54 protein-coding genes, 1 tRNA gene and 1 pseudogene (2 of these 56 only partly in view) are annotated in these 57,671 nt (G+C 37.9%); 33 read left to right on the top strand and 23 right to left on the bottom strand.

Translation table 11 applies throughout. The features are described 5' to 3' along the window. The 5 genes from bamA to purF all read left to right on the top strand — a co-directional run. A protein-coding gene (gene bamA, locus MOMA_RS06825) for an outer membrane protein assembly factor BamA (protein WP_009501783.1) crosses the window boundary here: on the top strand, positions 1 to 2,287 show its 3' portion. It extends 89 nt beyond the left edge of the window; 2,287 of the gene's 2,376 nt are visible here — the last part of the coding sequence; its start codon lies beyond the left edge, outside the window; it ends in the stop codon at positions 2,285 to 2,287. Positions 2,288 to 2,645: 358 nt separating this feature from the next. Continuing rightward, complete coding sequence (locus tag MOMA_RS06830) at positions 2,646 to 3,107, top strand: DUF4870 family protein (RefSeq protein WP_009501784.1); 462 nt, start codon at positions 2,646 to 2,648, stop codon at positions 3,105 to 3,107. 184 nt (positions 3,108 to 3,291) lie between these two features. Further along, positions 3,292 to 4,326, top strand: coding sequence for a quinone-dependent dihydroorotate dehydrogenase (locus MOMA_RS06835; RefSeq protein ID WP_009501785.1), 1,035 nt, complete (start codon positions 3,292 to 3,294; stop codon positions 4,324 to 4,326). A gap of 98 nt (positions 4,327 to 4,424) precedes the next feature. Continuing rightward, positions 4,425 to 4,976, top strand: a complete 552-nt coding sequence (locus MOMA_RS06840; RefSeq protein WP_009501787.1) for a CvpA family protein — start codon at positions 4,425 to 4,427, stop codon at positions 4,974 to 4,976. Between the two features lie 65 nt (positions 4,977 to 5,041). Further along, positions 5,042 to 6,583 (top strand): amidophosphoribosyltransferase, encoded by a 1,542-nt coding sequence (gene purF / locus MOMA_RS06845; protein ID WP_009501789.1) that lies wholly within the window; start codon positions 5,042 to 5,044, stop codon positions 6,581 to 6,583. A 165-nt stretch (positions 6,584 to 6,748) separates the two neighbouring features. Here purF and upp read toward each other — a convergent pair whose 3' ends face one another. Beyond that, positions 6,749 to 7,384, bottom strand: coding sequence for a uracil phosphoribosyltransferase (gene upp, locus MOMA_RS06850; RefSeq protein WP_009501790.1), 636 nt, complete (start codon positions 7,382 to 7,384; stop codon positions 6,749 to 6,751). 176 nt (positions 7,385 to 7,560) lie between these two features. Continuing rightward, a complete protein-coding gene (locus tag MOMA_RS06855) occupies positions 7,561 to 9,288 on the bottom strand; it encodes a glutamine--tRNA ligase/YqeY domain fusion protein (protein WP_009501792.1) in 1,728 nt (575 codons plus the stop codon). A gap of 296 nt (positions 9,289 to 9,584) precedes the next feature. Here MOMA_RS06855 and MOMA_RS06860 point away from each other — a divergent pair, with 296 nt between their 5' ends. Continuing rightward, entirely contained in the window at positions 9,585 to 10,106 is a 522-nt protein-coding gene (locus MOMA_RS06860; protein WP_009501793.1) for a peptidylprolyl isomerase, read from the top strand. 19 nt (positions 10,107 to 10,125) lie between these two features. Beyond that, a complete protein-coding gene (locus MOMA_RS06865) occupies positions 10,126 to 10,965 on the top strand; it encodes a UDP-2,3-diacylglucosamine diphosphatase (RefSeq protein WP_009501794.1) in 840 nt (279 codons plus the stop codon). A gap of 3 nt (positions 10,966 to 10,968) precedes the next feature. On the opposite strand, the gene truD is transcribed toward MOMA_RS06865, so the two are convergent. The 3 genes from truD to MOMA_RS06885 form a co-directional block, all read right to left on the bottom strand. After that, positions 10,969 to 12,081, bottom strand: a complete 1,113-nt coding sequence (gene truD, locus MOMA_RS06870) for a tRNA pseudouridine(13) synthase TruD (protein WP_009501795.1) — start codon at positions 12,079 to 12,081, stop codon at positions 10,969 to 10,971. Positions 12,082 to 12,084: 3 nt separating this feature from the next. Continuing rightward, positions 12,085 to 13,233: a beta-ketoacyl-ACP synthase III gene (locus tag MOMA_RS06875; RefSeq protein WP_009501796.1), complete on the bottom strand. Its 1,149-nt coding sequence runs from the start codon at positions 13,231 to 13,233 to the stop codon at positions 12,085 to 12,087. 285 nt (positions 13,234 to 13,518) lie between these two features. Continuing rightward, positions 13,519 to 14,451, bottom strand: coding sequence for an RDD family protein (locus tag MOMA_RS06885; RefSeq protein WP_009501798.1), 933 nt, complete (start codon positions 14,449 to 14,451; stop codon positions 13,519 to 13,521). Positions 14,452 to 14,766: 315 nt separating this feature from the next. Here MOMA_RS06885 and glmM point away from each other — a divergent pair, with 315 nt between their 5' ends. From glmM to argJ, 3 genes and pseudogenes are all read left to right on the top strand, one after another. Next, on the top strand, positions 14,767 to 16,113 hold the full coding sequence (glmM, locus tag MOMA_RS06890) for a phosphoglucosamine mutase (protein WP_009501799.1): 1,347 nt from the start codon (positions 14,767 to 14,769) through the stop codon (positions 16,111 to 16,113). Positions 16,114 to 16,173: 60 nt separating this feature from the next. Beyond that, positions 16,174 to 17,004 (top strand): 3-deoxy-manno-octulosonate cytidylyltransferase, encoded by an 831-nt coding sequence (gene kdsB / locus MOMA_RS06895; RefSeq protein WP_009501800.1) that lies wholly within the window; start codon positions 16,174 to 16,176, stop codon positions 17,002 to 17,004. 75 nt (positions 17,005 to 17,079) lie between these two features. Then, positions 17,080 to 18,308 (top strand): annotated as a pseudogene (argJ, locus tag MOMA_RS06900) (bifunctional glutamate N-acetyltransferase/amino-acid acetyltransferase ArgJ). 87 nt (positions 18,309 to 18,395) lie between these two features. Here argJ and MOMA_RS06905 read toward each other — a convergent pair. The 5 genes from MOMA_RS06905 to MOMA_RS06925 form a co-directional block, all read right to left on the bottom strand. Beyond that, positions 18,396 to 19,832 carry a lytic murein transglycosylase gene (locus tag MOMA_RS06905; RefSeq protein WP_009501803.1) on the bottom strand — a complete coding sequence of 479 codons (1,437 nt, stop codon included), beginning with the start codon at positions 19,830 to 19,832 and terminating at the stop codon, positions 18,396 to 18,398. Positions 19,833 to 20,019: 187 nt separating this feature from the next. Further along, complete coding sequence (locus MOMA_RS06910) at positions 20,020 to 22,980, bottom strand: ImpA family metalloprotease (protein WP_009501804.1); 2,961 nt, start codon at positions 22,978 to 22,980, stop codon at positions 20,020 to 20,022. Positions 22,981 to 23,123: 143 nt separating this feature from the next. Then, positions 23,124 to 23,774, bottom strand: coding sequence for a thiamine phosphate synthase (thiE, locus tag MOMA_RS06915; RefSeq protein WP_009501805.1), 651 nt, complete (start codon positions 23,772 to 23,774; stop codon positions 23,124 to 23,126). 50 nt (positions 23,775 to 23,824) lie between these two features. Then, positions 23,825 to 24,754 (bottom strand): LysR substrate-binding domain-containing protein, encoded by a 930-nt coding sequence (locus MOMA_RS06920; RefSeq protein WP_009501806.1) that lies wholly within the window; start codon positions 24,752 to 24,754, stop codon positions 23,825 to 23,827. A 128-nt stretch (positions 24,755 to 24,882) separates the two neighbouring features. Then, the gene (locus tag MOMA_RS06925) at positions 24,883 to 25,272 is read right to left on the bottom strand and encodes a type II toxin-antitoxin system HicB family antitoxin (protein WP_009501807.1); all 390 of its coding nucleotides are present in this window, start codon (positions 25,270 to 25,272) and stop codon (positions 24,883 to 24,885) included. A gap of 272 nt (positions 25,273 to 25,544) precedes the next feature. On the opposite strand from MOMA_RS06925, the gene MOMA_RS06935 reads away from it, so the two are divergent. From MOMA_RS06935 to MOMA_RS06950, 4 genes are all read left to right on the top strand, one after another. Then, entirely contained in the window at positions 25,545 to 27,155 is a 1,611-nt protein-coding gene (locus MOMA_RS06935) for an AmpG family muropeptide MFS transporter (protein ID WP_009501809.1), read from the top strand. Further along, positions 27,145 to 27,978, top strand: a complete 834-nt coding sequence (gene prmC, locus MOMA_RS06940; protein WP_009501810.1) for a peptide chain release factor N(5)-glutamine methyltransferase — start codon at positions 27,145 to 27,147, stop codon at positions 27,976 to 27,978. Before MOMA_RS06935 ends, prmC begins: the two co-directional genes overlap by 11 nt. Before the next feature lie 109 nt (positions 27,979 to 28,087). Further along, a complete protein-coding gene (locus tag MOMA_RS06945) occupies positions 28,088 to 28,933 on the top strand; it encodes a HesA/MoeB/ThiF family protein (protein WP_009501811.1) in 846 nt (281 codons plus the stop codon). Between the two features lie 39 nt (positions 28,934 to 28,972). Beyond that, the gene (locus MOMA_RS06950; protein ID WP_009501812.1) at positions 28,973 to 30,355 is read left to right on the top strand and encodes an ABC1 kinase family protein; all 1,383 of its coding nucleotides are present in this window, start codon (positions 28,973 to 28,975) and stop codon (positions 30,353 to 30,355) included. 44 nt (positions 30,356 to 30,399) lie between these two features. Here MOMA_RS06950 and MOMA_RS06955 read toward each other — a convergent pair whose 3' ends face one another. Both MOMA_RS06955 and MOMA_RS06960 read right to left on the bottom strand, forming a co-directional pair. Next, positions 30,400 to 32,733, bottom strand: a complete 2,334-nt coding sequence (locus MOMA_RS06955; RefSeq protein WP_009501813.1) for a DNA primase — start codon at positions 32,731 to 32,733, stop codon at positions 30,400 to 30,402. A 73-nt stretch (positions 32,734 to 32,806) separates the two neighbouring features. Next, positions 32,807 to 33,880 (bottom strand): outer membrane protein assembly factor BamD, encoded by a 1,074-nt coding sequence (locus MOMA_RS06960; RefSeq protein ID WP_009501814.1) that lies wholly within the window; start codon positions 33,878 to 33,880, stop codon positions 32,807 to 32,809. 155 nt (positions 33,881 to 34,035) lie between these two features. Here MOMA_RS06960 and MOMA_RS06965 point away from each other — a divergent pair, with 155 nt between their 5' ends. From MOMA_RS06965 to MOMA_RS06975, 3 genes are all read left to right on the top strand, one after another. Further along, positions 34,036 to 35,049 (top strand): RluA family pseudouridine synthase, encoded by a 1,014-nt coding sequence (locus tag MOMA_RS06965; RefSeq protein WP_009501815.1) that lies wholly within the window; start codon positions 34,036 to 34,038, stop codon positions 35,047 to 35,049. Positions 35,050 to 35,173: 124 nt separating this feature from the next. After that, positions 35,174 to 36,016: an ABC transporter substrate-binding protein gene (locus tag MOMA_RS06970; protein ID WP_009501816.1), complete on the top strand. Its 843-nt coding sequence runs from the start codon at positions 35,174 to 35,176 to the stop codon at positions 36,014 to 36,016. A 75-nt stretch (positions 36,017 to 36,091) separates the two neighbouring features. Next, the gene (locus MOMA_RS06975; RefSeq protein ID WP_009501817.1) at positions 36,092 to 36,613 is read left to right on the top strand and encodes a glycine zipper 2TM domain-containing protein; all 522 of its coding nucleotides are present in this window, start codon (positions 36,092 to 36,094) and stop codon (positions 36,611 to 36,613) included. Here MOMA_RS06975 and MOMA_RS06980 read toward each other — a convergent pair. Genes MOMA_RS06980 through MOMA_RS06995 form a run of 4 tightly spaced genes read right to left on the bottom strand, consistent with a single transcriptional unit; the run spans position 36,544 to position 40,355 of the window. Beyond that, complete coding sequence (locus MOMA_RS06980; protein ID WP_009501818.1) at positions 36,544 to 37,482, bottom strand: portal protein; 939 nt, start codon at positions 37,480 to 37,482, stop codon at positions 36,544 to 36,546. The two genes, MOMA_RS06975 and MOMA_RS06980, sit on opposite strands and share 70 nt — an antisense overlap. Continuing rightward, positions 37,482 to 38,093 carry a hypothetical protein gene (locus tag MOMA_RS06985; protein ID WP_009501820.1) on the bottom strand — a complete coding sequence of 204 codons (612 nt, stop codon included), beginning with the start codon at positions 38,091 to 38,093 and terminating at the stop codon, positions 37,482 to 37,484. Before MOMA_RS06985 ends, MOMA_RS06980 begins: the two co-directional genes overlap by 1 nt. Positions 38,094 to 38,101: 8 nt before the next feature. Beyond that, positions 38,102 to 39,679 carry a phage protein gene (locus tag MOMA_RS06990; protein ID WP_009501821.1) on the bottom strand — a complete coding sequence of 526 codons (1,578 nt, stop codon included), beginning with the start codon at positions 39,677 to 39,679 and terminating at the stop codon, positions 38,102 to 38,104. Further along, positions 39,672 to 40,355: a hypothetical protein gene (locus MOMA_RS06995; protein ID WP_009501822.1), complete on the bottom strand. Its 684-nt coding sequence runs from the start codon at positions 40,353 to 40,355 to the stop codon at positions 39,672 to 39,674. Before MOMA_RS06995 ends, MOMA_RS06990 begins: the two co-directional genes overlap by 8 nt. A 402-nt stretch (positions 40,356 to 40,757) precedes the next feature. Here MOMA_RS06995 and MOMA_RS07000 point away from each other — a divergent pair, with 402 nt between their 5' ends. From MOMA_RS07000 to MOMA_RS07080, 15 genes are all read left to right on the top strand, one after another. Beyond that, complete coding sequence (locus MOMA_RS07000; protein WP_009501823.1) at positions 40,758 to 40,973, top strand: hypothetical protein; 216 nt, start codon at positions 40,758 to 40,760, stop codon at positions 40,971 to 40,973. Positions 40,974 to 41,385: 412 nt separating this feature from the next. After that, positions 41,386 to 41,622, top strand: coding sequence for a hypothetical protein (locus tag MOMA_RS07005; RefSeq protein WP_009501824.1), 237 nt, complete (start codon positions 41,386 to 41,388; stop codon positions 41,620 to 41,622). A gap of 287 nt (positions 41,623 to 41,909) precedes the next feature. Next, positions 41,910 to 42,764 carry a hypothetical protein gene (locus MOMA_RS07010; RefSeq protein ID WP_009501825.1) on the top strand — a complete coding sequence of 285 codons (855 nt, stop codon included), beginning with the start codon at positions 41,910 to 41,912 and terminating at the stop codon, positions 42,762 to 42,764. Beyond that, complete coding sequence (locus tag MOMA_RS07015) at positions 42,764 to 43,963, top strand: DNA-directed RNA polymerase (protein ID WP_009501826.1); 1,200 nt, start codon at positions 42,764 to 42,766, stop codon at positions 43,961 to 43,963. The genes MOMA_RS07010 and MOMA_RS07015 overlap by 1 nt, the downstream gene beginning before the upstream one ends. A gap of 88 nt (positions 43,964 to 44,051) precedes the next feature. Continuing rightward, a complete protein-coding gene (locus tag MOMA_RS07020; protein WP_009501827.1) occupies positions 44,052 to 44,291 on the top strand; it encodes a hypothetical protein in 240 nt (79 codons plus the stop codon). Continuing rightward, complete coding sequence (locus MOMA_RS07030; protein ID WP_009501828.1) at positions 44,291 to 46,384, top strand: AAA family ATPase; 2,094 nt, start codon at positions 44,291 to 44,293, stop codon at positions 46,382 to 46,384. The genes MOMA_RS07020 and MOMA_RS07030 overlap by 1 nt, the downstream gene beginning before the upstream one ends. A gap of 65 nt (positions 46,385 to 46,449) precedes the next feature. Continuing rightward, a complete protein-coding gene (locus tag MOMA_RS07035) occupies positions 46,450 to 47,169 on the top strand; it encodes an AAA family ATPase (RefSeq protein ID WP_009501829.1) in 720 nt (239 codons plus the stop codon). After that, the gene (locus MOMA_RS07040; RefSeq protein WP_009501830.1) at positions 47,153 to 47,641 is read left to right on the top strand and encodes an HNH endonuclease signature motif containing protein; all 489 of its coding nucleotides are present in this window, start codon (positions 47,153 to 47,155) and stop codon (positions 47,639 to 47,641) included. The genes MOMA_RS07035 and MOMA_RS07040 overlap by 17 nt, the downstream gene beginning before the upstream one ends. A 12-nt stretch (positions 47,642 to 47,653) precedes the next feature. Continuing rightward, a complete protein-coding gene (locus MOMA_RS07045; protein ID WP_009501831.1) occupies positions 47,654 to 48,346 on the top strand; it encodes a hypothetical protein in 693 nt (230 codons plus the stop codon). Positions 48,347 to 48,416: 70 nt separating this feature from the next. After that, positions 48,417 to 48,647: a hypothetical protein gene (locus tag MOMA_RS07050; RefSeq protein WP_009501832.1), complete on the top strand. Its 231-nt coding sequence runs from the start codon at positions 48,417 to 48,419 to the stop codon at positions 48,645 to 48,647. Further along, positions 48,628 to 49,131 carry a hypothetical protein gene (locus MOMA_RS07055; protein ID WP_009501833.1) on the top strand — a complete coding sequence of 168 codons (504 nt, stop codon included), beginning with the start codon at positions 48,628 to 48,630 and terminating at the stop codon, positions 49,129 to 49,131. Before MOMA_RS07050 ends, MOMA_RS07055 begins: the two co-directional genes overlap by 20 nt. Next, a complete protein-coding gene (locus tag MOMA_RS07060) occupies positions 49,128 to 49,412 on the top strand; it encodes a hypothetical protein (protein ID WP_009501834.1) in 285 nt (94 codons plus the stop codon). Before MOMA_RS07055 ends, MOMA_RS07060 begins: the two co-directional genes overlap by 4 nt. A 316-nt stretch (positions 49,413 to 49,728) precedes the next feature. After that, a complete protein-coding gene (locus tag MOMA_RS07070) occupies positions 49,729 to 50,145 on the top strand; it encodes a nucleoside triphosphate pyrophosphohydrolase family protein (protein WP_009501836.1) in 417 nt (138 codons plus the stop codon). Between the two features lie 12 nt (positions 50,146 to 50,157). Next, on the top strand, positions 50,158 to 50,415 hold the full coding sequence (locus MOMA_RS07075) for a hypothetical protein (protein WP_009501837.1): 258 nt from the start codon (positions 50,158 to 50,160) through the stop codon (positions 50,413 to 50,415). Then, entirely contained in the window at positions 50,375 to 50,896 is a 522-nt protein-coding gene (locus MOMA_RS07080; protein ID WP_009501838.1) for a hypothetical protein, read from the top strand. Before MOMA_RS07075 ends, MOMA_RS07080 begins: the two co-directional genes overlap by 41 nt. 43 nt (positions 50,897 to 50,939) lie before the next feature. On the opposite strand, the gene MOMA_RS07085 is transcribed toward MOMA_RS07080, so the two are convergent. Together MOMA_RS07085 and MOMA_RS07090 are read right to left on the bottom strand one after the other, a co-directional pair. Then, positions 50,940 to 51,016: transfer RNA gene (locus tag MOMA_RS07085), tRNA-Met, on the bottom strand. A gap of 77 nt (positions 51,017 to 51,093) precedes the next feature. Beyond that, entirely contained in the window at positions 51,094 to 51,393 is a 300-nt protein-coding gene (locus MOMA_RS07090; protein WP_009501839.1) for a DUF1315 family protein, read from the bottom strand. 160 nt (positions 51,394 to 51,553) lie between these two features. Between MOMA_RS07090 and MOMA_RS07095 the strand changes: the two genes are divergently transcribed. Next, the gene (locus tag MOMA_RS07095) at positions 51,554 to 53,221 is read left to right on the top strand and encodes a fatty acid--CoA ligase (RefSeq protein ID WP_009501840.1); all 1,668 of its coding nucleotides are present in this window, start codon (positions 51,554 to 51,556) and stop codon (positions 53,219 to 53,221) included. A gap of 114 nt (positions 53,222 to 53,335) precedes the next feature. Here MOMA_RS07095 and MOMA_RS09590 read toward each other — a convergent pair whose 3' ends face one another. The 5 genes from MOMA_RS09590 to MOMA_RS07120 form a co-directional block, all read right to left on the bottom strand. Further along, complete coding sequence (locus MOMA_RS09590) at positions 53,336 to 54,310, bottom strand: putative phage-like protein (RefSeq protein WP_009501841.1); 975 nt, start codon at positions 54,308 to 54,310, stop codon at positions 53,336 to 53,338. Between the two features lies 1 nt (position 54,311). Further along, positions 54,312 to 54,593, bottom strand: coding sequence for a DUF2523 family protein (locus MOMA_RS07105; RefSeq protein WP_009501842.1), 282 nt, complete (start codon positions 54,591 to 54,593; stop codon positions 54,312 to 54,314). 1 nt (position 54,594) lies between these two features. Next, positions 54,595 to 56,466 carry a virulence factor TspB C-terminal domain-related protein gene (locus MOMA_RS07110; RefSeq protein ID WP_009501843.1) on the bottom strand — a complete coding sequence of 624 codons (1,872 nt, stop codon included), beginning with the start codon at positions 56,464 to 56,466 and terminating at the stop codon, positions 54,595 to 54,597. Positions 56,467 to 57,160: 694 nt separating this feature from the next. Further along, a complete protein-coding gene (locus MOMA_RS07115; RefSeq protein WP_009501844.1) occupies positions 57,161 to 57,385 on the bottom strand; it encodes a hypothetical protein in 225 nt (74 codons plus the stop codon). Between the two features lie 190 nt (positions 57,386 to 57,575). Then, a protein-coding gene (locus MOMA_RS07120; RefSeq protein ID WP_009501845.1) for a hypothetical protein crosses the window boundary here: on the bottom strand, positions 57,576 to 57,671 show its 3' end. The gene runs 126 nt beyond the window's last position; 96 of the gene's 222 nt are visible here — the last part of the coding sequence; its start codon lies beyond the right edge, outside the window; the stop codon is at positions 57,576 to 57,578.

The following is a 57,671-nucleotide window of genomic DNA, read 5'->3' on the forward strand; positions in this document are numbered from 1 at the left end:
TAATGGCTTGATTCGCCTGTCAGCTGATAGCTTATACCGAGTGGTTGCTGTAGAATCAGGTGATATAGCGACCGATAGCAATATCGCTAAGAGTATTAAAGCCTTATATGAAACGGGTAATTTTTTGGACATCAAGGCCAAAAAAGTTGGCAATAATTTGGTTTTTGACGTGGTGGAGCGACCTGTTATTGCCGATGTCAGTTTTGAGGGCAACAAATTAATTCCAAAAGAAGCCTTACAAGAGGGTTTGAAACAAATTGGGATTAGTAGTGGCAATGTGTTAAAACAAGCCACGCTCGAACAAATCCAAAACGAGCTAAAACAACAATATAACCAACAAGGTTATTATAATAGCGATGTTACAGTTACAAGAACCGATCTTGGTAACAATCGCGTGGCATTAAAATTTAATTTTGTTGAGGGAAAACCTGCACGCGTTGTTGAGATTAGCGTGTTTGGCAATCAGCAGTTTAGTGATGAAGCCATCAAAGATGCGATGAATATTAAAGAAACATCGTGGAAAAATATCATCAGCAAATCAGATCGGTATGCCAAAGAAAAACTAAACGCAAGTTTAGAAAGCGTAACAGCAATGTACCAAAACGCAGGTTATGTAAAATTTAATATTGAGAATGCGGTTTTGAACATCAGTCCTGAAAAAGACAAAGTTTATATCGAAATTAGTGTAGACGAGGGTGATAAATATCAATTTGGACAAGTGAACTTTTTAGGTAAGCCCAATTATGAATTGGATAAGCTAAAACAACAAGTAACCTTTGAGGCAGGCGAGCAGTATTCGCAACGCCAAATCACCAAAACCTTACAGAATTTTAATGTGCTGTATGGCAATGACGGTTATTATTTTGCCCAAATTCGCCCTGTGCCACGCATTGATGATGAAAAACGCGTGGTAGATATGGACTTTTTTATCGATCCGGTGCGGCCTGTGTATGTGCGTCGTATCAATTTTACTGGCAATACCAAAACCGCCGATGAAGTATTGCGTCGCGAAATGCGCCAATTGGAGGGAGCGTTGGCATCTAACGAAAAAATCGAGCTGTCGCGCGCAAGACTTATGAGAACCGGGTTTTTTAAAACCGTGAATGTTGAGGTTAAGCCCATTGACAATACGCCTGATCAAGTAGATGTAAACATTGCAGTAGAAGAGCAACCATCAGGCAGTAGTACCATTGCAGCCGGTTATTCACAAAGTGGCGGCTTGACTTTTCAAGCAGGGCTAAGCCAGTCTAATTTTATGGGGACGGGCAATCGGGTGAATCTTCAATTGTCGCGTTCTGAAACTTTAGATAACTATAGTATTGGAGTAACCAATCCGTATTTTACCCCAGACGGTATTTCACAAAGTGCCAATGTTTACTGGCGCAAAACCAAATATGACGATAAAAATATCTCCAACTATGTTACCGACTCGCTTGGTGGTACGCTTGGTTACAGTTATCCGATTGATGAAAATAAAAGTCTAAGTGCAAGTATTAGTGCGGATAAAACCACGATTAAAGGTGGTCGTAATTTGGCGGTAGCAAATTACAAATATTTGGCGGATAAAGGAAGATTGTCAACCACTTTATTGGGTGGCAAAATTCCAAGTTTTGCAGCAAGTTTTAAAACTTACAACTTAAACTTAGGTTGGGGTATGAACACGCTTGATCGTGGACAATTTCCAACCAAGGGCATGTCGCATAACGTGGATTTAAGCCTTGCTTTTGGTGATACAGCTTATCAACGCTTGGTATATCAAGGCAACTATTATTATCCATTTGTCAAAAATACCGTGTTGCGTGGTTATACAAAACTTGGCTATGGCAATAATTTACCATTTTGGGAAAACTTTTATGCAGGCGGTTATGGTTCGGTGCGTGGTTATGAAAACTATACATTAGGGCCAAGCAGTAACCGTTATCAATTTGCCAGTAATGACAAATATCCAGAAGAAATTGGCGGTAATGCATTGGCACAAGTGGGGGCGGAGCTGATTTTGCCAATGCCCTTTAAAGGTGATTGGGCAAGTCAGGTGCGTCCTGTGTTATTTTTAGAGGGCGCTCAAGTATTTGACACCACCGATCGCCATAAACAAACTGTAACCGTAGATGGTAAAACCGTGCCACTGCTTAACAAAAAAGACAATGACATGCGTTTTAGTGCAGGGGTAGGGGCAACGTGGGTTACGCCGATTGGGCCAATCTCGCTTAGCTATGCCAAACCGCTTAACAAAAAAGATGGTGATAAAATCGACCAAGTACAATTTGAAATTGGGCGTTTATTCTAAAATTTGTTCTAGAATAATTAAAAAAGTAAAATAAGTTAAAAAAGATGGGTTAGTTAATTAAATTAATTAGCCTATTTTTTTGGCTCTTTTTGGCAAAAATATAAACAATAAGTTATAAACTCTCATAAAATAGCCTAAGTAATTAAAATCTCACCATCAACCTAATAAATGTAAAAAAATGTAAAACAAAACCAAAACTCCAACTATTATTTAAAAAATAACCATCAAAAAATAGCCTAAGCAAAAAATATCTCCAAAAATTAATTCATACAAACACAACCAACAATTGAATTTAAATAAATTATCCTTATTGTATTACTATAGTTACCACATTGAGAAAAAATACATTGAGAAAAATATGTCATCATTACCAAATTTAAGCAAAACAGAAAAAGTCATACAGTCTAATAACACGCTAAATCAAAATATTTTAAATCAAGATTTGATTATATATAACCATGCAACTTATGCACTAACAATGTTTGGTTATTTTACCGCAGGCATAGTGTGGATTCTTCCAATTATTATGAACTATGCCAAACGTGATGAAGCTCGTCATACTTGGTTGTACAGTCATTTTGATTGGCAGATTAAGACTTTTTGGTATGGTGTGTTTTTTGGTGGGATTGGGCTTGTGCTGATGGTGTTTGGTTTTAGCGTGTCGTTTATTGGCATGGTGGTGGATAATCATGCGTTATTTGGTGGTAGTGGGCTTGTGGGTGTTGTTGGTGGATTGATGTTTGTGGCGGTATTGATTTGGCATTTTTACCGTACGGTGCGTGGTTGGATAGCACTGAATAATCGTAAGGCTGTTCCTTAAACGCTTTAAATTTCTGCTTTAAATTTCTTAAACAATTTCTTAAATTCACCCTTGAAAATTTAAACTTTAAATTTGATGGCGTTTTTAGTGTATTTTATTGGTAACTCTTGCTATAATAGTTGGTTTATTGTTTGCCTAGAATATTTGTTAAAAAATTTTAAAAAATTTGTGAGATTGTGCTGTTATGTATGCTTTGCTTCGTCCGATTCTGTTAAATACCGATCCTGAAAAAGCCCACGAAATCACTTTATCGTTGCTGGAAAAATCACAAAAAATTGGTGCAACAAGTTTGTTGTATGAACAATTAGAATTGCCAACTGCGTGCATGGGATTAAATTTTCGAAATCCAATTGGTCTTGCAGCAGGGCTTGATAAAAACGGTGAATATATAGATGCGTTATCAGCATTGGGTTTTGGTTATTTGGAAATTGGTACGGTTACTCCAAAACCACAAGAGGGCAATCCAAAACCGCGGTTATTTCGTATTGAAAAAGAAAAAGCCATTATTAATCGCATGGGTTTTAACAACAAAGGTGTTGATTATCTGGTTGAACAAGTCAAAAACAGTCATTATTCGGGAATTTTAGGGATTAATATTGGTAAAAATGCCAGTACACCAGTAGAAAATGCCCTTGATGATTATCTGTATTGTCTTGAACGCGTATACCCATTTGCATCGTACATTACGGTGAATATTTCATCGCCCAATACCAAAAATTTGCGTGATTTACAAAGTGGTGATGCCTTAACCCATTTGTTAGATGGATTAAAGAATAGACACAGTCAGCTTGCCAATCAACATCAATATTATGTACCGTTGGTGCTAAAAGTAGCACCTGATTTAGATGAAGAACAGATTGATTTTATTGCCAAAGAATTGGTGAATTTTGACATTGATGGCTTAATTACCACCAATACCACTTTAAGTCGTGATGGTGTGCAAGATTATCCAACAGCCAAAGAAACTGGCGGATTGTCAGGCAGTCCGCTTTCGGTATTAAGCACTCAAGTGCTAAATCAATTTGCTGAAAGATTGCCTGAAACGGTAGCGTTAATCGGTGTTGGTGGAATTGACAGCGGTCAACGGGCGGTCAATAAATTAGAAGCAGGGGCATCGCTTGTACAGTTATACAGTGGGTTGATTTATGAAGGCCCTGGGTTAATTTATGATTGTGTAGAATCAATTGAGCAACATCGTTTAAAATATAGTCAGGCTTAAAATTAAGTTAACTAAAATTAAGTTAACAACACTAAATTTAAATAGTGCTAAAACAACAGATTAAAAAGTAATGACAGATTAAAAAAGTGGATAATACTTTGGCAATTTTAGATGTTTTAATTTTAATCAGTTTGGTCATGGGTCTTTGGCAAGGCTTTTCAGCAGGTTTGTTAAAATCACTGGTTGGTTTATTTGGTTGGTTATTTGCACTGATTTTTGCGACATATTTTGCCAAACCTTTGGCACCAATGTTGGCAGGGTTGTTTGAAACGCCTGTATTAACGCCTGTATTAACCTTACTTGCGGCGTTTATTTTGGTGGCGTTGTTTTTATTGGTTGGATTGCATTTAATCTTATGGGTCATGAGTCATACCTTAAAAAAATTAAAATTAAGCATTTTGGATAAATTGGCAGGGGCATTTTTTGGCGTTGGTAAGAATTTTTTGATAATTTTGTTGTTATTAAGCATGATTGCACCGTTTATCCAGCAAACAAAATTTTTCAACAATACCATAATTGCCAAGCAACTGTTGCCTTTGACTCCGTTTGCAGTGGATTTATCCAAAAAAATTGCCAATGAAGTAAAAAATAACAGCCAACAAGGTTTTGAACATTTAGACAAAATTGGTCAAGATCTTGAAAATCAATAGCAAAGATTTTAACAGCAAAGAAAGTTTTTTAGTCAATCGTGTTTTAGTCAAATTTAGGGGGTTTTATGTGTGGAGTTGTTGGAATTGCAGGGCATGGTCCTGTTAATCAAATGCTATACGATGCGTTAACCATGTTACAACATCGTGGACAAGATGCTGCAGGAATTGTTACTTGTCAGGATAATCGCTTATTTTTGCGAAAAGAAAATGGCATGGTAAGAGATGTGTTTATGAATCAACATATGTTGCGTTTGGTGGGCAATCAAGGCATTGGGCATGTGCGTTATCCAACCGCAGGCACATCAAGCTCCGCGGAAGCCCAGCCGTTTTATGTGAATTCTCCGTATGGCATTACATTGGCACACAATGGCAATTTAACCAATGCTGAGGCAATTGCCAACTCATTATTTCGTGAAGATATGCGTCATATTAATACCGATTCGGATTCGGAGGTGTTGCTTAATGTATTGGCCCACGAAATGCAAAAAATCGGTAAACAGCACCCAGAACCTTGCGATATTTTTTCGGCGGTAACGAAAGTTTATCAACGCATTGAAGGGGCTTATGCTGTGGTTGCGATGATTACAGGTTATGGTATTTTGGCATTTCGCGATCCAAATGGCATTCGTCCGCTGATTTATGGACAACGCCTTGCTGAAGACGGTGGTTTTGAATACATGGTGGCCTCTGAGTCGGTGGCATTAACTGCGGCAGGCTTTAGCATTGTGCGTGATGTTAAACCGGGCGAGGCAATTTTTATTAATCAAAACAATGAGTTATTTACACATCAATGTATTGAAAGTAACGATTTTACGCCTTGTATTTTTGAGTATGTGTATTTTGCCCGCCCAGATTCGATCATGGATAATATTTCGGTTTACAAAGCCAGAATGCGAATGGGTGAAACCTTGGCACAAAAAATTTTGAGTGAATGGGGTGAAAACCATGCAATTGATGTGGTAATTCCAATTCCTGATACATCGCGCACAGCAGCAATGGAATTGGCTCAACAATTGGGTGTAAAATACCGTGAGGGTTTTATGAAAAATCGTTACATTGGACGCACTTTTATTATGCCAGGGCAACAGCAACGCAAAAAATCCGTACGTCAAAAACTCTCGGCTGTGCCACTGGAATTTAAAAACAAAAATGTGTTGCTTGTAGACGATTCTATTGTGCGTGGCACAACGTGTAATGAAATTATCCAAATGGCAAGAGATGCAGGTGCAAAAAATGTGTTTTTTGCCAGTGCCGCCCCTCCTGTCAAATTTCCAAATGTATACGGTATTGACATGCCTGCCAAAAGCGAACTGATAGCATCAGGGCATTCAGTAGAAGAAGTGCGCCAAATCATTGGTGCGGATCGCTTAATTTTTCAAGATTTAAATGATTTGATTGAAGCGGTCAGTGATACCAAATATAGCAGTGTCAAACAGTTTGATTGTTCGGTGTTTGATGGCAAATATATTGCAGGCGGTATTGATGAAAATTATCTCAATGCTTTACAAAAAAAACGCAGTGATATGGCAAAACTCAAAAAAGCAGGCGTGCAAATAATTGCTGACACGCCTGTGGATATGGTGGGTGTTGAACCTGAAGTACTGTAATTTCTAAAGTGCTATAAATTCTAAAGTACTGTAAATAAAGCAGTTATAAACCAAAAGGCTTTGTTAACAAAGCCTTGTTTATTGCTCTTATTTGTTGCGTGCGGTTGCGTGCGTTTGACTTGCCAAAGCAGTTATGAACAAAATTGGTTTAAAATTTGCTTGGTTTTAGATTTGTTTTGTGCCAAAAATCTTATCACCTGCATCGCCCAAACCTGGCACGATATAGCCATATTCGTTTAGATGACTGTCTAATGCAGCGGTGAAAATCGTTACATCAGGGTGGGCTTTATTTACCATTTCTACGCCGTAAGGAGCAGCGACAAGAACCAAGGCTTTGATATTTTTACAGCCGTGTTTTTTAAGCATGTCAATGGTGGCTACCATACTACCGCCCGTTGCGAGCATTGGATCAAGAATCAAAGCAGGGCGACGGTGAATGTCTTTGACAAATTTTTCAAAAAAAGGCACAGGTTCAAGGGTTTCTTCATCGCGCTGTAAACCAACCACGGAAATTTTAGCCGTTGGTATCATATCCAGCACACCATCTAGCATACCAAGCCCCGCCCGTAAAATTGGCACAACGGTTACGGTTTTGCCCTTGATTTGAATCCCCTCAATCTCATCGCCTTGCCAACCTTGCATAACAAAAGTTTCGGTTGCAAAATCACGGCTTGCTTCGTATGCCATCAGGCGAGCAAGTTCCTTGGTTAATGTGCGAAATTTGTAGGTGCTACAATTTGCCTCGCGCATTAGGCTAAGTTTATGTTGAATCAGTGGGTGATCAATGACGGTGATTTGCATGGCATTCTCTTTATTTTTGTAGATTTTTGGTTAAAAATTTATGACACAAAACATAATTTTTTATGATCTGTTTTTCGTTGCCTATTTTAACCAATTTTAATCAAAAAAACTATTTTTAATAAAAACTATCTAAAATAAAACTATCTAAAATAAAAGACAGACCAAAAGTTTGCCTTTTATTTAAAGCCATCTTTTAATCCAACAATGCGATTAAACACCAAATGCTCTTTGCTAAAATCTTGGCAATCCGCGACAAAAAACCCTTCGCGTTCAAATTGAAACCGATCGCCAGGGCTTGCATGCAAAAGCGACGGCTCAACAACTGCATTGACGGTTGTTAGAGAATTTGGATTAATTTCTTGTGCCAAATTTTCAAGATCAACTTTAGCCGGATCTTCTTGATTAAATAATTGTTCGTATAAACGCACGGTTGCAGGTATGCCACAGCTTGCCGATACCCAATGTATCACGCCTTTTACCTTGCGTCCTTCTGGGTTATTGCCTAGGGTTTTTGGATCGATCGTGGCAATTAATTCTACCACTTCACCGTTATCATCGGTGATCGCTTGTTCTATTTTTAAAACATAACTGTTGCGTAAACGAATCTCGCTATTTGTGGGTGATAAGCGTTTATAACCGTTTGGCGGATTTTGATTGTAATCGTTTTTGTCAATAAAAATCGTCGCGGTAAATGGAATGTCGCGCATGCCTTGGCTTTCGTCATGACTGTTTTTTGGTTGGGTTAGCCAAAGTATGTTGTTATCCTTATCCAAACGGGTTTTTACCGTGGGTTTTTTTAGAATTTCAACCTTAGCTACTGCTTCATTAAAATTAACAATGGTTACTTTTAAAGGGTTTAACACTGCCATTGCTCGGTTTGTTGTGTCTTCTAAGGCGTTGCGAATACTAAATTCTAACAAGTTAAAATCTACCACGCCATCGGCTTTACTAACGCCCACGCGATCGCAAAAATCCAAAAGCCCCTGTGGCGTATAACCGCGACGACGCATGCCTGCAATGGTTGGCATACGCGGATCGTCCCAACCTGTTACCAAATTGTCATCTACAAGTTTTTTGAGTTTGCGCTTGCTGGTTAAAATGTGATTGACATTAAGGCGAGCAAATTCGTACTGATGCGGCTGTTTTTTAAAGCCGATTTTTTCAATCACCCAATCATAAAAAGGGCGGTGATCTTCAAATTCCAAGGTACACACAGAATGGGTAACGCCTTCGATCGCATCGGATAAAGGGTGGGCGTAATCATACATCGGATAAATACACCAAGCGTCGCCTGTTTGGTGATGACTTGAGTGCATGACGCGGTAAATCACAGGATCGCGCAGGTTCATATTTGGACTGGCCATGTCAATTTTGGCACGAAGCACCGCCTCACCATTGTTAAATTTACCATTTTTCATGTCATCAAAACGGGCTAAATTTTCTGCCACACTTGCATCACGATAGGGTGAATTTTTACCCACTTTAGCAAAATTGCCACGATTTTCGCGGATTTGCTCGGGTGTTTGTAAATCAACATAGGCATCGCCTTGCTCTATCAATTGAACCGCCCATTGGTATAATTGTGCAAAATAATTAGACGCATAATGCACATCACCTGCCCAATCAAAACCAAGCCAACGCACATCGTCTTTAATGTTGTCAACATATTCTTGATCTTCAGCATTTGGATTGGTATCATCAAAACGCAAGTTGCACAAACCACCAAATTCTTTTGCCAAACCAAAATTTAAACAAATGGATTTAACATGACCCAAATGCAAATAACCGTTTGGCTCTGGCGGAAAGCGTGTTACAATTTTTTCATGTTTGTTATTTGCCAAATCATCACGCACAATGGTGCGAATAAAATCGTTTTTTTCGGTATTTTCAGTTGGGTTAGTCATACATGATTCCGTAAATTTATCAATTGGCTATAATCAATTGGTTATAAAAGATTAAACCTTGTATTTTAACAGCTTTTGTCAAGTTTTAACAAGCAAAAATTTTAACAAGCAAAATTCATGCATCAAAAACTTTTTGTAAAACTTTTTGTAAAATGTTTGTCATTTGGCTTGATAAATAAAAATTTGCCTTTATTATAAAAATGTTTTTATGTTTTTAAAACAATTTCACAATCATTTTTCACAATCATTATTGAATAAATTTATTATTGAATAAATTGAACAAACTGGAGAAATTTATGGATATGCCATACGTTGAATTTGAAACCACTATGGGCAACATTGTGATTGAACTGGATCGCGAAAAAGCCCCAAAAACCGTTGAGAATTTTATCAATTACGTCAATGAAGGTCATTATAACGGTACGATTTTTCACCGCGTGATCGATGGCTTTATGATTCAAGGTGGTGGTATGGATGCCAATATGAATGAAAAATCAACCCACGCTCCAATCCAAAACGAAGCAAACAACGGCCTAAAAAACGAAGTTGGTACAATTGCAATGGCACGCACATCTGATCCACATTCTGCAACCGCCCAGTTTTTTATCAATGTCAAAGACAACAGTTTTTTAAACCACTCAAGTCCAACCATGCAGGGGTGGGGCTATGCCGTATTCGGTAAGGTAACTGATGGTATGGACGTGGTTAACAAAATCAAAGGCGTACCAACGGGTAAATATGGTTTTCATGCCGATGTTCCAAGCACGCCAATCGTGATTACAAACGCCAAGGTTATCAATCGGGCACCTGAAAAATAACCAAAACCATCATCAAGGTATGCAAAATTTTGTCAATTTTTGCCAAAAAAATCAAGCAAATATAAACACTGTATTTATCAGCGATTTACATTTGCCAATTGATAAGCCTGTTACTGATAATTTATTGGGACAGGCTTTTTTGGGGCTTTTGGATAAATTGTTGCTGTTGCCAAACTTACAAAACTTGTATATTTTGGGGGATTGGTTTGATGCATGGCTTGGTGATGATGTGGCACAAACCTTTGATTTTCAGCAAAATTTTGCCAAGATGCTACAAAAATTAACCCAGTTAAGCCAAAAAAATTGCCAAATTTTGGTGATGATAGGCAATCGTGATTTTTTACTGGGGCAAGGGTTTTGTGATATGTTTGGAGCAAAATTAATCAAGGAGCCGTATTGTATTAATCTTAAGCAACCAAACACCCAACGAAAAGTTCGTTTAGAACACGGTGATAAGTTATGCACAGATGATAAAAATTACCAACGTTTTGCCAAAATTATCCAAAATCCGCTTAGCAAACAGTTGTTGTTAAGTTTATCACAAGCAAAACGACAACAAATTGCCCATAAGTTACGCCAAAAAAGCCGATCAGATACCGCTAAAAAACCCGTGTCTATTATGGACGTTAATGCCGATGCGGTAAATAAGGTTTTGGCATCGGTGGATATTTTATTGCACGGACATACGCATCGCCCAAAGTTACACCTTGATGCATTTGGTAAAAAAAAGCGTTTGGTGCTTGGTGATTGGCGAGTGATTGACAAGCATGTAGAAGCTGTGATAGCGGTAATGCAAAGGGTAACTGTACAAAATTGTCAACCAAACGACCAAATTGATCTGATACAATTTACGTATTAGCTTTTACTTAGCTTTATTTTGGTAAATTGGATTTTCTACCAAACTTAAATTTTCCACCAAACAATGCAACAATACTGTAGCAAAACTGCCTGTTGGCAACACAAAATCCAATGTTAGCACATCACAATCAAGCCACTGCCAACTCATACACTTAGGAATGACGCGCAAAGGGCGACGCTGTTGTTTTAACCCAAAACTTGCCAAACCTTTGGCTAAAATTTGATAAGTGGGGCTGCTGTCAATCACTGTTTGTTCAAGTTTGGCCACATCAGCAAAACTTTGTAGCTTGCCAAAACCCCACATTGCACCTGTTAAATGAATATCACCACTTAATAGGCGTTCTTGTAGCTTGTCATCAATCGCATCGGGGATAAAAATGCTTTGACTGCCCGCCAAATTCATCACATCACCCAAATGAGCGGTTTGCCAAGTGTTTAACACAACGCGTTTTGCTAAAATTGCATTAAACAACTCACTGCGAGCAGATGACAGATACAGTCCAAATTTTTGACCAAGTTTTGCTTTTGTTGGCTTATCGGTTTTAAGCTCAAGTTCGGTTTTAAATAAGTGTAACGCTTTTAGTAAATTTTGTTGTTCGTGTCCAAAACGCTGCTCTCCAAAATAATTAGGCACACCTTGGGTTTTAATTGACAACAGTTGCTTGTCTAAAGCACTTTTGTCTGCATGAACTTGTCTAAGCGTGATGATAAATCGATTGCCCTCGTGCGTGCTGCGATTGAGTTTTTTGTTATGCCAAATAAGGTTTAACACATCAACTTGTTCATTGGCTAATAAATGCACAGCAAAAAATTCAGCCAGTGGCTTGGTTGGCATGCTTTTTTTAGGCAAGCGCAAACTAAACCACTGGGTTGTGATGGCATGACGATCTTTTAAGCCTGAAAAACCGATGTCTTTTTTGGCAATATCCGCCCATTTTGCCAATAATTTAACCAAATGTTCGGTGTTTAAATTGGTTTTTTTCAGTTGTAACCACAAGTGTTCACCGTGATTGGCAAAATCAAGGCTTAATTGCTCATGCACAATAAAATCTTGCGGTGTTTGTTTGTAGATCGCATGATGAATGCTCGGTTTATAAGGGTTTGCCAAGTTTAGCATTTTTTAACCACATTTTTTAACCAACACCGAACCGATAGAATAACCTGCACCAAAAGAGCAAATCACGCCAATATCACCTGGTTTCATGTTTTCTTGGTGGCGATGAAAGGCAATCATCGGACTTGCAGAACTGGTATTGCCAAACTCAGCGATCACAGTTGGAGCAAGTGATTTATCAGCATCTTTACCCAAAACCGTGCGTAAAATCAAATCAAGCATGTTGCTATTGGCTTGATGCAACCAAAGTTTTTTAACCGATTGTGGCTCAATGTGATTTTCGGCCAAATGTTCGCTAATCAGATTTGACACAGCAGGGCAAACCTCGCGAAATACTTTTCTTCCCTCTTGTGCAAACAATTTATCACTCACAGGTTCGTTAATATCAGGGTATAAGTCAGATTGTTCGGCCAAAAATTCGGCACGATCCAAAAAGCCAAGTTCATTTCTGATGTTGGTAGAAAATTTTGTCCAAAGTTTGCTGTTTAATATTTCATAACCTTTTGGTTCGTCGGTTTGTTCAATGATGGTTGCCATTGCCACATCACCAAAAATAAAGTGGCTGTCGCGGTTTCGCCAGTTTAAGTGTGCCGAGGTAACCTCAATGTTTAACATAGCAATGCGTTTGGCCATGCCTGATTGAATAGATCCTACGGCTTGGGCAATACCAAACGTTGCGGCACTACAAGCAACATTCATGTCATAACCAAAACCACCTTGCATGCCAATAGCATGTTGCACTTCAATGGCAATTGCAGGGTAGGCGCGCTGAAAATTAGAGCTTGCCACAACAATTGCATCCAAATCTTGAGCGGTAAGGCCTGCGTTATCAAGGGCTTGGCTTAAGGCTTTAACCCCCATTTCTGCCATCACCGACAATTCTTCACCAAGTTTGCGTTTTGGGATAACCGGCGTCATAATATTTGGATCTAAAATGCCTTGTTTGTCAAAAACATAACGCGATTTTATGCCTGATGCTTTTTCAATAAACTCACTGGTGGAGTATTGTAGGGCAACTTTTTCCCCTAAGGCGATGGCTTCGGCATTGTCATGGTTATAATTGTCCACATATTGGTTAAAACTTGCCACCAATTCATCATTGCTGATACTAAACGGCGGTGTGTATAAACCTGTGGCGGTGATACAAATTGGCATGGTAATTCCTTATTTTGTTATAAAACCTGTGTAATAAAACTTGTGATTAGATTTTTTTGGTGAAACTTTTTGCTTAAACAATCCTTTTTGCTTAAACAATCGTTAAAAATAAACATTGGCGTATTATGCCTGTTTTTTGCCAGTTTTGCCAATTTTGTTACAAAATATTTCAAAAATCCATACAGCCGGTTTGCAGGTTGCATGGGTTTTTGTTTTTAAGCGGCTTTTAAGCTGTTGTTATAATAAGCTATTTTTATAATAAGCTATTTTTATAAATTGGGCGGTTTATTTTGATGGGTTTAGTTTTAAAGGATTGGTTTGAGTATCATCAGCGACAACCACATAAGTTTTTGCCAATTTATCGTGCAGGCTTTGACGGTTATTGTTCATAAAAATTGCGATAAAATCTACCAATAAAAACACAAAACCAACAGGAGACATTAGATAAACCACCAAGGGAAAAATACCGCGTAGTACAATTAGGTTTAAAAAACTTGGCATGGCGTTACTTTTTAAGTCAAGCACGCGAATACCCATGGCTATTTTACCAAGGGTTTGCCCGCGTTTTGTCAATAACAGCATCTGGAGAAACAAAATCCCCCATACCAAAACATTGGTTAACACCAAAATATGGTGTGGCACAGTCGCTAACAACTCGCTTTGTTGGGCGGAGGTTAATTGGGTTGCTCCTGATTCGGCAATTTTTTTGAGTTTTTCAAACATTGGACTGTTGATAATTGCAATTGTTAGTGGCAATGCAGCTAATATCAACACGCCAACATCAATCAACTTTGCCAAAATCCGACTGCCTACAGAGGCTAAGACAAGCTGTTTGTTGCCATGAGCAATGTCCATACCGCGATTGCTTCGATCGCTTTTGCCAAACAACCTTGGGGTTTGTTTTGAAGTTTGGGTTTTTTCGTGGTTTTTGTGTGGGTTGTTGGCGTTGTATTTATCCCATACGCTGTCTTGGGGTTTTTTGTTTGGGTTTGCTTCGTTAGCTGTAGGGCGGTTGTTAATGATATGAGATTCTTCATTGTCAAGCGGTGTGTAATGGGTTTGCCCTTGTAGTGTGGTTGCTACGCTTTGCCATGTTGTCATGCCATCATGCCACATTAAATCGGTTGGCAAAAGTTGATCGGTTGCCAAAATTTGGTTAAATTGTTCAAGGGTGTAAGGTCCTGCTTGGATATTATTACGAGCCAAATAAATTTGCATGAAAATCCTAAATGTACTGGTTGTATCAAAAAGTTATGAAAAATACCAAATAATATTTAATATTAAGGTATTTTTGACATCTTGTAAAGACGATGGTTAAATTTTTGCCAAAACGCACATAAACACGCAACGAAGCATTAAAAGAAAATACTTAAAAAGAAAATACTTAACGTAAAACCATACAAAATCTTTTGTAAATGAGGTTAAATTTTGTTATGCTAATTTGTTATGCTAAAATGCAACAAATGCTAACAGGCAGATGTTTAAGCAAAAACGCATTTAAGGTTTAATTTTGTCATGACAATAGGGGTGATTATGAGTTATTTTGGTACAGACGGCATTCGGGGTAAGTTTGGTGAATTTCCCATTTATCCAGAGTTTTTGTTAAAACTTGGGTTTGCCACAGGGCAAGTGTTAATGGCGCATACCCAGCATGTCAGTCATCGCCCTAATGTTGTGATTGGCAAAGACACGCGCCTGTCAGGTTATGTGATTGAGGCTTGTTTGCAAGCAGGGTTTAACGCAGCAGGCGTAGATGTGCATATGCTTGGGGTTATTCCCACGCCTGCCATTGCTCATTTAACGCGTTCGTTTCATGCTGATGCTGGGGTTGTGATTTCTGCAAGCCACAATCCGTTTTATGACAATGGGGTAAAATTTTTTTCACGCGATGGCAAAAAATTATCCGACGCCCTACAAAATGCCATTAACCAAAAGTTAGCAGAACTTGATGGACAACCTTATCAAATAGACGGCTTAAACCTGGGGCGTCATTATAGAATTGATGATGCCAAAGGGCGTTATATTGAATTTTGTAAGGGCAGTTTTCCGTATCAATTAAGCCTTGAGGGTTTAACAATTGTTGTGGATTGTGCCAATGGGGCAGGGTATGGGGTTGCACCGCGCGTTTTGCGTGAACTTGGGGCAAAAGTGATTGCAATTGGCAATGAACCTAATGGCATTAATATCAATGACAACATTGGTTCAACACACATTGAGACCTTGCAAAAGGCTGTCATAGAACATAAGGCGGATTTGGGTTTTGCCCTTGATGGCGATGGCGATCGCATTATTATGGTAGATGAAAATGGACAAGCAGTAGACGGTGATGCAATTTTGTATATTTTGGCAACTCAAGCCGATCATAAAACCACAGGCGTTGTTGGCACACTGATGAGCAACATGGGCTTGCAGTTAACCTTGGAAAAACACGGCATTGATTTTGTACGTACCAATGTGGGCGATCGTTATGTGATGCAAGCCCTTGATAAGCACGGTTGGCAATTGGGTGGTGAACCGTCCGGGCATATTTTAACCCTTGATAAAGCATGCACAGGCGATGCCATTGTTGCAGGGCTACAGGTGCTTTCTGTGATAGCCAAAACAGGCAAATCACTTGCAACTTTAACCCAAGGGCTTAGCGTGTTGCCACAAAAACTTGTCAACGTAAAACTTAGTCAAAAACAAGATCCTTATGCCAATCCAATTTTAGCCACACAATTTCAAAAAGCCCAAGAAAAATTGGCAGGACGTGGACGTTTGTTAATCCGCCAATCAGGCACAGAAGCGTTAATCCGCGTTATGGTAGAAAGCGATGATGACATTGAATGCGATACACTTGCGTGTGAATTAGCCGATGCCATTAAAACCCAATTGGATTAATTTGGTTAATTGGATTAAAGCACTTAAGGATTAAAGCACTTAACATTTTAAAGGTAAGTCATGAAAAAACACATTGTCATTCCAGCTCGCCTAAAAAGCACTCGCCTGCCTAACAAGCCTTTATTGCATATTCACGGTAAGCCGATGATTTTATGGGTGATTGATCGTGCTTGTGCTGTGCAACAAGCTGGCATAGCCGATGATATTTTTGTGGCAACCGATGATGACAGCATAGCTAAAGTTTGTCGTGAATATTGTCAATCCCACGCCTGCGACACAAAAACTTCCGTCAACATCGTTATGACCGATCCCAATCATGCGTCAGGCACAGATCGTTTGGCTCAAGTTGCTTTACAGCAGGCATGGGCGGATCATGACATCGTGATTAACATGCAAGGTGATGAACCGTTAATACCAATCAAACTTATTGCTCAAGTTACCAACTTGTTGCTGCACAAAACCGATTGCGTGATGGCAACCCTTGCTGAACCGATTGTAACGTTTGAGGAATTTTATCGCTCATCGGTGGTAAAAGTGGTAAAAAACCAACACAACGAGGCTTTGTATTTTAGTCGCTCACCCATTCCATGCGATCGCAATGCTCTGCCAACAAATTTGCCAACCGATACACCGCCAAATCCTACCGATACCCCCATCAATGCTTTAAGGCATTTAGGCTTATATGCTTATAAGGTTGCCTTATTGCACCAATTTGCTCAATGGCAACAAGGTCAACTTGAGTGTTTGGAGGGGCTTGAACAATTGCGCGTGATAGAACATGGGCATAAAATTGCCCTTGATATTGCTTGTGCGATGTTGCCTTGTGGCGTAGACACGCAATGTGATTTGGATAGGCTAAACGCAATGGATTTATCGGCATTTGTTGATTAGCTATTTGTTAATTAACTATTTGTTGACAAAAGCCGTTTTCATAACAGTTTTAAAGGATAAATTTAGGAGTAAAAAATGCCTGTTGGAAATGTCAATTTAAGCAAACTTTTGCCAATTAAAGGCATAAAAATCGGAGTTACTGAGGCTCATATTCGCTACCCAAATCGCAAAGATCTGACCGTGTTTGAAATTTGCCAACATGCAAGCGTGGCTGTGGTAACCACGCAAAATCAGTTTTGTGCAAGTCCTGTTAAACTTGTGCGTGAATTTATCAAAACTGACACGCCACGTTATTTGCTCATTAATACAGGCAATGCCAACGCAGGGACAGGAAAAGACGGCGATATGCGTGCCTTGGCAACTTGTCAAGCACTTGCCAATAAAACTGGGGTAAAGCCAAGTCAAGTGTTGCCTTATTCTACAGGAGTGATAGGTGAAACCTTGCCTAGTGATAAAATCATTGCAGGGCTTGACAAGCTGTTGGCAAATTTGACACACAGTCAAGCACAAGACAACTGGCTAAATTGTGCTTACAGCATCATGACCACAGACACCATACCAAAAGGGCATTCTGAAACGGTAACGATAGATGACATAACTTACACCGTAACAGGCGTTAGCAAAGGGGCAGGCATGATACGCCCCAACATGGCAACCATGCTTGGTTTTGTGGCAACCGATGCCAACATTGATAAAAATTTATTACAAGACATGTTAATAAAAATTGTTAATAAAACCTTTAATCGCATTAGTGTTGACGGTGATACCTCCACCAACGATTGCTGCACATTGATTGCCACAGGGCAAGTGGGCGATCTGATTGACAGTGAAAATCACGCCCATTATATGCCAATTTACCAAGCAATTTACAAGGTGATGTTAACCATTGCCACGCTTATTGTGCGTGATGGCGAGGGGGCAACCAAATTTATCACAGTGAAAGTTACCGGCGGAAAAAATACCGCAGATTGCACCAAAATTGCTTATAGCATTGCCCATTCACCGCTTGTCAAAACCGCTTTTTTTGCCTCCGATCCAAATTGGGGGCGGATTTTGGCGGCCGCTGGCTATGCAGGGGTTGATTTTGATCAGTCTAAGGTAAGCGTGGCACTTGACGAGGTTAAAATTTGTGAACGTGGCGGATTGGCGGACGGTTATACCGAACCATTGGGTCTTGAGGTGATGACAAGGCCTGAAATTACCATTCATATTGATTTGGGCTGTGGGGGGGGGCAAGTGATACAGTGTATACTTGTGATTTATCATACGATTATGTAAAAATCAATGCCGATTATCGAAGCTAGTTTTTTATCAAAGTTTTTATAATGCTTGGGCGTAACTTGGCTAAATTGCTTGATACGCCCAATTGCATGAATTGTATTTAAGAAAATTTAAAACTGCCGGTAGAGTAACTCACTTACCGAACGCTGACTGATAAAGCCGTCCGCTGCTTGATTGTTTTGATTGTTGGCTAATTGCCACTGCCAAAATGCCATACGCGTGTTATTGCCTAAAATACCATCAATGCCTTTGGTGTCATAACCAAGCGAGGTTAAACGCTCTTGCAATTGATGCACTTGATAGCCTGACAGTGGCTGTTCATAACGCGGAAAATCTGCTTGCAAGCCACTTTTGCCAATAATTTGTTTTGCCAACAAACTTACGCCTAAGGCATAATTAGATGAATTGTTATACACGCGAATGGCATCAAAATTGCGCGTGGTGAGTAGGGCAGGGCCGTTACTTCCAGCTGGCAACCAAAGCTGCGCCGATTCATGACTGGGTAACGCATGGCCATGAATACTGTATAAACCAAGTGCTTGCCACTGGGCGATGGTTTTTTTACTGTTTAATTGGCGATAATCAAAATTAGCCGGTAAACGCACCTCATAAAACGGATTTAAGCCACGCACCCACCCTGCATTTGCCAAATAACTGGCTGTTGATGTTAGGGCATCGGCTTGGTTAAAAGGGCTTTTATAACCATCGTTATCACCATCTACGCTTTCATCAAGCCATGTTTGTGGGATAAACTGGGTGTGTCCCATACCGCCCGCCCACGATCCTTGTAACTGAAAACTTTGCAAATCACCGCGTTGGAGCAATGTTACCAAAGCGATCAATTGATTTTCAGCAAAATCTTGGCGTCTGCCATCGTATGCCAAGGTTGCCAAACTGTCTACCAAGGAAGCCTTGCCCATGCCTTGCCCAAAAGATGACTCCATGCCCCAAATTGCAGTAATGATTGAAGCTGGCACGCCGTAGCGACTTTCAGCTTGTAGCAATATATCACGGTGATTGGCATATTGACGCTTGCCTTGATTGATACGATTTAACGATACCGCACTGTCTATATATTCCCACGGCATTTTGACAAATTCGGCTTGATTGCGATCAAAACTTACCACACGCTCGTTATAAGTGGCATTTGCCAACAGATTTTCAAGCACATAATGATTAACGCCACTAGCCTTGGCACGTTTGATAAAATCCATTTTCCAATCATAAAAACTGTGATAGCGTGGTTTTATGCTGTTTTGTTTTGTGTTGCTTGGCTGTGTTGTGTTGTTTGGTATGCCAACGTCATGCCTAAAAGTGGTGTTTTTTTGTGGGGCGGATTTTGGTGTTTGGATTGGTGGCTGTAGCACTGTTTGGGGCATTGTTTGGCGTGGCGGTATCGGTGATTGTGTTGGTTGCTGTGTTGGTGGTTGTGGCGTAACCGTGCAAGATGCCACAAATAAAGCCGTGGTGCTTAAACTTAAGATTTTTGAGTTTAAGGTTTTGGTAAAAGTTTGGGTAAATACGTTTTGAATGAGTGCATGACGCATTTTTATTGTCCATTATTGATACAAAAAATTAATACAAAAATAAAAAGTAAAAAATAAAAAGTATAAAAACAGCGTTATTGTAACAAAAAACTAAGACCAAAAGCTAAAATTTTTTAACTTTTGGCATAACTTTTGACATAATAAAGTCAACAATCTAAGAAAGTCTAAGAAAGTTAAAAAGATTGAGTTAAAAAGACGATAAACTTATCCATTTTCCTTCGTGTAAAAAGTTGTTGCGATCTTTGGTTTGCTCATAAAAATCCAGCGGAGCAACAGGCAAGTTTAACATAGCAACCGATGATTTGGCCTTGTCAGAAATTGGCAAACCGTATAGATTAAACACATCTTTTAGATCTTTGCCTGTGATTTTTGAAGAGAGCATGTATACCAATTCAGGCGTGTTAAAATGGTTGTCATTGTATGCACCAAGTCCGTATTTGGCTTTTTCTGTCGCGCTTGCTTTTTTCATATCAAGGCGTTTCACCAAACGATCGGCGGTATTCAGTAAGCGAAAAAATTCAAAAACGCCTTGGCTGTCAGGTAAGGCTTTGTTTTGTTTGTGTTTGGTATACAACATGGCAAGTTGCATGGTAAACGCTTGTTTGGCATTTGGATTGGTATAGCCGTCGCCAGACCATAAGCGTTTTTCCATATCTTTACGCAAGGCCTCGCCTGTTTTGCCTGTGTTTTTGCTTTCTTGAATTTGTTTTAACAAAATCCAATGGGCAAAATTAGCCCCATTATTGTTTTGTTTGTACAATTCGTTTTTGCGCAACATGCTTAACCCTGCAAGAATGTTGTTGTCGCATTCTACACCACAACCAATTGTTTTGCCGGTTTCACTGGATTTAAAAGTCATAGACAACACGCGTTGCACAGTGTTATGCCCCAGTTCATGCACCCAACCCCAACCTGTGTCAACCCCAGGATAAGCATCAATGGGTTGCCCTGAACACAAATAGCCACAACGGGCAATAAAACCTACCATATGCTGAATTTTTGGTGGATTGTGAATGTTGCTGGTACAATCCCAACCAAGCTGATTGCAATAGGCTTGCGTAGAGGCATCAATTGGCATGTTGTTGTAGCCATTGGCAATGTGATTGCTGTCAAATATCACCGTTTTGATTTGTTCGTTGTATTGTTGCGGGGTGCGACTACCCATAACTTTTAACGCTTTGCTGTTAAGCTGTTGAATTTCACCGCCGATCATTTTAACCGTGCTCCAACCAAATAAATTTTGGCGTAATGCGTGTGAAGCTTCGTCAATTTCGGCTTGATTCATCGGTTTTGTAAAGTCAAAATGGGCGTATTTTGCCACACCTTTTAATTTTAAGGTTACCGTTTGTCCTGCGTTGGCATTGTTATAATTTAACATCAACACCCCACCAAATGGGCTGTTAAAATTGCTAGCTTTGGTGCTAATTGGCACGGTAATGCTGTTGGGTTTTGCAGGGCGGCTGTATTTGCTGCTGTTTTGTTCTTGCACCGAGCGTAAGTAGCCGGTTTGAACGTTTAAATTGGCACCATTGGCATCAACAACTTGAATTTGGGCGGTTTTACCAGGTATAATTGCCCGTCCAATCGCAGTAATGCCACTGCCTTGAGTTAAAGTCAAGGTCATGGTTTCCCAGTCATCAGACACTGCCAAATCATTGGCGGTTTTTGGCATATAATCACCCGCCCCTGCACTTGGTGCAACACTCATGTTTCGTTTATAATCCACCCATTTATCTGCAATTAAAGTGGTAAGCGTGCGACGATATAAGGCTTCGTTGTTTGTGTCAAAACCATCGTATACCGCAGTTTTTCGAAAACCATCTGCAAGCAATGCCAAATTTTTGCCGATACGGCTGTTTTGGCTGTTTTGGCTAAAAACTGAATTGTCGGTTTGATTGTATTGATTAAAGAAACGCTGCACTTGATCAATGCTGTTTTTGGCTTGATTGTAACTGTTTTTGTCAAAATTGTTTAACTGTGCATTGTCTAAACGCGTTAATAAATCCATCAAAGGGGCTAATTTTTCACCATGTTTTAGCACATTGTCTAAGTGATTGGCTGCCGATGAAGTCAAATTTTGGGTTTTTGCCCAATAATTGCCTGCATAACCTTGCAAATCAATGCCATATTGACGTACAAAGTTGTCGCGTCCGTCGTTGTTTGACCACCAACCGCCGTTGACATATAACAGTGGTTTTTTGGCGGTTTGATAGCGTTCAAACAAACGTTGTAGCAAAATTTGATCCATAACTTTGGTATGACTGCTGCCAATGAGTAACAGATCGGCTTGTTGCCAACAGTGGCTATCTTCTTTAAACAAATCACAACTTAGCAAAGTTGGCGTAATATTATAGGTAGTTTTAAAATAATTGTTAATTTTTTTTGAATCATAGCCTGCATAGGCGATGGTAAGTTTTTGCTTTTGCTTTAAATCGGTGTTGGCATTGCCTGAAATTAGCCAATTAATACCGCGTTTTAATATGGGTGCATGTTCTTTGTGGCTTTTGTCAATTTTAGCTAAAATATCAAGGCTATAACCCAAAAAACGGGCATCATTTTTAATTGACAAACTGCTAATTGGCACGCCGCTATCACTGGTTAACACATTGCGACTAACAAACGGATCGGCTGCTTGTAAAGTGTTGCTGTCATTGATGCCTTGAAATTGTAAATTTAACGTTTTGCCGTTATCGGTTAAGATGGATTTTACAAGATTGTCAAGCTGATTTTGCTGTATTTTAATTGCTTGGATAAGCTGTTGTCGTAAAACGCGTTCATCGCTTGCCCAATTTGCTACGATATCACTGCTGTCGCCTGATTGTTGAGCATTGGCAATGCGTATTTCAGATGGGGTAAGGTTGTTTTGGTTTTTTTTAGGCGTATTTGTGGTGTTACTGTTGCTGATATTATTGTTACTGGTGTTATTGTTGGCAGGATTGTGCTTAGATGAAGCTTGCGATCCGATCTGATTGGCGGGCGTGGGATTGTTTTGGTTTTTGGTTTGAGGGCTAGAATCTTGGCTTGAGCCAGAACCGCCACACGCACTCAACAAAAGCGTGCTAATAACGGCTAATGACAGTGGTTTAAACTTAGACAGTGGTTTAATTGCCGAAAAAGAAAGTATTGCCGAAAAAGAAAGTTGTAACATAATTGCCTCGTTAAAGTTAAATTGTTGTCAAAATTTACCAAAAAGTTAGCAAATGATAACAAATTGTTACTATTATAACGCATAAGAGCAATTAATTAAGGTTTTTCGGATAACCTTTGGCAAAATAATGATAAAATGCTTGTTTATAAGGCTAATAATTGTTTTAGTTGTTGACAAGTGGCAAATGGGTTGGATTTTGCCAAAATTGCCGATGCCATTGCCACGCCTGCCACACTGATTTGGTGCGTTTTGAGTTGGTGCTGCAACATGGATAAATTGGTTTCATTAATACCACCGATCAATACAATTGGTAAATCCACTTCATGCACAATTTGAGCCAGCGTTTCCATCTTAAGCGGTTTGGTAAGGCTTTTGGTGGTTGTCTCAAACACGGCACCAACACCCAGATAATTTGCCCCTTGTGTTTTGGCTTGTTTGGCCTCTGATGCGTTTTTTACCGATACGCCAATGATTTTATCCGCCCCTAAGATCCGTCTTGCAACATGACAGGGCATATCCGATTGACCCAAATGCACCCCATCTGCACCAACTGCCAGTGCAATATCCAAACGATCGTTGATCAATAGTGGTATGTTTTTAGCTTGACAAAGATTTTTTATTGCCAGTGCTTGCTCATAAAAGCTTTGCGTGGTGGCGGTTTTTTCTCGAAGTTGCACCATGCTAACGCCGCCCAAAATCGCTTGTTCTACTGCATCAATGAGCGTTGTATGTTTTGGCAAACAAGAGGTATCGGTTACCAAATACAATTGATAAGGGGTGTTAAGAATTGGCATGCTGTTCTCTTTTGTTTAATTTTGTTTTTTAATTTTGTTTTATGAATTGGTTAACCAAACTGTTCTTGGCAAATTGCGATAAATGCTTTGGTAAAACTGCGCACTTCACCATCAGCACGCACAGCAATCCAACTGACGTGTTTGCCAAATATTTCGGTTGGAATTTTTACCAAATTGCGATAATGTTCACCCTCAAATGCCATTTGTGCAATGGTGCCTATACCCATACCAAGTCCTACATAAGTGCTAATCACATCGGCATCCAAGGCAGTTAAGACGATATTTGGCTCAATTTTAGACTGGGCGAACACTTTATCAATAGCCCCACGCCCAGTAAAACCGCCGTGATACGTAACGATCGGATAATCTTTGATAACAGACAAATCATCAATCAACTGCAAATTTGCCAATTCATGTCCAACTGGCACGATAATATGATGATACCAATCATAATAGCGAATACAGTGCAGATTGTCTTTTGCCAACAGTGATTCAGTTGCAATGCCAATATCCGCTTGTCCTTGGGCGACCATATTGGCAATAGACTCAGGATCGGCTTGGTTTAACACCAAACGCACATTGGGAAATTTTTGTTTAAAGCGCTTTATCACCCACGGCAACACATAACGGGCTTGTGTGTGGGTAGTGGCAACAGACAATTCACCTTTGGTTGGGTTTTGAAAATCAAGGGTTAAATTTTCAATGGTGCGAATTTCCACAAAAATCTTTTCAATGTGTGGTAGCAGTTGTTTGCCAATCGGTGTTAAACCAACCAAGCGTTTGCCTTGACGAACAAACACATCGGCACGAAGCTGATTTTCAAGGCTTGCAATGTGTTTGCTTAGGCTTGATTGACTGGTGTGCAAAACTTTGGCGGATTGACTTAAATTATAATTGTTAATCACCGTTTGCCATACGGTTTCCAGTTGTTTTAATTGGATTTGTAAATGTCGCTGATTGATGACAATATTGACCGCCATAAGTTTTGCTGTCCTTTTTTAAACAATTGGCTAAATTTTGAGATTACGATTGTTGATATTGCGATTGTATTACTAAGTTGATTAAGTACTAAGTTGATTAAGTTTATTGGTACTGTTATTGGTACTGTTTATTGATTTTGTAACTGCTGTTTTAAGGCGGTGATGACAATATGCTCCATGGAGACATCAGGGTATTTTTGGGTAAGTTGTTTAAATAATTTTACCGATATTTGTAGATTTAATTCAATGCTTTCACCCATAATTCTTGCCAATTCCACACTGACAATTGCCCACGTATAGCCTAAATACTCAGGTTTTTTTAAATGATCAGAGATCGGCGTAGGATTTGGAATTTTTTTATCATTTTCAATCAGTTGGTGCAAATGCCCAATCACCATCATGCGGGCGTTTGACACAGCATCAGCCATATTTTCACCTGTGATATTCAAATCTGGAATATCGGGCACGGTTACATGATAATTTTTGTCTTTATAAAAAATCGCAATTGGATATTGCATTCTTGCTATTCCTTTAAGTTAAGTGCTTTTTTGCGTTAGCAATTACAAAAAAATCTAATTGGTTAAGTATAGCACAACTTGGCGATAAATTTGTCGCTTTTTGTACGTTTTTGGGTTAAAACTTCGTGTAATATTCGTATAATTTTACATCTATTTGCAAACTTTTTGCAAAAATTTGCAAAAAAAAGAGCCAAAATGCATGATTTGGCATATTTTTGATTTTGTTGTACAAAAAAATCCATTATACTAACAAACTTTAAGTATTAAGCCAAATGTTTGTCATGACCACTAACAACCACAAAACAACTTTAACAAAACCAAAAAAAGCGTGGGGTGATACCCTGTATGCTTATAAAGATAAACGTGCATTGATTATGCTGTTGCTTGGATTTTTTGCAGGCATACCGATTTTATTGATTTTTTCAAGTTTGTCGTTGTGGCTTCGCGAAGCTGGGGTTAATCGCAGTACGGTAACCATGTTTAGTTGGGCGGCTTTGGGTTATTCATTCAAGTTTATCTGGGCACCACTGATTGACAGCATTCCTGTGCCAGTTTTAACCCAAAAGTTAGGCAAGCGCCGTGCGTGGCTATTAACCGCCCAAGCCTTGATTATTGCAGCAATTTTAATCATGGCAAACACAAATCCTGCCAGTCAATCCTTGGTGATTATGGCAACGGGGGCGGTATTGCTTGGTTTTTCATCGGCAACTCAAGACATTGTCATTGATGCGTATCGCATTGAATTGGCAGATGTGTCTATGCAAACGGTTTTGTCCGCAACGTATAATGCAGGCTATCGCATGGGTATGATAGTGGCAGGGGCAGGGGCGTTATTTTTGGCGGAGCTTTTTGGTTCGGTGAAAGGTTTTTATGTGTATCAAGCGTGGCAACATACCTATTTTATCATGGCAGGCGTGATGGGTATGGGTATGGTTACAACCTTGCTGATTTATGAACCAAGCCCCTCAAACATTCACAAAAGCAAAAGTGTACAACAATCCGGTGATTATTTGCGTTTGGTGGCGGTTTTTGTGCTGTCTGTGATAGGTTTTGTGTTAAGTTTTATCGGATTTGGCAAATTACCAAAACCTGGTGATGCATTCGGTGGGTTTTTATTAGAAAGTGTGCAACTGCTTGTCTCGCTTGGTGTGGCTTTAACAATTGGCACAGGGCTTGTTAATTTTGGCTTGGTTAAAAAACAAATTGCAATTGCAACATGGATTGATCCGGTTGTGGATTTTTTTAAACGCTACGGTAAAAAGGCGTTTTTGTTGTTACTGTTAATTGGTTTATATCGTATTTCAGACATTGTTGCAGGCGTGATTTCCAATGTATTTTATGAAGATATGGGCTTTAGCAAAAGTGATATTGCCAAGGCGGTAAAAACCTTCGGAGTTATTATGGTGATTGTTGGCGGTTTTGTTGGCGGTGCGGTTGCACAGCGGTTTCGCATTATGCAGGCTATGATGATAGGCGGTGTGCTTGCATGCTTTACCAACCTTATGTTTGTGGCATTGGCATTGCGTGGGCATGACATTTGGCTCATGTATACGGCGGTGGCGGTGGATAATTTGGCATCGGGTTTGGCAGGGGCGGTTTTTATTGCCTTTTTGTCGGCTTTGACCAACATTCGTTTTACCGCGGTACAATATGCAATTTTTAGCTCGCTTATGACCTTAATTCCTAAGGTTTTGGGCGGTTATTCAGGCATGATTGTTGATGCAAAAGGCTATGCGTGGTTTTTTACTTTTACCACACTGATAGGTTTGCCAATTTTATTGCTGATCTATTTGGTGGACAAAAAAGTCATGTTTGAACCTGATACAACCAAAACACTTAACGCAACAAAAAACCAAACAGAAAACAACCAACATGCAAATTAAAACCTTATTAAAAAACAACTTCGATCATCACCTTAACCGCCAATTATTAATGCACGTTTTGCAAAAAGATCGTACGTTTTTAATCAGTCATGATGATTATTGCTTAACCGATGTTGAATTACAAAATTATCAAGATGGGCTAAATGCGTTAAAAAATGGCAAACCGCTGGCTTATATTGTGGGTTATCAAGGGTTTTGGAAGCATGATTTTTTGGTCAATGCTCATACGCTCATTCCGCGTCCTGATACTGAAATTTTAGTACAAACGGTATTAAATTTTATCAAAACATACACTAAAACATACACGACTGATAAAGACAATACGCCATTGAAACTGTTGGATTTGGGTACAGGCACAGGTTGTATTGGCATTAGTTTGGCAAGTGAATTGCCAAATTGGCAAGTGGTGGCGGTGGATTTTTCGGATCAAGCCTTACACATTGCTAAAAAAAACGCCAAAAACATTGGCACAAACAACATTACTTTTGTAACAAGTGATTGGTTTTGTGCATTACAAGAACAAAAATTTGATGTCATTGTTGCAAACCCTCCGTATATCGATCCCAATGATGAACATTTACAAGATTTAACCGCCGAACCAATCAGGGCTTTGGTTGCAGACAATCAGGGCTTGGCGGATATTGAAACCATTGTCAATCAAGCAAAATTTTACTTGCATGATCAAGGGCTACTTGCAATTGAACATGGTTATAATCAAGGCAAACAGGTACAACAAATTTTTCAGCAAAACAACTTTTGTGGCATTAAAACCGTACAAGATTATGGGTTAAATGATCGGATTACCTTAGGAAGGTTGGCATAAGTTGATTTTGCTTAATGTTTGTTTTTTGTTAAACTGGTTTTTTTGTACTGATTTTTTTGTGGAACTGGTGTCAATTAATTATGAATAAAATTAATTATGAATAAAAATTATGAATGAAACTACCGATTTAAATGCATCTGATACCGCGTTATCCGATAAAGAAATGCTCCGTTATGCTCGTCAGATTTTGTTAGATGGTTGGGATATTGATGCTCAAGTGCGCCTAAAAAATGCCTGCGTGCTGATTGTTGGTGCAGGCGGGCTTGGTTGTCCATTGGCAGAAACTTTGGTAAGAGCAGGGGCAGGCATGGTATATATTGTAGACGATGACTGTATCGACGAAAGCAATTTACAACGCCAATCGTTATTTACTCCAAGCGATGTTGGACAGTCTAAAGCTTGGGTTGCACAGCAAAAATTACAACAAATTAATGATTTTTGTCAAATTTTTGCCTATCAAACCAGACTTACATTGGACACGTATCAACAAATTGATTTTTTTCATTTACAAAGCAAAAATTCAACCAACCGGTATTTAATTTGTGATTGTACAGACAATTTTACCGCTCGCGATCATATCAACCAAATTGCAGTTGGATTAAAGTTGCCACTGTTGTCAGCATCGGCAATTGCTCAAGTGGGACAATTGGCTTTGTTTGAAGCGTATCTTGACATGGGGTGTTATCATTGTTTGTTTGCTGCAAGTTTGTCTGCTACAAAAACCGATACCAATACACAAAACTGCACACAAAACTGTGTAACCAGTGGCGTGCTTGCCAGTACCACGCAGATTATGGGGAATTTGCAGGCTCAAGTGGCCTTGACGTTTTTGGGGCTTGGTAAAAATAGCCTTGCTCAAACCTTATTGCTTTGGCAAGGGCAAACTATTTCTTTACGAAAACTTAAATATAAAAAAGATGAACATTGCCCAGTTTGTAGTAAGATGGCTTGGTAGCAAAATGTTTGACAATAAGTGTAAAAGGCAATTGTAAAAATGACGCAATCTGTATTTAAAAAATCTGCTGTATTTAAAAAATCTGTATTGAAAAAACCGTTAAACATGATTTGGCGAGTGGGGCAAACGGTTCATGTTGCAGGCAAAACAAGCCTGCGTATTGCTCAAGGTGAAAAAATTTCACCAAGTGTGCTTAAACAAAGTTTTGAACAACTTGGCACAACGTACATCAAAATCGGTCAATTTATTGCAAGCACACCGTCTATTTTTCCGCGTGATTATGTGGAGGTTTTTCAAGGGTGTCTTGATAAAACCACGCCGATGTCATATGACTATATTGAAGAAGTGCTACAGAATGAATTACAAAAAGATGGCAAAACCTTAAACGATATTTTTGCCAGTATTGATCCAAAACCACTGGCATCTGCCTCCATTGCACAAGTTCACGCAGCCGTGCTAAAAAATGGCGACAATGTGGTATTAAAAGTACAAAAACCAAATGTTGCTGTTATTATTGACACAGACTTAACCATGTTGTATGGTTTGACAAAGGTTATGGATCTGCTTGCACCATCATTGAAATTTGCCAGTATTTCACCGATCATTGATGAAATTCGGCTAAGAATGAGTGCAGAAACCGATTTTTTACAAGAAGCCAACAATATTGACGATTTTCAAGATTTTTTAACAAGATCCGCCAATCAAAAAGTGGCCGTTCCTAAAGTTTATCACGCGTTAAGCACAAAAAAAGTGTTGGTGATGGAGCGGTTTTTTGGGATTTCTATGCTTGATTGGCTAAACGGTGATAGGGCAACTGCAGATAGGAAAACCATGCACCATTGTCAACGCCCTGATAAGGTTATGGCAAATACGCTTAACACTTGGTTTGACAGTCTGATGATGTGCAACACTTTTCATGCTGATTTGCATGCAGGTAATTTAATGTTGCTCGCTGATGGGCGGATTGGTTTTTTGGATTTTGGCATAGTTGGTAAGCTAAAGCCCAAAGCGTGGCAGGCTTGTGTGTTAATGCTGGATAGTTTTGCCAAAGAAGATTATCACAGCATGGCTTGTCATATGATTGACATGGATATGACCAATAAAGCAGATCTTGCACAAGTGGACGACTTGGCAAACGATTTACGCACGGTTGTAACAACAATTTTGGCTGAAGATAGGCTATTCATTGGCAAGACCATTGATAAAACCGATCCTACCAAACTTAAAAACCACGCTGATGAAATTAACCAAATCTTACTACAGGTGATTGAAGTTGGCAAACGCCACGGCATTCACTTTCCGCGAGATTTTGCCTTATTAACCAAACAATTGTTGTATTTTGACCGTTTTATGAAAGCACTGACTCCTGATATGACCTTGTTTTGTGATGAAAATATCAAAATGCTTAAACAAAAAGCATAAACAAAAATCGTAACGGACAAAAGCGTAAATTTACGCTTAACATTTTAACATTCATCGTCTTTTTGTTGTAGCCACTGCTGATACCAAGCAACAAAATCGGTTGCTTTTTTGTTGTAATAATTTTTATTAATCAAATTTTTTTCGGCATCGCGTTGTTTTTCTAGGGTATTTTTGATATTAACCAACATAAGTTCGGTAATTAAATCACTAATATCGGTAACATTTCGCCTGCATAAATTGGTAAAAAAATCCACCCAATGCACAACCAAACTTTGGCGTAATGCAATTGGCAAGCCTGCCAAAATAAAATGGGCCTTGGCATTGATAACATCAAAATCACTAACCTTAAAATCACCAAGCCTGGCATTGTCATAAACGTGTTGCGTTATCTGTATTTCTAACTGATCCAGTGGCTTTTGAATGCTTTGAATGTGATCGATCAAACAATACGTCGCTTTATCCACAACTTGTTGCCAACCAATTGGTTCAATCGGATATTGCTGTAAATGTTGTTCGGTGCGAGATTGGAGGGCTTGTTCTGCTTGTAAAACCCGCGACAATCGAGCGTGCTCTGATTTTTGTTCGTCATCGGTGGGCTGATAATGCTCATTATACACATCATAAATTGGCATTAAGTCTTGTTTGGCAAGTTTTAGGTGAAAAAATTTGGCTCGATTTGCCCCTGACATTTCAAGAAGATGTTCCACAAAAAAATGATTGGTTTTTTGGTTAATTTTATTGCCAAGAATGCTCGGTTGATATAAAAAACACAATTGTAACAACCGCTCTTTGGTTAGCTCGCTGTTAAAGTTTAACACCATGTCTTGAGTGTTTTGGCGGTTTTTGCGTTTACCAAGTCCTAAACGACTGCGCATTTCTTCACGCAACAGCCAACCATAACTGCCTTTTGGCAATTTTTGGGTTAAAATACCCACGTCTTTGAGTAATTTGGCGCGCTCTTCTGGGCGTTCGGTGTCATAACGCAGGCTTAATACCGAAAAGACATATTGCGACAGTGCAATCGCATTGGCAATTTGACTCTCCATTGCCAATTTACCATACGCTTTGACAAAACTGTCCGGATCGTGATTGTTGGGTAAGGTCAAAAAACGCAATTCACGGCCGTCATTTAACACCGGTAAACCCATTTCCATCGCACGCCAAGCGGCTTTTTGCCCTGCACTATCACCATCAAAACTTAAGGTTAACACAGGGTTTAATTGTAGTAGTTTTTCAATTTGAGCGGTTGCAATTGCCGTTCCCATGCTTGCTACCGCACCATACACGCCTGCTTGGTATAAACTAATCACGTCCATATAACCCTCCACCAAAAGCCAATGTTGGGCTTTGGCAAGGCGTCCTTCGTACAATCCGTATAAAACTTGTTGTTTGTGAAATACAGGCGAGTCGCTTGAATTTATGTATTTTGGCATCACATCGTCTGTCAATGCACGTCCTGCAAAACCAACCACACGCCCTTGATTGTCGCGAATGGGAAAAATTATCCGATCGCGCAATAAATCAAAATCATGGCCTTTTTGTGAGGTTCGCACAAGGCCTAAAATCTTAAGCCCGTCTATATCTCTTGGAAAAGCCTGCTCCAAATGTTGCCAACCGCTTGGTGCATAACCCAAACCAAACACAGCAATGGTTTCATCAGTTAAACCGCGTTGTTTTAAGTAAGCCTTGGCAACCGGGTTTGTTGTCAACTGTTGTTGGTAAAATACAGCCACATGGCTTAATAAATCGTATAAACTGCTTGAACCGTCTGCTTGTTGTGCAATTTCAGCTTCATATTGATAATCAACAGTGCTTTGTTGGTAAGCACTTTGTTGGTAAAAATCTGGGTGATAGGCTTGATTGTAAAAATCGTCATGCCAATTTAGATGAGTCGAATCGGTTAAATTGGCGGTATCGGTGTTGTTGGTAACTGTTTTGCCAATGCTTGTTTTGCCAATGCTGTCATTGTCAATGACATCAGGATTAATTGTCGTAAAATTGGAATTTTGTTCGGTATTTAAATCTGTCTGATGAATTGGTTTTGGTTTGGCTTGCTTGCGTTGATAGGTTTGGTTTTTTGGCAAGGATTGTTTGGGCAATTCAATGCCTGTTTGTTTGGACAACTCTTTTAATGCTTCGCCTGCACTTAGGTTTTCATATTCTTTTAAAAAAGTTAAAGCATTGCCTTTTGCACCACAACCAAAGCAGTTATACAGATTTTTTTGTGGATTAACAAAAAACGATGCGGTTTTTTCGCCATGAAATGGACAACAGCCTTTAAACTCATTGCCAGATCTTTTGAGTTCTACGTGTTTGCCAATGATTTTGACAATATCCGCTTGTTGTAGAATCTGTTCAATAATGTGCTGATCGTTCATGGAAAACTTAAAAATGTATATGAATAAGTCGTGTTAGTTTGGTATCTACATAACACGACTAAAGTACAAGTGTTTAGTTTGTTGTTGGTAACTTTGTTGGTAAATCTTGTGTTTCTTGTGTTTTTGATGTTTCTGGTGCAAGGTGTAAATTTGTTACATCTTGCATATTGTCAGTTTGCGTGTTGCCAATTTGGTTGTTGTCTTGGATTGTGTCTTGATTGATTGCAACGCTATCAGAACTTGTCCCTAATAATCCAAGCGTGGCTTTATTGAGCCAGTTGCGAGCTGTGTGCGTGTTTTCAAGACGTACCGAACCGTCAGCTGCCAATAAATCCGGATAGTTGAGTTTTAGCAACTGTTTGTATTGATTGGCGGTGTCAATTAGACCAAGTTTTTCATAACTGTAGGCTAAAGTAGCAATGGCTTCAGGGGTGGACAAACTTTGTGGGTAATATTGAAAAACCCATTTGGCACGGTTGGCAGATGCCAAGTAGGCTTTACGCTTGATATACCAACGTGCAGCTTCCATTTCATTTTCGGCAAATTGATTGTATAAATAACGCATACGAAGTGCACTATCAGGGGCATATGCACTGTTTGGGTATTTGCTGACAAGCTCTTGAAAATCATTAAACGCCAAACGATAATAACCCACATCACGGTGTGCAGGGTTTAGTTTGGTGTATTTCATGATATTATCACTGGCGGTGTGCATATTGGCAACGCCACGCACATAGTATGCATAAGAAATTTGTGGGTTGGTTGGATAAAGCTCAATAAATTTTTTGGCACTTGTTACTGCATCTTGATAATCACCATGTTGAAAATAAGCGTACATCAAATCAAGCAGTGCTTGTTCGCTATACGCACCAACAGGATAATAGGTGCGTAAATCGTTTAAATTGGCAATGGCTTTGCTATAGTTGCCTTTATTTAGGTTGGCTTTGGCTTCTTGGTAATAAGCCTGTTCGCTTTGTTGCACTTTTGTGGCAGCAATGTCGTCTTTATTGCCAAACAGCGGATTGGATTTTAAACTTTGGCAACCTGTAAGTCCGATAACCAACAGGGCTAATAGCGACGCACTTGTCAATTTTAAGCCAAAATTAGTTAAACCAAAATTAGCACTGGAATCTTGCATAACTTGCATAAAAACCTCGTTTTTATTTTTTACAAAGTTTTATTTACAAAAGTTTTGTAAAAATTATTTATAGATAAATTATTTATAGATAAAAAAATTGGCATAAGTTTATCATGATACGGTATACTTTTAAATCTATTTTTAACCGCTTTTGGAAAAAGTCCATGCAAGAGATGATTAACGCCCAAAATTTTACAGATTTTGACAAACCAAATTCAACGACCATTTGTGAAAATTATCAGCCAAAAGAGCATGAAATTGGTGAACGCATTGATAAAATTGCAGCTTTGGCATTTCATGATTATTCACGCGAGCAGATAAAAACCTGGTTGGATGCAGGCGAGCTTACGGTTAATGGTCTTCCTCAAAAACCAAAATATCGGCTAAAACTGGGTGATACATTGCAATTAAAAGCGGTTTTTATCAAACAACAAGCCGATCTTCCCGAAAACATTGATCTTCATGTTATTTATGAAGATGACAGCGTACTGGTGATTAATAAACCTGCAGGCATGGTGGTGCATGCCGGTGCTGGCAATTGGACGGGGACACTGGTAAATGCGTTGTTATATCATTATCCAAACAGCCGTTTATTGCCACGTGCAGGACTTGTGCATCGCATTGACAAGGACACAACAGGGCTTATGGTCATTGCCAAAGATCACAAGTCTCAATTACATTTGATCAATCAATTAAAAAACAAATCCGTATATCGTCATTATCAAGCCCTTGTGCTGGCAACACACAGTGAACTTGCCAAACATCGCACCATAACAGGATCTATTGCCAGACACCCAGTAGTGCGCACCAAAATGGCGGTTATAGCAACTGGCAAGCCTGCAATCACCCATTTGGATAAAATAGAGCAAATTTGTGATGGGGTATCGCTTGTGAGTATTCGTTTAGAAACAGGGCGGACGCATCAGATCCGAGTACACTTTTCTAACCTTGGTTTTGCGTTGGTTGGTGATCCGGTTTACGGTTCGGATCGGCGTATGGCAATGTTGGCAAAACAGTTAACCGATGACGAAAAAATCCAATTAAATGCGTTCAACCGCCAAGCCTTACACGCTTATGAACTGGGCTTTATCCACCCAAAAACTGGTGAAAGTAGGTTGTTTCAAGCACCAATGCCTGATGATTTACAACTTTTAATTAAAACTTTACGTATTGTATAAATATGTTATAATTAGGTTAAGGTTTAAGCCAATAACCAACAATTATATTACCAACGTTATAAGTTAGTATAATTATAGTTAGTATATAGTTAATAGCTAAAATCAATAAATAAAGGGTATTTTTATGAAACAATGCGTTATTTTTATCAGTTTGTTTTTTGCATTTGGATTAACAGGTTGCAACAACGCTACCGACACTCAACTCACTCAAAAACCTAAACCCAGTACAGAAGATACCGCCGAAAAAGCCAGTACCACTCAAGCACCACCCACATCAGATTCCATACCTACGCTAAAAGTTGCGATGACAGGCAAGGGCGTGCCACTCACCTTTAACGATGCAAAAGGCAACTTAACAGGCATTGATCTTGATATTATCCGTGCTGTTGGCGAGCTTGAGGGGTTTAATGTTGTGCCTGTTCCTGAAAAATGGGAAAATCTGTTTACCAATGTAGAACTTGGTAAATACGACATTGCTTTATCTGGTATTTCGTGGACAGCTGAACGTGCAGGCAAGTATGGACTTAGCAACGGCTACTTTTTTAATCCTGCTTCATTTACCTACAACAGCAAAAAACTTACCAACAAACCTAAAAAATTATCCGATTTATCAGGGCTAAAAGTTGGTGTGTTAAAAGGCTCAAAACACGAAAAAACACTATCTACCGTGCCAAATATTAAACTACAAGTTAGCACCAAAAGTTTTGATAACCTTAATGCAATGGCTCAAGGCGATCTTGATGTGATGGTGCATGATTACCTTAATCTAAAACAATACCAACACGATTACCCAAAACAAAACCTTGTCATAGAAACCTTTGAAACCCCAGATGAAAAGTCTGCTTATCTTGTTATGGTTACCAAAAAAGACAATACTGATTTGTTAAACAAGCTAAACAGTGGTATTGCAAAACTACAAAAAGACGGTACAATTGACAAAATCGTCGCAAAATATATTGATAAATAATTTAAGCAAAATGATTTAAGCAAAATAATTTAATAATTGGCTTAATTAATCATCGTCAACTTAAAGGAATATTTTATGAAAAAACAAGCTATGAAAAAACAAGCCATCATCATTGCCACAATGACAACCGCCCTTACTTTAACCGGTTGTTTTAGCACCACGCACGGCACACAAATGAGTGTGCAACAAGTCAGCAGCACCATTGCACGTCATAAAACCAACGAAGCACAAGTGCGTGCTGCTTTTGGTGAACCTGTTGATACCAAATTCAACAGCAGAACTGGCATCAAACGTTTAACCTTTAAATACGACAACAACTCACAAGTACAAAAAGCATTGGCAGGAGCGGGTGGTGCGATTTTAGGTGGTGTCATCGGTCATCAATTTGGTGGCGGTAGAGGTAAAGATCTTGCAACTGCAACAGGTGCGTTGGCAGGCAGTGCAATTGGTGATAATGCCGTCAATGCACGCAAAATTGAGCAACTGTTAATCGTAGATATTGACACGCGCACAGGGTTGGTTGTGGATTATGAATACCAAGAATTAGGTGGTCGCACACAATCTTGGGGCATTGGTAGTGGTATAGATTCGTTATAATACTTAAAAATACCAAACAGTGTGGCTATTATTTTCAACATAATCCACAAGCTTGTATTTAGGTTCAAATCTAAATAATTCACGTCAGCGAGATTGGTTCGCTGTTGGATTGTCAAGTTTGAACCTTTTTTGTGTATTGAATAAATTGATATCAATATCCGTGAAATGCTATCTGGCTCTAACTGTCTTAACTGTGCCAATTGCTCATATTGCTGTTGTAATTGGGTAGCAGGATTGTTCTGCTCCATCTGTGCCATTTGCTCTGCCATCTCTGGTGGCATTTGCTCTGGTGGTATCTCTGGCATTTGTGGCATGGCAACAGGGGTATATTCAAACTGTTCTATATTCTCTTCTACTTCATCTTCTTGATATTCCCAACCCAATCTGACAATAGCAGTGCCATGTTTCACCACAGAGCGTACAATCTTATCCACCAAAGAAACACGATTAAGCTGAGTATTAAACTGCATGTTTAATATCAAAGCATTTTGCTTGGCTCTTTCTACATCATCAAAAGTTAATGGCTTAACTTCAAACAATTGAGTGGTGGATAAAAATGGTTCAGATAAACTGGGACATCTCCATTCAGCTTGTTTTCTAACCAGCTTAGGTACAACACGACTGCCTTTATGTTTTTTATCCCCAAACTTAGGGGCATTATACAAACCAATCCATCTATCCAAATCAGCCACAAAACTGCTATGACTGCTTTGTGTATTTTGAAAATCTCTTTTTAGTTCATTAAGAGTAGGCTCTTTTTTCCAGTGAGTGAGTTTAGACTTTTTCTCATCATCTTCTTCTGACATCTTTTTAAAATCCATCTGAGATAATTGATTGTCAGATAGTTTGTTTAAGTCATCTAGTTTCATTAAATAAATCCTCTTTGGTTAAACCAGTCATGATTATAAGAGCTATCCACATCTATGCCTTGGTTTGTTAGCATTTGTATTTCCGCTTGATACTTTTGCATATACCTAGCACTTTCATTCACATCTCCATCTAATTGATTAACGATAGAAGTAAATAAACGAGAAGCAATAAAATAAACCAAGGCATTAACATAACTTAGTGGCAATTGAATATTGGCATCTTTATCAATATCCTTTTGAGTAAGTGTTCTGTGCTTGGCTTGATACTCTACTGTAATGGGTATTTGCATTATTCTTGGATTGGTGAGTATCACTTCATTGACTGAGATAAGCTGATAATCTTCATAAGGCTTTAGTATTTCTTCTCCTTGTTTTAAATATAAAATCTCAACAAAGTCATCTGTCAATATGGCTATCTTATTTAACTTAGGGTCAGTCTCTAACTTCTTTTTCTTTAATACAAACCTAGTAAACAAATCAGTCAAACCAGCATTGATAGAGCGTAATACTATCTCTTGTCTGTTATCTTTAATCTTATAGTTATCCACCAAAGCCAAGTTAGATAACTCACCACTGGCTAATAAATCTAATAACTCAGATACTCTAATCATTTTATCTCCTAATACACATAACTGTGATAAGCACTCTTAGGCTCACTAAAATCTACATTAGACCAAATACTATTATCAGTCTTAGGCAATGATATTTTCTCACTGGGTAACCAAATATCCATCATAGCCAATTGACTGATGGTATCTAATCCATCATCATGCTTACTTCTAAATCCACCAACACTGGCTTGAGAAAGCTCTAGCATTAGCTCTTTTAGCACCATGGTATATCTTTTATCAACAGGAAAGTAAAAACGCTTTAGCTTAAAGTCTGGTACTACCAAGTTAAATCTTTCTAGCTTAGAGTTATTAGGCTTTAAACCAAGTGAGCCATCTTTACTATTACTTGCTAACGTAAACCAGATATTACGGCTAAACATTTCTCTTTGTATCCAAGGGATAAATCCACCTTGTTGTCCAGAGACTTCTATCCCCACACTCTGTGGGTTATACTCTGAAACCAAGCGAAATAAATCATCAATATTCTTATCCATGGTTTGTCTTGCACAAATGCCATCTACCCAAAAGTAATAGCCTTTATGATTAACAGCCCATACAGAGATAAAAGAATAATCCGCACTTTCTTTTTCACTGGTTGCAAAGTCAGTGGTGATATAAAAATTAAAGGCATCTTTTTTATCCATTAAATGACTTAACTGAAACCAGTTAATATCACTGTCCATAATCAACTTATCATCATCACTCATAATCTGTAGCATAAGCTCTTGATAAAACCCATCTACTTTACCTTGAGCCATAGATTTATCATACATCTCTTTGACATACTCATAAGTAAATCTGTCTTCCCAAGCTCCTTTAAATTCTTGTTTATCACAAGGAAACTTCTCACAAACTGGATAGACATTAACAGTCCAAGCTCCACTTTCTACTGCTTCATACAAAGGGTCATTCCCATTAAAAGGTGTACCTAACCAAATGGTTTTTTGTCTGGTTGGGTGCATGGCATAAGCAACAGCTTTATGCACTGTCTCTTTAATGGCTTCTAATACGGTAGGACTTCTTGCGTCATCATCAGAAACCAAGTCATCTAAAATAGCTAACTGTGGTCTTTTACCTTGCTCTTTTACCCCACGAATACCAGACTTAGCACCATAAGCCTTTACTATAAAAGTACTACCAGCAATGTTTTCAAACTCCCATCTGATGTCTGTAAACTTAATCTTAGGCACATACTTTTTTAAAAACTCACTATTTTCCCATCTACTCTCTAAGTTTTTACGCATGGACTTAACACCGTTATCTATACTGTCTGATAGATAAACCGCTAAGTTTACTTTACCCAAACTAGGTAATTCCCCATACACAGCCAGATATAAAAACAAATACTCAGCCATTAAAGTAGTCTTAGCTGCTCCACGCCAAACCAAGTTAGCAACATGCTTATTATCTGTAATTAAATTATCCAGCATACGATAATGCACTACAGGGGTAGTATTTTCTTCCCCCTCACTGCCGTTAACGAGCTTAATAAAATTGACAAATTCCAATGCAAATTGACTGGGTGTGTAATTGCCATAGTTAGAATAATCTACTTCATTTAACCACTCTTGTACTGTCTTACTCATCACTAATTACCTCAGCTATTAACTTAGTCTCAGCCACTTGTTTAACATCAATCACACCTGCTTCTATCATTCTTTTTTGTTGGCTTGCTAACTGAGCAGTGATATCTCTTAACTGCTGGATTTCATCATTATTTTTTAAACCAATATCCAATTCTACTTTCTTAACTTCTGGTGGTTTTAAATGAATAAGCAAAGAGTTAGCCGCATCACTTCTTACCTTTTCACTGTTAGCAGTCATCATCAATTCTGCTTGTACATTGATAGCCTTTTGATATAAGTCTTGATTGATAATCCAGCTAGGTATCATGGATTGTTCCATAATCTTATTAACAAGCTGAGACTTGTTATACATGGCTATATGACTGCTCATCTCTTTAGCTGAGTAACCCTTATTCACCATGGATTGGTATCTATCAGGAAAGGTTTTAATGTAACTGTCAATATTAGTACTACCCATCAATTTATGCGTACAATACTTCACTGCATTTAAATACTCATCAATGCTATATCTACCATCGTTTAATACTTCTGAATAACCCAAAAAGTTATCACGATAGGCAGTGTGATTGTCAGGGTCATTAATTGCGTTGTTAATATTATCTAGCACTTCTTGGCTTATTCTGTTTTCATACTTTCTAGGCAAGGCTCTTTTTAATACATCTAAAGTTAAAGTCATAATAGCTCCTTAATAAAAATCACTACATAGATTAAAACAAAACCATTAAGGCAACATAAATACAATTGACAAAATTAACTAAACTATATAAAGTTTATAAATATCATCTGCGTACTTTGTACGCTTTCGTGCCTAAGTTACATTAAAAGTAATATCAACTTTTTGTGCTTAAGTATAAATAGGTTTTTGGTATATCCTTACCTGTCAAATACAAAAATTCCAAAATACCCCTCCCAGTTCTTTGAGTAAAAAAGGATTGTTAACTGTCTTTATTTATAATCTTTTATTTTTTTTATTTAAGTAATTTAAAAAGAAAAACACAAGTTTTTGTTGTGCGTTATTGCGTTGCAATTAACGTGGCTTTAGCCATAACATCAATTTTTAACAACAGAGGTATTTACTATGGAACTAATTTCAGCGGTTATGAAAGCACTAACAAAAGCACTGGTAGACGCATTAGGAGCTATTACACGTTTGTTTCGTTTACTCAATCTTGGTATGGGGCAAGTAGCAGATGTACAAATGAAAATGTTAACTGGTAAAGATAGTGAGGAATTAACAAAAGAGGACGTCAACAAAGTATTAGAACGTCATAAAATGATATTTGGCGAGGAATAGTCTATATTCCAGCAATAAAAAATAACCATCAGTCCTTATGGATTGGTGGTTATTTTTTTTTAGCTTTTTACGACACAAGAAAAACCCATATATAAATACACACAGCTAAATCGTGTTTTCTTTAATTGGTTTAGCAATCACACAAGCTACACAAACAACACAAGCCAAAGACAGTACAGGCACGTTAGCTCTCTTGAAACTTTCTAGAAACTGTTAAATCTTATTTCACCCAACCTGTCAGTCTCTAGCCTGTACTGTCTTTGGAAAGTACCTACACACTTCCTTGTAAATTCCCTGTGTGATTTGCTGTGTGCTGTGCTGTGTGTTAATGCTTGCGCATTTATCACGGTCTCAATCACGGTGATTGAGACTGTCCATTCATTTAGTGCCTAACAAGGCTAAGGAGACAGACATGTCACTTCGCAACAAATCACCAAAATCCAATGACCAGTCAGCTGACAAAGCTCAGCACTACCTAAATGTTTACTTTGACGGTAAACAGATTGGTTATATGGTCATAGACAAGGTGGAGGAATTGGTTACTGCTTGTCAGCAAGACGAGGAATTTGCAAACCGCATGATTAAAGCATGCACAGCAACTTACCGTCAAGCTGGCACTAAGCAACCACTTGACCTTAGTGATATCTAAAGGTCAATTCCATCAAGTTTCACAAAAACCATGACAAGCAATTGTCATGGTTTTTTTATTTACCAATAAAAGGACAGTTTAGTCATGAAAAATTACATCATAGTAGACATTCATTCAATCGTAGTAATCATCAGAGCTGAGAACCATAAAGAAGCTATGACCTACTGCCGTGAGAATGACATCAAACCTATGTACATCAGAGAGCAAGCCAAACTATAAAAAGTAAACCCAGTGTAGAAATACATTGGGTTTATTTTTTTCATTTATCCTACCAAGGAGACAGTCTAATGAACCAATCACAAATAGAAAAACTACTACATATTAAACACTTAGAAAATGAATTAAAAACAGACATATCTAATTCATATGAAAGTGAAATAATCAAAGCAAAACAAGCCATAATTAAATGGTGTAACATAAAAGAATGGGACAGTAAAAACGATAGAAAATACTTTGTATCTTTCTTGGATTTAAACAGTCTCATTCTTAACATACTCACTAAGACAGTTTTATACTGCCAAAAGCCTATGCCATTTGTAAGCATAGCTTCTATGATAAACATAGGCTTTACAGACAAGATGGATAACATAAGAACTGTCAGTGAATTACTAGCCTTACTAGAACCTATGGGCATATATACCATAGACGATAACAGAATGATTGAAGCCTTAATCATGCCTAGTAAAGAGTTAGAAACCAAACTACACCATGCTTGTTTTATCCCACCAATGATAGAGAAACCAGACACACTGTATCGTAATAATGACTGTGGTCTTAAAACCATAGACAAGGACAGTTTAATCCTTGGTTTTAATGAAAACTATCATACTAAAAATATAAGCCTAGATGTACTAAACACACTCAATAACAATGAGTATGAATTAGACATGTACATCATTTCTAACTTTGAAAAACCAGTAGTAGCAAATACAGAGTTAGAACTCACTACTTGGGAAAACTTTAAAGAACAATTCACTGTCTTTGTTAAACACTTAACGGATAAGACATTCTATCTAACTCACAAAGTAGATAAACGAGGCAGAGTATATTCCCAAGGCTATCATTTCAATACTCAAGGCAGTAGCTTTGAGAAAGCATGTATCAATCTTAAACATAAAGAACTCATCACAGGAGAGCTATAATGCAACACTTCAATCCAATGCAATACCTAGCAATAGACATAGCCAATCACTTTGGTTTAGATAAACAAACCTATGACCAAAGAATTGACTGGGTAAAAGCTAATCTAGATGACTTAGAAAGTTATCAAGATAAAGCAGAAGAACCCATACTCTTTGCTAAATCAGTTAAAGCATTAAGAGACAGTCAGTTAGGTATTAAAACAGGGCATACAGTAGCTTTAGACAGTGTTAACTCAGGACTACAGCTAATGAGCGTTATAATGCGTTGTAAGCGTGGTTGTGAGTTAACTGGACTAATAGACCAAGACACTCGTTCAGACGCTTATACAGCCATTACAGAGCGTATGAATGCCCTATTAAAACAAGACGGTATAGATGAAATTACTGTAACCAGAAAACAAGCTAAAGACGCTTGTATGACTTGGGCTTATGGTAGCAAAGCTGTACCTAAAAGAGTATTTGGTGAGCTGGTAAATTACTTTTACTTAGCCATAGAAAATGAATTCAAAGGAGCATTAGAATTAAAAGATATATTACAAGACAGTTGGAATAAATATGCATTAAGCCATTCTTGGTTTATGCCTGACAATCATTATGTATTTGTACCAGTGATGGAAAAGTCATATAAACGGTATAAAATCACGGAGATAAACTATATGCCAACAGTAATAGTAAATGAAAACATAGGCACTGATTTTGGTATTAGCAACATAGCTAATGCCATTCATTCAATTGACGCTTATGTATTAAGAACCTTAGTGAGATACTGTAATTATCACAAAGGTAAAATTAAGCATTTTATGTCTTTAGTAGATAACGTAGTTTATAAAGATGTTGTTATAAACGATGATATACAAAGATATAAAAACACTGGTATTGCTGATATTAGTTTCATAAATAATATCAATGAAGATAATATAAAACACTACCCAGTAGAGTTAATAAACCAGCTATATAATAAATGCTTAATGTTGTTAGAACATGAACCATTTGAGCTTATTACCATTCATGATAGTTTTGCATGTAGTCCTATACATTGTAATAGATTACGTCATTACTACAATGTCATCTTAGCTGAGCTGTCTAACAGTACAGTTATTGATGATATTTGCAATCAATTATTTGGTGATATAGCTACCATTAAAAAAGGAGGAGCTATCTATAATGAAATCTTAAATAGCAACTATGCTTTATCTTAATTGGTTTGCTTCCGCACTTTGTGCGTTGTTGTGGCTAATAAATAACTATCCATTTGGGTAGTTATTTTTTTTTATAAGGAGCAATGAAATGGCTATCAAATTAACGCAACCTGAAATTAACTGGTTTGCCAGTGAATATACAAGTGGACGTACTTTAGAGGAAATGGCTATTGATGTAGGCTGTTCTAAACAAAACGTTAAAAGAGCTTTAGCAGAAGCAGGCATTTATTACTTAACTTGGTACAAAACCAAGCAAGAAGACTTAATGCTTAAACACTTAAGACAAAAAGGCATTACCAACATAAACCAGTTAAAAGGAGTAATCTAATGCAATGTACTTTAAAACAAGCAGGACAGTTTATTCCTATGCTAATGAAGCATAACATCACCCCTTTTTTACATGGCAGTCCTAGTACAGGTAAGTCATCTATTGTTAAACAGATAGCGGATAAATTTAATCTAGAGCTAATAGATGTACGTCTATCACAGATAGAACCACAGGATTTACTTGGCTTACCTAACTTTGATAAAGACAAAGTAACTTATATCCCTATGGATACTTTTCCAATCCAGTCAGATAAAGTACCCAGTAATAAAAAGGGTTGGTTACTGTTTTTAGATGAAGCCAATGGAGCTAGTCATAGTGTACAGATGGCAAGTTATAAGCTGATATTGGATAGAGAAGTAGGTAATCATAAATTACACGATAAATGCTTTATCATCGCAGCTGGTAACTTAGATACAGACAATGCCATTACCAATACCATGTCATCAGCTTTAATCAGTCGTATGGCTCATTTTTATGTAGAGCTTACTGCTGATGATTGGATTGAATGGGCTAGTGAGAATGGAATAGACAGTCGTATTGTCTCTTACATTGGTTTTAAAAACTCTCACTTATCACAGTTTAATCCAGATAATACAGAGCCATATGCCAGTCCTAGGACATGGGAAATGCTGTCTAAAGTGATTAAAGACACAGAAGTAAACCATGACATACAACCACTCTTATATAGTCTAATTGGTAATGTCCAAACAGAGTTTATTGCTTTTTGTCAGTTATTTAATGACGATGATGATGACTTTTTAGAAGCCTTAGCAGATGAATTGGCATTGCTTGCAGATGCATCTTTAGTCAATAAATCCTATGGCTTAACCCAAGAAGCAGTCAGAACATTGGTACAGTACAAACTAGATTGTGAAAAGTTATCTACCACTTATTCAGATATGGAAGTCATTAAAAAATCTGAATTAGAACACAGATACTTTAAAGTACTAAAACTTGCTGGTGCTTATGCTTTTATTGATGGAGCTAAAGAGATTACGCCACAGTATATTGAGTATGCCATTGCATTGGCTCAAGACAGTGGTAAAGCATTTGAAAACTTAATGACACCACAGCGTAGTTATGTCAAGTTAGCCAAGTATCTAGCAGAATATAAAGGAGAAGTTACCTTAGCAGATTTAGATGAAGACTTACCATCTTTCCGGGGTAGTAAAGCTCAAAAAGATGAAATGATTATGATGGCTACAGCATGGGGATATAAAAATAACATAGTGATTAAAAAGTCCTACATGGAAAGCATTATGTTTTTATATGCTGATAGCATTGAAGAAACCAATCTAAATGAAATGATTATTAGCTATACCAACAATGTTGATATGACCACTGGATATCGTAATGAACTGGTTAGCTTTACTAAGCTAGATAAGCTATTTACAGCCAATGGATATCATTGGTTAAACCATCATGTCAAAGATAACTACCGTAAAGAAGATAATGCCATTACTGGTTTTAATTTACTGGTTTTAGATGTTGATGGTACTTGCAGTTTGGCGTCAGCCAAACTGCTTATGAAAAAGTATAAAGCCATCTATTACACCACTAAATCCAGTACAGATAAGAATAATAGATTTCGTATTATTCTGCCCATGAACTACACCTTAAAGTTAGATGCCAAAGACTATAAGGAATTTTACAAAAATATCATTAAAGATTTACCCTTTGAAGTAGATGAACAGTGTTCTCATCGTACTAAAAAGTGGTTAAGCCATGGAGAATTAGATGATGATGAAGTAACCAATCTTACCAAAACAGATGGTGAATTATTTGATGTATTGCCTTACATTCCTAAGTCAGCTAAGAATGATGAAAGAGAAAAACTTTACACTGAACAATCAGACTTAGATAACTTAGAAAGATGGGTAATGAATAACATAGGTGATGGTAATCGCAATAATATGTTATTACGCTATGCTCTTATATTATTGGACAATAACTTTAGATTTGAAACCATCAAAGAAAAGACCATTGCTTTGAATAATAAACTGGCTGATAAACTTAGTGAAATAGAACTGGCTAATACTGTATTTCATACAGTAGCAGACAGAATGGCAAGTCAAGGTAAACTCACAGCATAAATCCCCAATTGCGGACTTTGTCCGCTTTTGTGGTTTTATCTTTAAACCAATAAAAGGAAAATTCAATGACCCAAGTTAATGACCAACTGGTTTTAATCTGCGGTAAGAGTGCCACAGGTAAATCTACTTGTTTGCGTAACTTAGAAAATGTACTTTATTTAAATTGCGAGGCAGGGAAAAAGCTACCCTTTAAACCAAAGAAGTTTAAAGAAGTCATTATTACAGACCCTTATCAAGTGTATGAAGCATTTGATTGGGCAGAGGAACAAAAAGAAATAGAACATATCGTTATTGATGGTTTGAATTATCTCATGGATATGTTTGAAAGTGTGCATGTATTAACTGCCAGTAATGGGATGAAAGCATGGAGTGATTATGCACAGTTTTTTAAAAACCTAATGCAAAACTATGTGGCTAAGTCTACTAAAAATGTTATCTTTACAGCTCACACCAAGACAGAATTAAACAATGATGAAATGGTGATGGAGACTAAAGTACCCATTAAAGGCTCACTATCAAACCAAGGAATTGAAAGTTACTTTAGTACAGTGGTATCTACTAAAAAGGTAACTTTAAAAGACTTAGAAAAATACGACAGTGAACTACTTAATATCACAGATAAAGAGGAGAACTTAGGATTTAAATATGTATTTCAAACTCAAATCACCAAAGACACAGTTAATGAACGTATGCGGTCAGCTATGGGTTTATTTGAAGACAATGAAACCTTTATTGACAATGACGTTAAGCTAATAATGGACAGACTACATGATTACTATAGCTGATATTAAAGACTGTCTAGATTATAATCCAGATACAGGTCATCTCACTTGGATTAAAAAAATAGCTAGGCAAATAACCCCCAATACCAGAGCAGGTTATAGAGCTAAAGATGGGTATAGACATGTCAAATTAGGAGGTAAAAAATATGCGGAGCATAGATTGATTTGGTACTATGTGCATGGTGAATTTCCTAAAGGACAAATAGACCATATCAATCAAGTAAGAGATGATAATCGCATTGAAAATCTAAGAGATGTATCTGCCTCAGAGAATGCTAGAAATAGACATCAAAGAGACAGTAGATTACAAGAGCGAGGTATCTGGTATTGTAAGCGTAGAAAGCGTTATATAGCAGAGATTACTGTACAAGGTAAAAAGGTTTATCAAAAGACATTTATTGACATTGATGAAGCCATTAAACAAAGACAAGCCAAGGAAATAGAACTTGGTTTATTTCACTCAACTAACACTTAAGGAAACTTAACTATGAGTATTTTTGCAAACCTAAAAGAGCATGATGATATTAAAGATACCACTGACACGTTAGGTGGTGGTTATCAACCATTGGCTTCAGGAGTTTATGATGCCATTATCAATTATGCTTATCTTAAAACTGCTAAGTCTGGAGCTAAAGCCATTTCATTTGAATTTGATGTAGATGGTAAAACAGTCAATGAAGACATTTATGTAACCAATAGAAATGGTGAAAACTTTTACACCAAAGATGGTGAGAAACACTATCTGATTGGTTTTACCCATGTCAATGACATTGCTTTGTTTACTGCTCAAAAACCTTTGTCAGAGCTAGATACAGAAAAGAAAGTCATCAAACTGTATAACTTTGACCAAAGAAAAGAAGTGGACACTCAAGTAGATATGCTGATGGATATCGTTAAAAAACCCATTAAATTAGGCATTATCAAAGAGATTAGACCTAAGCAAGTCAAACAGGGTGATGAGTATGTAGATGACCCAAATGGGGCTACTGTAGAGCGTAATAACGTCTCTAAAGTCTTTAGCCCTAAAGATGGACGTACAGTCAATGAAGTGAAAGCCAAAGCGGATACAGCAGAGTTTATTAAAAAGTGGGAGGAAAAATGGACTGGCGTAGATAAAGAAGTTAAATCTACCGCTGTAACCAAACCACAAGCCAAAGCAGTAAAATCACTGTTTTCTTAATCAACAATTAACCAATAAAAATAAACCCAGTTTATAATAGCTGGGTTTATTTATTTTATAAGGAGTTTATATGCAAGCTACACAAGAAGTTATTATTAGCGATATCAATGATATGGCGAGTGTTTTTATCAATTGGCATAATGACATTATGCTTGATTTAGATGACATGCTAGAGAGAACCATTTCAGCAGAGGAATATGAAACCATTTTAAACATTAAAAAAAGGTTAGAACAATTGCCTTTTAAAGCAGAGTATACCATTAATCACAGTGCATTTTATTATGGTGAAAATACTCTCTAATGACCCAAGCCTTAGGAATTGGGGCTATGTAGAAGCCAATTATAATAATGGTTTAATCACCATTATGAAAACTGGTGTAATTGAAACCAAACCAAATAAAGTACTCAAACAAAATATACAAGACATGCAAACTGCTAATGTACTGTACACACAGTTAAAGCCAATGGTAATAAATGCAGACTTAGTTATTGCTGAATTACCTCACGGTAGTCAATCTAGCCGTGCTATGGTGAGTTATGCAGTTTGTGTATCTGTATTAGGTACTTTATTAAATCACAATCCTAACTTTATTCCTGTCAGTTTTGCTGAAGTAAAAAAGATGATAGGGATATTAAAACCACAAAAGCAAGACGTTATTAACTGGGTACAAGATAAGTATCCTGATTTGGTTTTACCTAATAAATCCAAAGCAGAACATATCTGTGATGCCATTACCGCTTTACACGTTGCTATTAACAAACCACAATTTACGGAGTATTTATGAAAATCATTTTATCTAATCAAGAAGTCCAAGACATCATCGCAGAGCATTTAATCAAAGCAGGAATGCCTTTTGATGATAATGAAATTAACGTTACTGAAGATGGTGCTGAGATTGATTTTAGTGTAGTTAAAGAAGCACCTAAGCCTACTAAAAAACATCGTAAACAAAAAGTAGAGCCTGAAACTACAGACACAAATACAGATACTGAACTAGATGAGGAAACACAAAAAGTAGAGGAAGCCAACGATGAAAAAGACCAAGACTTCTCAATTTTTGGTTAATCTAATTAAGTTTATTTTATTCATTGGTTTAGTAGTAGTATTTGTAGCACTACTTTTTACTTTATTAAAATTATTGGCTATAATTATTCCAGTAGGATTTGCTATATTTTTAATATGGTATTTTACTTTTGGTAAAAATATTGAGTAGAGGTGGTCGCTCAATTCAGACAAGCTAAGAGTGTCTGCAATAACCTTAGCAGTAATAGATATAGTACCATGGATTTATAGGCTATTACCGTGTAAGTTACGATACAACTAGGCTGGTTGCTAAACATGAGTAACCAGCCGTTTTTATTTATTATCTAAGGAAATTATTATGACAATTAAAAATATTATTGCTTGGTTTAATGAAGCCAAACCAAATCCAACAAAGAAAGACATCAATGTTCAATTGGGTTGTCATTATGAAGAAATTGCAGAAATGATGCAGGCTCTTATGGATATTGACAAAGGTGTAGCAGGCTTAGCGGATGACTATAAATCAAATACCCGCTCTATTGAAATTTTAAGTCGTAAAAAATTATTAGACGCTTTATGCGACCAAGTGGTAACAGCAATTGGTTTAGCCACTATGTTAGGTTATGATTTTGAGAATGCTTTAGCAGAAGTCAATCGTAGTAATTGGTCTAAGTTTGAAAATGGTAAAGCTATTTTTGATAACAATGGAAAAATCATTAAAGGCAAAGATTATAAAGAGCCTGAATTAACTGCTTATTTAAATAAATTTAATTAATAGGAGAAAAGTATGAGCGAATTAGAAATTATTGGACAGCTTTATTTGGATTGGTTACAAGCTCATTTAGATGAGTATGGTTATCATAAAGCATTTATGCAGGCTCTTGATGATAAACTTAAAAGTGAGCAACCTCCTAATTATGATACTTGGCACGAGTATTCTGAAACTTATTTTAAAAAATTAGATAAAAGCCAAGAGCTTCATAAACAGCTAACGGATAAAGCAAATGAATATCTCAATAAAAGGAATAAGACAACGTGGAACTAGTATAGAAATTTATTTTAACTGGCTTGGTAAAAAACACTTTATTAAAGTAAATAGTATTGAACAGGGTATTGAGCTAAGAGAACAAATCTTAGCTCATATCAAACAAGGCACTTTAACTAAAGAGACATTAACTATGTTAACCAATCCAATCACTTTTGAACACGTTGTCTTAAAATACTTAAAATACAATCAAGCCAATAAACAAACCAAACGTACTTATGAAAACATACTCAATCATCATTGGTTTGAATTATATCCTTGCAGTATTGAGAGTATTACCACAGAACAGATACTAGATATCTTATGTGAAAAAGAATTATCCAATAAATACATCAATCAAATACTAATCCCACTAAGAGGTGTATTTGATACTGCCATGCCATTAAGGCTAGGGAATAATCCATTTGAAGCCTCTGCCTTTAGTATCTTTGGGGATGCGGATGATGTGTTGACAGCGGATGTGATAGGTGGATTTTGGTAAGTTATCAAATGGTGACAAAAACACTGTCTAACTACTGATAGAATGGTGGCGATGAAGAGACTTGAACTCTTGACCTTACGATTATGAGTCGTACGCTCTAACCAGCTGAGCTACATCGCCTTGTCTTGTGGGGTTATTATACGCAAAAATTTTGGTTCGTCAAGAATTTTTTTTAAAAATTCATCAGAAATTACATTTTACCAATTGCGAAATTGTATGGGCTGTTCTGTATCAAAATCACGCACTGCAACATGCGGATAATGTTGATCATGTCCGATATCACAATCTTCTGACTCTTTTTTTGGGCGATGAATGTAACCTATGCGTTCATTTATGGGTAAATATTCATGCTCCCATATCATAACCGCCTGCATGCAAGTATGGCGTTGTTTATCAGTCAAGCGGACACCGTTTTCCCATTTATCAAGCTGAATCGCGGTGCGAAATTTTTCAATAATTTGAGGGGTTAGGGCGTCTAAAATTTGCTGTTTATCCATATCAAAACCAAAACCTTATGTTTACAAGTTTTATATGACTAATATAACAAATTTTTTTCATATTTGCACAAATAATTTGATAAAAACCTTGACAAAATTTTATAAAATTACTAATCTAATTATTTTTATCACTCAATTGCTATTGTCAAGGAAGATTAAAATGAGCAACTTTAGTCAAGTTCATTACCAACCTGCCAGTGAAAACTACCAATATCCGTTAATTATCAAGCACTTATTAGACAGAGCAAAAATTGTATCTTGCAAGCAAAAAATTCATTACGCCGATAAATTGACTTATACTTATGCTGATTTTTTTAAACGTATCAATCGCCTTGCCAATGTATTGAAACTGTTAAATTTACAAGCAGGTGATGTGGTGGCGGTTATGGATTGGGATACGCACCGTTATTTGGAAAGCTATTTTGCCATACCGATGAGTCAACTGATTTTACAAACGGTAAATATTCGTTTGCCTGAAGATAAGATTTTGTACACAATTAATCATGCCAAACCAAAAGTATTGTTGTTAAATTCTGAATTTGCTCCTATGATTAAAAATTACCGTTTTGATGCACCATCAGTAGAGCATATTATTTGGCTTGATGATAATGGCATGCCAATTCCTGATTATTTGCGTGAAACCTGTGTGGGCGAATATGAGCAATTGTTAAGCGATGCGTCAGATGAATTTGAGTTTGCTGATTTTGATGAAAATACCATTGCAACAACCTTTTATACAAGCGGTACAACAGGCGATCCTAAAGGTGTGTTTTTTAGCCACCGCCAACTTGTATTGCACAGTTTGGGATTGGCAAGTTCGGCAGGGTTAAACGCTGAAGGTCAGGGGATTCGCTATAGCGACGTGTATATGCCTGTTACGCCGTTATTTCATGTACATGGTTGGGGTGTTCCTTATGTGGCAACTATGATTGGCATTGAACAAGTGTATCCGGGGCGTTATATTCCTGAAAAACTGGTAGATTTGATTGAGCAAAAAGGCGTAAGTTTTACCCACGGAGTCCCAACAATTTTACAAATGTTGCTTAACGAAATGGCAAAACGTGGCCGTAAATTTAACGGTTTAAAAATGATTATTGGTGGTTCGCGCTTGACGGAGGGTTTGGCAAGAAACGCGGTGGCAAATGGCATTGAGGCTTACACTGCTTATGGCATGTCGGAAACTTGTCCTGTGATTACTATGACTGTGTTTAACAAAAATGAACAATTGTCTGCTGATGAAGATATTTTACGTCGTGTCAAAACAGGAGCGCCAACCGTGCTTGTGGATATTGAACTGTGGAATGAAGACAATAAAGCACAAGTGCATGATGGGGTAACCACAGGCGAGGTGGTGGTGCGTTCGCCGTGGCTTACGCAAAGCTATTTTAAAAATCATGATGCGGGCAATGAGTTATGGCAAGGGGGTTATTTGCACACTCAAGATATTGCCAACATTGATTCAAACGGCTATTTGCAAGTAACTGACCGCTTAAAAGATGTGATAAAATCAGGCGGTGAATGGGTGTCATCATTAGAGATTGAAACGATATTGTCCTTACACCCAAGCGTTGCTGATATTGCTGTGATTGGCATACCTGATGAAAAATGGGGCGAACGTCCGTTGGCATTGGTGGTGTTAAAACTTGAACACGCTGATACAAGTGCTGATGATATTTTAGCAATTGCTTATCAAGCAACAGAGCGCGGTATCATTCCAAAATATGGCATACCAAGCCAAATAAAATTTTTGGAACAATTACCAAAAACCAGTGTTGGCAAACTGGATAAAAAGGTTATGCGTGATATGTTTGCAAAAGGATTGTTTTAATTTTTTAAAGTTTAAATAAAAAAAGATTAAATAAAAAGCAATCAACAACACAAGTTGGTTGCTTTTTATAAAGATATTATTTAACATAATATACATTATACGAAAAAACGCCCTTTAGTGCGTAGGGGGCGTAGCCAGTTGCTCGGCTTGTTGGGCGTAGTCTTGTTGGTCGTAATTGTAAGGTTGTGGTTTGGGTTTTAGTTCAACGAACTTTTTGCCTGTTGCGTATTGTAGGCATTCGTCGTTGCCAATGGGTGCTTGTTGTCCGTTTTGTAGGTAGGCTGTGCATTTGTTGCCAAATCTTATAAAGTCGGTGATGAGTTCTTGTGGTTGGGTTGGTTGTGTTTGTGGTGGTTGCATTATTTGGCTGTTTGGTTGGGTTATTGGCGTGATGTATGGGTTTTGTTGTGTTTGTGGTGGCTGTGTTGGTTGTTGTGGCTGTTGGGCGGTGTCTTTCATCTTTTGGGTTAAGCCAATTGCAGGGTAAATGAAATACGCTATCATCGCCATAAAGATTAAAAACGTGGTGATGATAGACCAACGCTTACTGCTGCGTGTGGGTTTTGATGTGTTTAGCACGGTTGATTGGTAGTATTTTAGGTAATTTTTATCAAAACGCCACCATTTGACGTCGTAAGCGTTTTTAAAGTCTTCTTTGGTTGGGGTTACAATTGCCCTTGCAAAGGTGAATATCTCTACATTGGCTCGTTGTGCAGGTCGCCATAGGTAGTAATGTAGGTAAATGTTTTTTAGTACGTATTTGTGCAATAAACTTGGGTCTTGGCTGATAAACCATATATCAAAACCGCGGTGTCTGTGTTTGGATAAGGCTTTAGCAACAGGGTTTATACCACGGCTATCACTGTTGTAGTGTTCTATTTCTTGGGCTTCGTCATAAACGATGATGGAGCCGTCCTCGCATAGCCTAAAGTCATCTGGTGGGGGTTGTATGCCTTCGATTTTTAACCCTGCTATGTTGGCATATATTTTTCGGTCTTGGTTTTCAGGTTTTTCTATCCACTCTAGTAATTGTTTAACCACCCAACAGGTTTTGCCTGTGCCTGGGGTTGCTGATACAAGATACATCATGTTATTTTGCCTTTACAATGTTAATGCCTTGTGATACGGTTGCCAAATACACTTTAATCATGACGGCGGTTAATAAGATGCTAATTGCTTTGTCTATCCCTGCAACGCCAATTAGCCCTGCCATAGGTATGTTGTTAAGCATGCTTAATGCTTTGTTAATAAAATAATCAATAAACAAGCCAAAGGTATAACTGCCTGCAATTGCAAGCCCTGCCCCTGCCAATGCTCTGCCTATGAAGTTAGAAATTAGCCAAGTGCCAATTGTGGTGAGTAGTTTTCCCATATTATCCCCCTACTTTAAACGCATTGCCAATTGACAATGCTCCATAGATGTAAGCTAAAAAGATAATCACAGGGCGTAAGTATACGCTTGCAAAATTGCAAATCGGTGTCATTTCAAACACAAGGCGAAATGAACCGCTTGGTAGCGGTATTTCTTTAACAACATCAGGTGGGCATTGGGCGTTAACTTTGATGTAGTTTTTATCAAAGTTGCTTGGGTTTTGTAAACTTATGTCTTTTGTTGGTACGGCAACATCTTTTAAATCAGGCAAATTAAATTTGTCGTCTTTTTCTTTGGTTTTGTCTTTGGGTTTTGGTTTTACCTGTTCGCCCACTTGCTCAATTGCCTTAACGATTTTATCGGTGTTGGTGTTGGCTTGTTCTAGCATTTTATTTGCTATGGCTTGGTCGGTTTTTATTTGTTCGTTAAGAATGGTTTTAATGTCTGTTATAGCACTTAGGGTTTTTTCGTTTTGGATAGCTTGTTGTGCGATTTGTTTGTCTATTGCGTCTTTAAAGGTGTTGGCTAGGTTTTTATTGCCTATTTTGGCTTGTTCTATGGCTTCGTCTATTTTTTGGTTAATGAGTTTGCCACTCATGCCGTGTTCTAGGGCATCGCGGATTGAGTCAAGTCCTAATTTGGTTACGTCTTTGGTGGTGCGTAATTCGTTAACTACATCGTCTATTTTTTGGTTAACAAGTTTACCGTTGCCTATGATATCACCCAATTTGCCGTTAATGAGTTCGCCTTTCATATCAAGGCTTTGCACCGCTTGCACCACTTTGGTTTGTTTTTCTAGGATTTCATCGGTTTTGGTGTTGATAACCCTGGTGGTTAGCTTTTGTTCGGCTATCACCTCATCGGTTTTGCTTTGTAGTTGTTTAAAATGACTGGCAATGCTTGTGGCAAGTGCTGATATGGCGTTGATAATGCCTGATACATCTACAGGCGGTGCGTCTTTGCCATTTACGCCGTCTTTGCCGTTTGTACCGTCTTTGCCATTCACCCCATCTACACCGTCTTTGGTTTTGGTTGTTGTGCCTGTGCCTGTGCTTGGCGTGGTTTGGGTTGGGTCTGTCGTGTTATCAGGGCTAAATGGTTGGGCGGTGCTGTTTAGTAGGTGGTTATAATCCCCTGCTTTTACCGAATCTCTTACCGCTTGTTCTACTGCTTGCTGTGCTTGTTTGTTGCCTGATTGTGCTTGGTCTAAAACCGTTTGAGCAACCGCTTCAAGCGAAACGGTCTTTTCTTCAATTTCACCTGTTGGCACAATATCACCACCCCAATCACGCATATACCCTGCTGGATATGGGGCGTATGCTTCTATTTCAGATGGGTGTGCTACACTTACTTGACATCTAAAAGATCTTGCTTCCATGTTGGTTAGTATTTTGGTTTTACCTGCTTCATCACCATAAGACAAGCGTAAACGCGTAAACTTATAGTCATAATCCTTTAAAAAGGCTTCAGAAGCCACGTATTGACATGCTTGTTCAGGGTTGGCAAACAATTTTTTATCAAAAATGTATTGTACAGGTCCTTCGCTTGTCTTAAAAGTAACTGCGTTGTTACTCGGATCCATTACCCAATCGGTTGCATTAAAAACCGTTGTTATCACTGTGTGTAATAAACCGATACCGCCTGCGGTTTTTAGCACTTTAGCAACTGCACCTGCCGATGGTTTTATTCTTGCAAGGGCTTTTTTATTGCCACTTAAGGCTTCTACAAACGATGTGTTGCCTACCATGCCTAATTTGTGTATGTACCAATTGTTAAGTACTGCATTTGCGTAAACAAATGATGGCGTTACGGCTAGGATAAATGACAAGCTAAATACAATCAGTTGCTTGGTTAGTTGCTTTACAGTGTTCATGGCGTTATATGGGTTTATTTGGTTGTATGGGTTTATTTAGTAGTCTTGTAGCATTAAGTAGCGGATTAAGTCGTAGTACCATAATAAACAGGGGATAATGACAAATAGGTAGTAGATTAAGGTTTTCATGCTTATTTGGCTTGTGTTTGGTTTTGGGTTGTGTGTGTTTTTTATTATGGGGGCATGCTTCGCACCGGGCTTTTTGTTGCAATCCTTTTAGCTATGGCTAACAATTCTTAACATTCTCGTTAAATCTTTCTACCGAGTAATTAACGATAATCTAAATAATTCTATCACCCTATCTAAAAGATATTTCCACTTCAATCCCTTGCCCTTAAAGCAGTTAGCCTGTGTATTACAAGTTTTAAATTTACACTTCTACCCTACCCATTGCCATGCTAAGATTTAACCTGTAGCACCAATTGGCGTGGCAACGTGTCCATGCTTTTTTTATTAAATCTTTATGCTTATTTGCAAGGCTTTGATGTATAAAAGATGGTTTGTGTTAAAAAGTTTGCGCCGATTTAATAAAAAAAACATGCTTGTTTTTGGGTTTTAGCAGTAGGTATCAATCACTAAATAAAATATAAGCTGCTATAATTAAGACAATCAAGATTAAAATCATCATGTTAATCACCTAAAAAGCTATAATTGGTTAAATAATTATAGCTTTTTTGTGCGGTTTGGCTTTAGATTAGCCACGTCTAATCATACTGGTTAGCGAACTGTAAAGCCACATAGCAGCAGATGGGATCATTTTAGCAACCCCAATTGCGGTAATTGCTGCTACTGCATAACCAATATATGCTACAACTTTAGTAACATCTGGTTCATCAGCAGCAAACGCAACAACAGGAGCGGTGGTAACAGCAACTAAGGCTAACGCATTACCAACTTTTTTTGTGGTGTGTTTTGTCATGGTGAATACCTTTTAACGTCTACGGATAAAAAATGGCAAGTGTTTAAAAACATATGCCGTTGCAAATAGCAATAGGATAGATATCCATATTGCGGTTACATCGCTATACGATAAATTATTAAGACTTGATAACTGACCGATTAGCGTGTCTTGTGGCGTATACTCCACCCATTCAACACATACAGAATTATTAACCAGGGTTTTGCATACATACATCTTGTAATTCCAAATAGCGAATTAAATCGTTTAAACGATTTATTTTATTAATGGTTGGTGCAAGTTGTTT

The sequence above is a fragment of the Moraxella macacae 0408225 genome, from assembly GCF_000320365.1.
Lineage (GTDB): Bacteria > Pseudomonadota > Gammaproteobacteria > Pseudomonadales > Moraxellaceae > Faucicola > Faucicola macacae.

What these genes read in the sequence shown, in the direction of transcription:
- MOMA_RS06830 (WP_009501784.1), top strand. Translation starts at nt 2,646, where the DNA reads ATGTCATCATTACCAAATTTAAGCAAAACAGAAAAAGTCATACAGTCT.
- MOMA_RS06835 (WP_009501785.1), top strand. Translation starts at nt 3,292, where the DNA reads ATGTATGCTTTGCTTCGTCCGATTCTGTTAAATACCGATCCTGAAAAA.
- purF (WP_009501789.1), top strand. Translation starts at nt 5,042, where the DNA reads ATGTGTGGAGTTGTTGGAATTGCAGGGCATGGTCCTGTTAATCAAATG.
- upp (WP_009501790.1), bottom strand. Translation starts at nt 7,384, where the DNA reads ATGCAAATCACCGTCATTGATCACCCACTGATTCAACATAAACTTAGC.
- MOMA_RS06855 (WP_009501792.1), bottom strand. Translation starts at nt 9,288, where the DNA reads ATGACTAACCCAACTGAAAATACCGAAAAAAACGATTTTATTCGCACC.
- MOMA_RS06860 (WP_009501793.1), top strand. Translation starts at nt 9,585, where the DNA reads ATGGATATGCCATACGTTGAATTTGAAACCACTATGGGCAACATTGTG.
- MOMA_RS06865 (WP_009501794.1), top strand. Translation starts at nt 10,126, where the DNA reads ATGCAAAATTTTGTCAATTTTTGCCAAAAAAATCAAGCAAATATAAAC.
- truD (WP_009501795.1), bottom strand. Translation starts at nt 12,081, where the DNA reads ATGCTAAACTTGGCAAACCCTTATAAACCGAGCATTCATCATGCGATC.
- MOMA_RS06875 (WP_009501796.1), bottom strand. Translation starts at nt 13,233, where the DNA reads ATGCCAATTTGTATCACCGCCACAGGTTTATACACACCGCCGTTTAGT.
- MOMA_RS06885 (WP_009501798.1), bottom strand. Translation starts at nt 14,451, where the DNA reads ATGCAAATTTATTTGGCTCGTAATAATATCCAAGCAGGACCTTACACC.
- glmM (WP_009501799.1), top strand. Translation starts at nt 14,767, where the DNA reads ATGAGTTATTTTGGTACAGACGGCATTCGGGGTAAGTTTGGTGAATTT.
- kdsB (WP_009501800.1), top strand. Translation starts at nt 16,174, where the DNA reads ATGAAAAAACACATTGTCATTCCAGCTCGCCTAAAAAGCACTCGCCTG.
- MOMA_RS06905 (WP_009501803.1), bottom strand. Translation starts at nt 19,832, where the DNA reads ATGCGTCATGCACTCATTCAAAACGTATTTACCCAAACTTTTACCAAA.
- MOMA_RS06910 (WP_009501804.1), bottom strand. Translation starts at nt 22,980, where the DNA reads ATGTTACAACTTTCTTTTTCGGCAATACTTTCTTTTTCGGCAATTAAA.
- thiE (WP_009501805.1), bottom strand. Translation starts at nt 23,774, where the DNA reads ATGCCAATTCTTAACACCCCTTATCAATTGTATTTGGTAACCGATACC.
- MOMA_RS06920 (WP_009501806.1), bottom strand. Translation starts at nt 24,754, where the DNA reads ATGGCGGTCAATATTGTCATCAATCAGCGACATTTACAAATCCAATTA.
- MOMA_RS06925 (WP_009501807.1), bottom strand. Translation starts at nt 25,272, where the DNA reads ATGCAATATCCAATTGCGATTTTTTATAAAGACAAAAATTATCATGTA.
- MOMA_RS06935 (WP_009501809.1), top strand. Translation starts at nt 25,545, where the DNA reads ATGTTTGTCATGACCACTAACAACCACAAAACAACTTTAACAAAACCA.
- prmC (WP_009501810.1), top strand. Translation starts at nt 27,145, where the DNA reads ATGCAAATTAAAACCTTATTAAAAAACAACTTCGATCATCACCTTAAC.
- MOMA_RS06945 (WP_009501811.1), top strand. Translation starts at nt 28,088, where the DNA reads ATGAATGAAACTACCGATTTAAATGCATCTGATACCGCGTTATCCGAT.
- MOMA_RS06950 (WP_009501812.1), top strand. Translation starts at nt 28,973, where the DNA reads ATGACGCAATCTGTATTTAAAAAATCTGCTGTATTTAAAAAATCTGTA.
- MOMA_RS06955 (WP_009501813.1), bottom strand. Translation starts at nt 32,733, where the DNA reads ATGAACGATCAGCACATTATTGAACAGATTCTACAACAAGCGGATATT.
- MOMA_RS06960 (WP_009501814.1), bottom strand. Translation starts at nt 33,880, where the DNA reads ATGCAAGTTATGCAAGATTCCAGTGCTAATTTTGGTTTAACTAATTTT.
- MOMA_RS06965 (WP_009501815.1), top strand. Translation starts at nt 34,036, where the DNA reads ATGCAAGAGATGATTAACGCCCAAAATTTTACAGATTTTGACAAACCA.
- MOMA_RS06970 (WP_009501816.1), top strand. Translation starts at nt 35,174, where the DNA reads ATGAAACAATGCGTTATTTTTATCAGTTTGTTTTTTGCATTTGGATTA.
- MOMA_RS06975 (WP_009501817.1), top strand. Translation starts at nt 36,092, where the DNA reads ATGAAAAAACAAGCTATGAAAAAACAAGCCATCATCATTGCCACAATG.
- MOMA_RS06980 (WP_009501818.1), bottom strand. Translation starts at nt 37,482, where the DNA reads ATGAAACTAGATGACTTAAACAAACTATCTGACAATCAATTATCTCAG.
- MOMA_RS06985 (WP_009501820.1), bottom strand. Translation starts at nt 38,093, where the DNA reads ATGATTAGAGTATCTGAGTTATTAGATTTATTAGCCAGTGGTGAGTTA.
- MOMA_RS06990 (WP_009501821.1), bottom strand. Translation starts at nt 39,679, where the DNA reads ATGAGTAAGACAGTACAAGAGTGGTTAAATGAAGTAGATTATTCTAAC.
- MOMA_RS06995 (WP_009501822.1), bottom strand. Translation starts at nt 40,355, where the DNA reads ATGACTTTAACTTTAGATGTATTAAAAAGAGCCTTGCCTAGAAAGTAT.
- MOMA_RS07000 (WP_009501823.1), top strand. Translation starts at nt 40,758, where the DNA reads ATGGAACTAATTTCAGCGGTTATGAAAGCACTAACAAAAGCACTGGTA.
- MOMA_RS07005 (WP_009501824.1), top strand. Translation starts at nt 41,386, where the DNA reads ATGTCACTTCGCAACAAATCACCAAAATCCAATGACCAGTCAGCTGAC.
- MOMA_RS07010 (WP_009501825.1), top strand. Translation starts at nt 41,910, where the DNA reads ATGAACCAATCACAAATAGAAAAACTACTACATATTAAACACTTAGAA.
- MOMA_RS07015 (WP_009501826.1), top strand. Translation starts at nt 42,764, where the DNA reads ATGCAACACTTCAATCCAATGCAATACCTAGCAATAGACATAGCCAAT.
- MOMA_RS07020 (WP_009501827.1), top strand. Translation starts at nt 44,052, where the DNA reads ATGGCTATCAAATTAACGCAACCTGAAATTAACTGGTTTGCCAGTGAA.
- MOMA_RS07030 (WP_009501828.1), top strand. Translation starts at nt 44,291, where the DNA reads ATGCAATGTACTTTAAAACAAGCAGGACAGTTTATTCCTATGCTAATG.
- MOMA_RS07035 (WP_009501829.1), top strand. Translation starts at nt 46,450, where the DNA reads ATGACCCAAGTTAATGACCAACTGGTTTTAATCTGCGGTAAGAGTGCC.
- MOMA_RS07040 (WP_009501830.1), top strand. Translation starts at nt 47,153, where the DNA reads ATGATTACTATAGCTGATATTAAAGACTGTCTAGATTATAATCCAGAT.
- MOMA_RS07045 (WP_009501831.1), top strand. Translation starts at nt 47,654, where the DNA reads ATGAGTATTTTTGCAAACCTAAAAGAGCATGATGATATTAAAGATACC.
- MOMA_RS07050 (WP_009501832.1), top strand. Translation starts at nt 48,417, where the DNA reads ATGCAAGCTACACAAGAAGTTATTATTAGCGATATCAATGATATGGCG.
- MOMA_RS07055 (WP_009501833.1), top strand. Translation starts at nt 48,628, where the DNA reads ATGGTGAAAATACTCTCTAATGACCCAAGCCTTAGGAATTGGGGCTAT.
- MOMA_RS07060 (WP_009501834.1), top strand. Translation starts at nt 49,128, where the DNA reads ATGAAAATCATTTTATCTAATCAAGAAGTCCAAGACATCATCGCAGAG.
- MOMA_RS07070 (WP_009501836.1), top strand. Translation starts at nt 49,729, where the DNA reads ATGACAATTAAAAATATTATTGCTTGGTTTAATGAAGCCAAACCAAAT.
- MOMA_RS07075 (WP_009501837.1), top strand. Translation starts at nt 50,158, where the DNA reads ATGAGCGAATTAGAAATTATTGGACAGCTTTATTTGGATTGGTTACAA.
- MOMA_RS07080 (WP_009501838.1), top strand. Translation starts at nt 50,375, where the DNA reads ATGAATATCTCAATAAAAGGAATAAGACAACGTGGAACTAGTATAGAA.
- MOMA_RS07090 (WP_009501839.1), bottom strand. Translation starts at nt 51,393, where the DNA reads ATGGATAAACAGCAAATTTTAGACGCCCTAACCCCTCAAATTATTGAA.
- MOMA_RS07095 (WP_009501840.1), top strand. Translation starts at nt 51,554, where the DNA reads ATGAGCAACTTTAGTCAAGTTCATTACCAACCTGCCAGTGAAAACTAC.
- MOMA_RS09590 (WP_009501841.1), bottom strand. Translation starts at nt 54,310, where the DNA reads ATGATGTATCTTGTATCAGCAACCCCAGGCACAGGCAAAACCTGTTGG.
- MOMA_RS07105 (WP_009501842.1), bottom strand. Translation starts at nt 54,593, where the DNA reads ATGGGAAAACTACTCACCACAATTGGCACTTGGCTAATTTCTAACTTC.
- MOMA_RS07110 (WP_009501843.1), bottom strand. Translation starts at nt 56,466, where the DNA reads ATGAACACTGTAAAGCAACTAACCAAGCAACTGATTGTATTTAGCTTG.
- MOMA_RS07115 (WP_009501844.1), bottom strand. Translation starts at nt 57,385, where the DNA reads ATGACAAAACACACCACAAAAAAAGTTGGTAATGCGTTAGCCTTAGTT.